The sequence below is a fragment of the Caballeronia sp. DA-9 genome, from assembly GCF_051615025.1.
GTDB lineage: Bacteria > Pseudomonadota > Gammaproteobacteria > Burkholderiales > Burkholderiaceae > Caballeronia > Caballeronia sordidicola.
In genome coordinates, this window is the sequence record NZ_CP195131.1 from 911,711 (window position 1) to 969,381 (window position 57,671).

A 57,671-nucleotide genomic window follows, 5' to 3' on the forward strand; every position below is an offset into this window, starting at 1 on the left:
AAATGCGGTCGATGTCCGACATCGTGAAGTCGACGCCGGCTTCCTGCGCCGCCGCGAGCAGATGCAGCACGGTATTGGTCGAACCGCCCATGGCGACGTCGAGCGTCATGGCGTTCTCGAAGGCCTGCTTGCTGGCGATACTGCGCGGCAAGACCGACGCGTCTTCTTCCTGGTAATAACGGCGGCACAGGTCCACGACCAGACGGCCGGCCTGCTCGAACAGACCCTTGCGCCATGCATGCGTGGCGACAATCGTGCCGTTGCCGGGCAATGCCAGGCCGATGGCCTCGGTCAGGCAGTTCATCGAATTCGCCGTGAACATGCCCGAGCAGGAACCGCACGTGGGGCACGCGCTGCGCTCGACTTCCGCTACTTCCGCGTCGCTGACCCGGGAGTCGGCGGCCTTGATCATTGCGTCGATCAAATCGATTTTCGCGATCACCTGGCCGTCGGTGGGCGACTTGACCTTGCCCGCTTCCATTGGACCGCCGGAGACGAATACCACGGGGATGTTCAGGCGCATGGCGGCCATCAGCATGCCCGGCGTGATCTTGTCGCAATTGGAGATGCAGACCATGGCGTCGGCGCAATGCGCGTTGACCATGTACTCGACCGAGTCGGCAATCAGTTCGCGCGAAGGCAGCGAATACAACATGCCGCCGTGACCCATGGCAATGCCGTCGTCGACCGCGATGGTGTTGAATTCCTTGGCGACGCCGCCGGCCGATTCGATCTCCTTCGCCACCAGCGCGCCCAGGTCCCGAAGATGTACGTGGCCCGGCACGAACTGCGTGAACGAGTTCACCACGGCGATGATGGGCTTGCCGAAATCATCGTCCTTCATTCCGGTCGCGCGCCACAAGGCGCGGGCGCCGGCCATGTTACGGCCATGGGTGGATGTTCTCGACCGATAGTGGGGCATCTGTATCCTCAGATATTGTTGTCGTGAAAATGGTATTGCGGCGGGCGCGGGGACCGCGCGCCCGCATGCGGCACATGGGAACAGACGAATTCTGCGAGACCGCGAGTAAGACGTCCAATATATTTTTCCGGCGAAACTAGGTCGCAGAAAATATTAATCAGATCCGGGGACGAATTGAGCCGTTGGCACTGGTTCGATCCTGGCTCCGGCGGCGAGCGGAACCGACTTCAAGGCCCAGTCGAAGTCCACGCCGCGCTCAGGCCGCCTCTTCGCTGTGGCTCGTGGCCGAGACGGGCGGCGACTGCGCCAGATGCCGCAGCAGTTTCGTCACCATTCCGACCACGCCGAGCGCGAGGATCACGAAGAACACCGCGAGCGGTGTCAGGATTTGCACCGAAAGGAAGCCGGCGAGTCCCATCATCGCGGAAGAGACGAGCAGTAACGCACATCCAAGGATCGCGCTCGTCAACCCCGCGATATGCGGAAACAGCGAATTGCCTTTGGCCATCAACGTCGGATACATCGCGCCTGCGCAGAATCCCATTACCAGCACCGGTATGGCGAGCGTCCATACGCGCAGGCCGAGCGTGAGCGCGAGCAGCAGCATCGCAATCGATGTCCCCGCCATCACGCGCGCGCCGATCTGCAGGCGCTGCTCCGCGCTCGGCAACCGCGGACCGTGGACGCGGTTCGACAGGCCGCCCAGGAAATACATCATCCCGATACCCAGCGCCAGATAGCCGAAATAGGTCGGCGGCTTGTGCAGGGTGTTCTGCACCATGAACGGCCCGATGATATTGAAGACGAGCAGGATGCTGTAACACAGACCCTGCGCGAGAAAGCAGCTTTGAAATACGGGACTGGCGAGCACCTTGCCCGCATTTGTAATCAGCGTGCGCGGCGCAAGATGCACGGGCCGCCGCAACGTTTCACGATAACGCCAGAGTAAGCCCCACATCACAAGCGAATAGACGAGCAAGAACACGAGGCATGCCTGCCATCCAAACCATGTTTGCAGATGCGCGCCGATCACCGGCGCCACGATTGGCGCAAGCCCCCATGCAATCGACATGTAGGTGAACGCATGCAGCAGCGCCTGCCCCGAGAACGAATCCGTGATGATCGCCTTCGCGAGCAGGTTGGTCGTGGCGATGCCAAAACCCTGCAGGCATCGGGCAAGAAGGAATGTCTCGAGGTTCGGCGCGGCGAGCGACAACAGGCAGCCGATCGTGAAGATCACGAGCCCGAACGCCAGAACCGGCTTGCGCCCGTATGCATCGGCTACCGGGCCGAAGACGAGTTGGCCGAACGCATAAGCCACCATGTAGCCGGACACGCTCGACTGGATCGCCTGGGGCGAAGTGGCGAAGAAGCGCGCCATTGCGGGTAGCGCTGGCACGTAGATATCGATTGCAAGCTGCCCTGCCGAGGCGAACAGGCAGATCAGAAACAGCAGGAAGCGCGGCGAGTTTGGAACGGGCGCGGGAAGTACGGAGCGGGCGGGAATAGTGTGGGTCATGAAAGCATCGAAGGGGCGGAATGCGGTGATGCTGCATCGGTCCGTCCGGGTATCGAACGCAGCGTGGTGCGGCGTTATCGCCGCGTATTGTGCCTGTCGTCTCGGAAATCGACACGATGCCCATCGCGAGTGCATGGTTTGACGCGCCGCCGCTCGGTGCGCGTGCGCATGGCTTGACATTTATATTCCTCAACAGGTATATAAACACTATGGAATCGACATTTGCCGTCATCGCCGAGCCGAGCCGCCGCGCCATCCTCAGTCTGCTCGCGTCTTCCGAGCAGACCGTGGGCGATATTGAAGAGGCGCTAAACCTTTCGCAGCCCTCGGTCTCGAAGCATCTGCGCGTGCTTCGGGAGGCCGGATTCGTGGAGTCGCGCGTCGATGCGCAGCGGCGCGTGTACCGGATCAGACCGGAGCCGCTCGCGGAAATAGACGCGTGGCTCGCGCCGTTTCGCCGGTTCTGGTCGGCCCATGTCGACGCGCTCGAACGCCATCTTGATCAGATCGATCCTGTGCCATGCCGGAAGGAGAAGAAACGATGAGTCAGAGCGACACATACATGCCGGGCCCGGCCGTGGGCGCAAAAGTCACGAAGGACGGTGAAAAGTGGACGCTGGTGCTCGTGCGCGAGTTGCGTCATTCGCCCGAAAAAGTGTGGAGCGCCCTCACCGACCCTGCCAGTCTGCGCGAATGGGCGCCATTCGATGCTGACCGCAGCCTCGCGTCTGTCGGTTCCGTCAGGCTTTCCACGGTCGGCACGCCGGCGCCGCAAGTGTCGGACACGCAAGTGACCCGCGCCGACGCACCGAGGCTGCTCGAATATCGCTGGGGCGAAAACGATCTTCGATGGCAACTCGAGCCGCTCGGCGACGGCACGCGTCTCACGCTCTGGCACAACATCGATCGCAACTTCATCTCGATGGGCGCGGCCGGCTGGCACATCTGCCTCGACGTGCTCGACCGGTTCGTGGGCGGCAATCCCGTTGGACGCATTGTGGGCGGCGAAGCGATGAAGTTCGATTGGCCGCGCCTCAAGACCGAGTATGAAAATCAATTCGGTATTTGACGTCTTGATGTTTCAGGAGGAAAAACATGAAAAAATCGAGTCCGAGTCAGGACCTGCCGGCGTCTGAACTCATCGACAAGAGGATCGCCGAACTTGGCGACTGGCGCGGCGAAACCTTGAGCAGGATGCGCAAGCTCATCCAGAAAGCCGACCCGGACGTGGTCGAACAGTGGAAGTGGATGGGCACGCCCGTGTGGGCGCACGACGGAATCATCTGCACCGGCGAGTCCTACAAGTCCATCGTCAAGCTGACCTTTGCCAAAGGAGCCTCGCTCAAGGACCCGGCCAAACTTTTCAACTCGAGCCTCGATGGTAATGTCAGGCGCGCAATCGACATTCACGAAGGCGAAGAGATTGATGCGGCTACCTTCACCGCGCTTATCCAAGAAGCGCTGGTTCTTAACGCGGCAAGTGTGAAAGCGAAAGCCAGGCCGAAACGGGTGAAGTAGCCCGCGGACTCTCTCAGTTGTCTGGCTCAGTTATCCGGCTCAGTTATCTGGATTTGCCAGCGCGAAGTCTCGCAACGCGCTGTATTCGGGGTCGATGATCTTGCCGTCTATCAGCACGCCCCAGGACGTATTCCCGCTATCCAGGCAGTAATACATCACCGACTCGATGTTGTCGGTCTTGCGAGCGGCATAAAAATGCGTCAGCCGATCAGTAATGTACGACGCGCGGAACGCCTGGCTATCCTCGGGATTGGCATTCCACTCCGAGATCATGAACGGCACGCCGTAGCGCTTCTTGCAGTACGCGGGAAGATCGAAATTCGGTCCGCCGCCATTCACACCTATGTTGAAGATATCTCCATAGACTTCGTAGTTGTGCCACGTGGTGATATCCCAGCGCAGTTGCGGATGACCCGTGGTGCCATCGGGCTGCGTGCCGTCCCATAGCGCGTCGGATGCGCCAATGTCCGCCACGCAGAAGTTGATGCCGCATTTCGCGTTGGGCTGCACCGACCTGACGCCATCCATCATGCCGCGCATCACGCCCCGCATCACCGGCCAGTTGGTGTTGTTGAAGTCCGTGACCCTGTTACCCGCCGAGGATGAGTCGATGATCGTCTGTGACCGCCGTGTCAATTCGTTGCCGCATTCATACATGGTTACGCCATAGGGCATGAGCGCGGCGGCAATGGTCGACCCCGATTGAAAGCCCTGGTTGTAAGCGGCGGCCTCGCTGCTCCAGACAGCGCCGGACGCATCCGTCAGGCTTTCGTCAATGCAGACAAAAAGATTGATGCCGGTTCCAACAAACGCCTTCGCCATGTTCACGAGCGCATTCAGCGATGGCGTATCGAAGCACGTCAAACGATACATCGTGCATCCCAGCCCCTGAAGTATCGCAACCGTTTGCGCGGGCGTGTACAGATAATCGTAGTGCCCGTTCATGCCGTAGAACATGCCGGTCGCGGCGTTGACCGAGCTATCCGTGGCTACGCTCGCCGGCTCCGGAACTGCCGCCTCGGACGCCGCGCCACTGGCGGCTGCGGGCACGGCCGCAGGCGCAACGGCGACGGGCGGGCTCACGGGTACTGAACTACTGCCGCCCGGCGACGCTGCGACGCTGACGCCTTTGGAGCCGGCCGAGCCATCCGATCCGCCGCCACCGCCGCCGCATCCGGCAAGTACGTAACTGCCGCCGACAGCGCAAACACGAGTCAAGAATGAACGGCGACTGAGCATGACGAGTTTCTCCAGCGTCGGGCATTCGACGAAATCAATTTTGTACGATGAATTGATGGACCAGACTGTGCCGGGCATCGATGGGGTCTGACGAGTCGCCTGGCCGAGAGGCCGCCAGGCGGTCAGTGAATGCGGCAAACAAGCCACGCGCATCTTCATCCGCATTAACGGCAGATGCGCTGGAATGTTTAGCGTTTGGTGGATTTTTTTGCAGGAGGCTTGTTAAGAACCGGCGTGGCTAAAAAAGGGCCGGAATGTTCGCGCTTTTGGTTGCTTGTGTTTTTTCTCGCGCTGGTCATATTCGTTCGATAGGCCGGCAAATGCCTTGGCTCCGAACAAATAAAATAGTGATCCTGATTACTTTTCGCGGCGCTGCACGCATTGGGGCTTGTGTCCGCGTGAAACTGCAACCGTCTACAGAAGTCTGGCGCGGCCTAAACGCGGATTTTCAGCAGAAAGGCGTGGAAGGATTCACGCAACTGAAAGAAGCTTCATGCCGCCGCGCCAGCCATCTCACGTTTTACTCAGAGGCCTCAACCGTTCCCATTTCAGGTCCGTAAAACAAGGCCCCTGCGTGGCCTCGCCAAATTTGACGTCATTGTGTTCGGCATTCCATTCCAGGACCTGAACGCTGCCATTCTTATCGACTGTCAAATCCCATCCAACACATCGCGCAAATGGAATTTTTTTATGAAGCTCGAGCACGACACCGACACATTCCGGGAAGGCCGGCACGCTGATCCCGTCGAATTTGATGTTTGAATCCGGATGCTCATCAAGCGCCATCCAGTCGGGCAGATACCCTTGCGCGTATAGCTTGCCGCTTGAAATATCCACTGGAACGCAGATCTCGCTGTCCGGCTGTATGTGCGTGTCGGCGACCCTGCCGAGGCGTAGAAAGCATGCCCGAATAGAAATCAGCCCCGCGTCGTCCACCACCGATGTCACCCGGAGCGTCGCCACGGCATTGGATGCAAAGTCGTTGAATAACGGGTGTTGAACTATAAATCGCTGAATCACGCCGTTTCCCAACGACTTTATCGTATCGACGTTGAAGGTCTGGCGATTGAAAAACAAGATGCCCTTGCCCTGGAAAGAACTATCGAGCTTGAATACAATTTTCTCGGAATTCGCAAAAACAAGGTCCTCGACCTCGGACTCAGGAACCGCGATATGGTTGGCGGTGAAAAAAAGACCATTTACGAAATAAGCAATATCCGGGAAAGTATCGCTGCTAAAAATAATGTTCGACAGCGATTTGAGACTCGATATGTCTCCATACAGGCCTTTCATTCTGGGCACCACAACGGTCCCGTAGTAGTTGTCTGGGATCCATCCCTCCTTGAAGGTCCCGGTGAACGCTGTATAAACCCGAAGCCAGGGCGCATAGCGGGCATCTCCCAGCACTTCTTGCGCATAGGTGTCAGCCAACCTCAAATTGACCGGGTCGGTTTTGCCATGCTTTTTCTCGAGCGCCTTGAATATTGTTCTCGCTTGCGACTCGTGGTGTTTGTCGAACTTGTAACGAGCCGCCTTTTTTATAGACTTTCTAACCAATGTCTCAACATCTACGCGCATTATGTAATTCCAGTTTTCCATGCAAGCTGTTCAGGCTGCCAGCGCGACGTCCCATGCCGATACTTTCCGCGCTGCCGGGCATGTTCCGCTCTACACGGCGTAGTAGGTCACGAACAGCGTGCTTTGGTCAATACCAATAATGAAAGTGTAAGACGACGCCATAACAATGTTAAGAATTACTGACTATATCCAAATACCTAATTTTCATTACAAGCATATGGCGCGACGAAGCAATAGTGCCACGATCACATTGAGCCGCAGGTTTCCTCAGCTTAATCGGCCATTAGCTCCAGACTTTGCGCCGCATGCCGCGTCATGCCATTTGACCAGTCTATGCTTCACTGCAGCATAAACACGTGCATGCAAGCATTACCGTGCATCCGACATGTTCTTTCCCAGGTAACAATTTAAGGGCATCGGCCTTTCGATTGAGAGAGGTGCGCGCGGCGCACCCGCTCAATCGCGCCCCTGGACGTTCTACCAGGGACGCAGCAAATCCGAGTCCTGACTCCAGTCACTGTCCTTCAATCGCCCTGCACTTTCGAGATCTGGAGCAATGCAAAGCCGTCTGGGCAGCGTTCCTCGAACGCGCCTTGCGGTCTCTCTCGATTGCAGCACGGAATCTCTGGTCAGCACCGAGGCAATATGGAACCCGTTACGATCGTCATCTGCAACTACAACTACGAGCGCTATCTCGCGAAGGCAATCGATTCGGCACTTGCACAGGATTATCCGGCCACGCGCGTGGTCGTGGTCGACGACGGTTCGACCGACGGCTCGCGCGCGCTCATAGAAGGTTATGGGTCGCGCATCTCAACGTTCTTCAAGGAGAACGGAGGCCAGGTCTCCGCCTACAATCACGCCGTTGACATCATCGCAACGAACTACGCAATCCTGCTGGATTCGGACGACATCCTGTATTCGAGCGCCGTGTCGGACGTGATGCGCGTATTCATGAGCGGCGACTATGCGAAGGTCCAGTTTCGCCTTGACGTGATCGATTCCGCCGGAGGGCAAATGGGCGTCCACGTACCGCACTCGGAGCCGCCGCCGGATTGCGGCGCGCTGCTCAAGCGCGGCTGGCTATACCCTTCTCCGCCGGCGTCAGGAAACGCGTATCGGGTCGATGCCCTGAAGCAGATTTTTCCCGTGCCGGAATCCGGCGTCAATCGCTATGGCGCCGATTTCTACGCCATCTACGGCGTAGTGTTGCTAGGCGCTGTCGCGACGATTCCCAAGTCGCTCGGCGGTTATCGGGTGCATCATACGAGTGCGCCAAGCGTCTCATTTGCCAACGCAGAAAGCATGGTCAAGGGGTCGAGCGCGCTCGGCATGCGCTGGGCGACCTTGCAGGAGATTGCGCGCTCGCGCCTGAAAGTCGATTTGCCGGTATCGTTTCATGACTTCTCTCACGAGAAAGCGCACTTTTGCTCGCGGGTTTATCATGCGCCGCTTACAACCCGGTGGCGTTGGATGACGCGAGAATCGCGCAGCTACTTGCATTCGATCATTGCGAACCCTTTCTGGAGCCTTAAAAAGAAAGTCGGTACGCTCGTGCTGTCGAGCATGTGCCTTTTACCGTATTCACCCCTGTCGGATTTCGCGGTCCGTTATATAGCCAACCCGCTGGGCCGCCGCCGCGCTGCAACGCGCTAGGGCGCTGCGCTAGAGCATCACGCGGCGCAATTGGGGCCGCCCGGCGGGTTCAAACAAAGAAGCATGGATAAAAAAGAAAACGCCAAGATTTTAGTGTTCGTGTACGGCGGGTATGTGATGAGGTATCTGTATCTCATCATTGTGATTCCGTTCTATGGGCGTGTGCTCGGCGTGACGGAATACGGCCGTGTCCTTGCCGCCATGTCGCTCATGAACGTGATCTGGATGCTTGCAAGCTATGGGTTCACTTTCGTTGGCATGCGCGATGTCGCGAAGTCACCGGAGCGCAGCCACCACAACGCAGTCTTCTCCTTGCATTCGAGCGCGCGCGTCTTCACCGGCGCGGTTGGACTGGCAGTGGGTGTCATCGCAACGATGTGTTCGCCCACACTCTCCGAGCGGCCTCTCATGGGTCTGCTCGCAACCCTGCTCGGGCTTGTGTCCGCACTGAATCTTGGCTGGCTGTTCCAGGGACGCCAGCGTTTTCGCACACCCATCATTATCGAGGTCATTGGCTTTGCAATCAGCCTCGTACTAATCCTGTCCATAGTCAGAGGGCCGCAGGACTCGGTCTGGGTCGTTGCGAGTCTGCTGATAGCGGGCGTGATCTCTTCGGTGATCTCATACGGACTGACCTTTGCGCATGTGGGCTTACCGCGCTTCAAGGTAAGCGGCGTGATGGACCTGATGCGCGGCTCGACCATGCTGTTCGCCTATTCCACCGGCTCAGCGGTGCTGACGGCATCGTCGACCTATTTGCTTACGCTGTTGTCGTCGCCGGATCAGGTGGGATACTTCGGCGCGGCCGAACGCTTCGCGACCATCGGGCTGAGCCTGATGGGTCCCGCCGCCCAGGTTTTCATCCCGACCATTTCACGGCAACTCGCGCAGGGCGACACCGAAGGCGCGCGTGCAAGCAGCCGGCGTGGCGCCACGTTGCTCATGGGTTACGGGCTGCTCGCGCTGCTTGCCGCGCTGAGCTTGTCACCCTTTCTCATGCCGCTGATCCTGGGCAAGGCGTTCACGCCGAGCGCACACGTACTCCAGTGTCTTGCCCTGATGTTTCCGTTTGCCGCTTTCAACGAATTCGTCGCGTTCTATGTGTTCGTGCCGCGCCAGAAGGATCGGTTGCTTGCAATCGCCGGAATCACGTCGGGTTTCGCCAACCTGGTTGCAGCGCTTTTTCTCGCACCGCTATACGGCGCCATCGGCATGGCCATTGCACGCGTGATTGGCGAAGCAGCGCTCACCGTGATGCTGATCGGCCTGATGATTCGATCGGACATGATTGGATTGCTTCCCGGCGTCGGCCGCGCGAGCGCAATGGCGCGCGTGGCACGGGGAGCCTTTCAACATGCCGGGAACGGAAAAAACAAATGAGTACGGAGGCGAAGTCCTCAAGCTACTCGAAATAGCCATTGGCCTCGATCTTCAATGACATCCGCGCCGAGAAAATCGTGGAGATAGCCGGAAGCCCCAAGCTCATCGATCCGGGCCACATCCAGTGTAGACGTCAATGCGATCACCTTCGACGCCGCCGCGAGTCCCGAAGCAATCCCGGCCGCCGAATCCTCGAATACGAGTGCCTGTTCCGGTGCGGCGCCCAACGCTTTCGCGCCCGCGATAAATCCGTCCGGTGCAGGCTTGCCACGCGCAATGTCATCCGAGGTGAAGAGGAACCGGGGGACGGGCAGTCCGGCTGCCTGCATGCGCCGTATCGCGAGGGGACGTTCAGCGGAAGTCACGACCGCCCAACGATCTTCGGGCAGCGCTGCCAGCAGCGCCCGCGCGCCTGGAATCTCCACGATGCCGTCCACGTCGTCGAGTTCGCGCTGCTTCAGCGCGGCGGTATCGGCTAGAACATCCGTTCCCGGAGGCGCCAGCGCGCGAACGGTGTCGATCACGCGCCGCCCCTGGCATTCGCGCAGGACCATGGCGGGATCCAGCCCGCGCTGCAGCGCCCAGTCCGTGTACGCGCGGATCACCGGCGCATGTGAATTGAGCAGGGTTCCGTCCATGTCGAACAGAAAGCAGGACACGCGAAATTCAACTTGATTGAGCAACATGAGCAGCGAAGAAAGAAAGGGAACAGCGAATCGCTAACGAAGTTTTTCAACGCCGCCAACTGCTTCATGTACATCAAGCGTGGTCGATTCACCCGGACGCAAGACCACCAGCGGCCCGTGAGACTCGATTTCGAAATAAGGCAGCTTCGGCGCGTTGAAGATTTCAAGCGGGGAGCCGTGAGCATACCTTGCCTCTGGAAGCACCGGGAAACGCCTGCTCAACGTAAGCTTAGCTTCCGGCAAATCGAATACTACATGCATGACGCCGGGTGAATTGTTGATACCAAGTTTGAACTCGACCGCGTCGGTGCATTGCGTCGCAACATGACTGTTGGAGCCGGTTACGAAACCGGAATCGCGCACATCGCCCAAAGGTCCCTTGGCAAGAAACGGCATGACGGATACGCGCCAGTCTTGTTGTCCGTTTTCGATGCCGGTCTCCACACGGCCCGGCCGCCGCAGCATGAGTACGTCCCAGATCGCACAGGAGCGTGCCGACTCGCCGCGGTTGCTAAGCTCGTGCGACGTTGTCCATGCGCCATCGCGCGCGGACAAAGCGATCCGCCGCCGCACCTGCAAGCCGCTTTGCCGGCAGACAGGGCTTAGCAACTCTATGCCCATCGACCGGTTGTCGAACCACGTACCCGTCACTTCATATGGACCACTATCGAGATCACGCTGCGGCGCGCCGTCGGGCCACTCGGATTCCGGCGCGATCCATGTCTTGCCGCCGCCCCACAGCGGGAAATTCCATTCGCCGCACAGCGCGCGCCACTGTTCCACGCTCCAGTCCGGTACGCGGCCGGCCAGCGCGTCGTTGACATACGCCAGCTCGACGCCTTCATGCCGGATGCTCATCAACCTTCCGCCAATGGCTGGCACGACAACGAGTTCGACCGTACCCTCGCGCATCGACAACGCGTTCCACCCGCGATACTCGATCCATTTCAACTCACGAAGCGTATCGGCGGCGGCTCCGGCAAAGTGCGATATGCGATTGAGCATCGCTCAGCTCTTCGCCACCGGTTTGCTGCGCATCAGGCCGACTGTTTCAGGCTGCGCAACCTTGCACATGACGGGCGGCAGACCGCGCGCGATCAGTTCGATATCCGCCAGCGCGCGGCGGCCGATTTCGCGCAGCACAGCGCTCAACGCGCCGGCCTGATGCGGCGAAAGCAACACGTTGTCGATGGACCGGGCGCGATGGCCGGGCGCGAGCGGTTCCTCTGGAAAGACATCGGTCGCCACGCGGATATGGCCTGACGCGGCGGCGTCGAGCATGGCGTCGAAGTCGACTACGCCTGCCCGGCTCACGAGCACAAACGCGGCGCCTTGCTTCATCGATGCAAATTCCTCGCGCGTAAGAAAGCCCTGATTCTGCGACGTCACACCCGCCACCACAAACACGACTTGCGACTCGCGCAAGACGGTTTCCAGCGACGCCGGCTTGCACCCCAGCGCTTCGATATACGCCGGCGGCAACCAGGGATCGAACGCCCTTGCAATGCCGCGAAACGGCGCGGTCAGCGGCAGGATTGCGCGCCCCAGATCGCCCATGCCGATAAACCCCACCGGCGCGCCATAGAGCGAGAACGCGTCCCTGTTGGCATCGAGTCCATATTGCTCCGTTTCATTGCGAAAGCGCCGATCCGCACGGCTGATCCCGCGCGCCAGATCGATCGCCATGCCGAGCGCCGCCTCGGCGACGGGTTCCGCGAATACCGGACTGACATTCAGCACGCGCACGCCTTGCAGGAAGCATTGCGCGTAGTCCACGTTCGGCAGAAAGTTACCCTCCACATTCACGATGGCGCGAAGATTCGCCGCCCGCGCAAGGCGCTCGGCGGACATGTCAAACTGACCCACCATGATGTGTGCATCGACAGCATGCTGGTTGAATATGTCATCTGTCACGGGGCCGTCTTCGTGAATGAACACATCGCCCAGCGCATGAAGGCGTTTCAGATCGGCGGGACTGAATATGTCTTCGACGCTACGCGGCGACGGCGCAATGAACAGGCGGATTTTCTCTGCGGCTTGAATCGGGGACAAGGGGATACTCCAGGAAAGGAATTGCTGACGCGGCGACGCGGCCAGCACTGGCGCGCGTCTCTCGCAAAAGGAATTAGCGTGACTTTCGGGTGAACAGCTTGTCGGCCGTGACAGCGGCTATGATCAATGCGCCCATCACGATCTGCTGGTAATAGGTCTCAACGTTCATGATGTTCAGAATGTTGTTGATCACGCCAATGATCAATCCGCCAATGACCACGCCCGTGACCTGCCCTCGGCCGCCAAAGAAGCTCGTCCCGCCAATGATCGCCGAGGCAATGGCGAAGGTTTCGAATCCCACCCCGGCGTTGGGCTCGGCGGCCGCGGTCCGCGCAGTCGTGACAATCCCCGCAATGCCCGCGCACGTTCCCGCAATGATGAACACGACCATGGTGTGCAGCTTCACGCTGATGCCGGAATAAAAAGCAGCTTGCGCATTGCCGCCGAGCGCATAGATGTTGCGGCCGAGTTTGGTGAACTTGGTGAGAAAAAGCAGAAAACCCGCTACGACAACCGCGATGATGATCGGTACAGGTACGCCGAAAACACGCCCGGCGACAACGTCGGTGAACGACCGATCAAAGCCGAACACCGAGCGCGAGTCGGAAACAATGAGCGTGACGCCGCGATAGATCGCGGCGGTCCCAAGCGTGATGATGAACGGATGCAGTTGCGTGAGATTGACGAGCGCGCCGTTAATCGCACCGAGCAGTGCGCCCATGCCGACCCCGCCGATCAGCACCGCAAGCCAGACGGGCATGCCCGCCATCATCAGCTTCGCCATGACCATGCCCGAGAGCGCCAGCACGGAACCAATCGACAAGTCGATGCCCGCAATCAGGATGGTGAAAAACACGCCGCACGCAAGCAGCACCATGACGGAGCTTTGCAGCAGCACCTGCACGAGGTTATCGCGCGTGAGGAAGTACTGGGGCGACGCAATGCTGCACAGGATCAGCAGCAGCACGAGAATGCCGAACGTGCCGTATGTCTGCCATATCGTGGCGAAATCACGCCGGGGCGCCGCAGGCAGCGGCGCGCCCGACGTATTGGATGGGTTCATCTTGCCTCCTTCGTGGTCGCTCATGACGTGGCGACCCGCATGATCGATTCTTCCGTGGCGTCAGCATTCGCAAGCGTGCTTGCCACCGTGCCGTCCTTGTACACCGCAATGCGGTCACATACCGCGATGAGTTCCGGCAATTCCGACGACACCATCAGGATCGCCTTCCCCTCGTTTGCGAGGCCGCGCATGATCGAATAGATTTCCGCCTTCGCGCCTATGTCGATACCGCGGGTAGGTTCGTCGAAGATAAAGAGGTCGCTGTGCGCCGCGAGCCACTTCGCGATGATCGCCTTCTGCTGGTTACCGCCGGAAAGCTCCGTGATGTTCTGCGTTGACGACGCGCACCGGATGCGCAGCCGCTCCTTGTAGCGCAGGCCGAACTCGCGCTGGCGCGCACGATCGATCAGTCCAAGCGACAACGCGCGTCGCGTGCTGCGCAAAGCAGGCACCACGAAGATGTTTTCTTCGATGTTCAGGTTATGAAAAAAGCCGGTCGCGCGCCGGTCTTCGGTCACGAATGCAAGCCCTTGTTTCACGGCTTGATACGGCGAGTCGATGGTGATTTCGCGTCCGTTGAGCATCATGCGTCCCGTGGATTTGCGACGCACGCCGAAGATGGTTTCCATCAACTCGCTGCGCCCGGATCCCATCAAGCCCGCAAAACCGAAAATCTCCCCGCGATGCACATTGAAGGAGACGTCGCGCACCCAGCCGTCGCGCGACGAAAGATGATCGACCGAAAACACCACTTCGCCGTGCGTGGCATCTTCACCTTGCGGCCTGCCATGAACAATCTCGCGTCCCACCATCAACGCGACAAGGCGATCCGTGGGTATCGATCTGGCGTCGTACGTACCCACGTATTTGCCGTCCTTGAGCACCGTGACCCGGTCGCCAATCACCGGAATCTCCTTGAGCTTGTGCGAGATATAAGCAATGCCCACGCCCTCGCGCTTAAGGTCGGCGATCACGTTGAAGAGCTTGGCGACTTCCGTATCGGTCAACGAGGAAGTCGGTTCGTCCATGATGATGAGCCGCGCCTCGCTCGCGAGCGCTTTGGCAATCTCGACCTGCTGCTTCTCCGAAATACCGAGATCGCCAACCAGTGTGCGCGGGTCCCGTGCAAGCCCGACGCGCGCGAGAACCTCTCGCGCCTTCGCATTCATCTTGCGTCGATCCACCATCGGAACGCCCAGTCGCCGGATGGTTGGAATACGCCCGACGAACAGGTTTTCTTCAATGCTCAAATAGTCGATGACGCTCAGTTCCTGATAAATCAGGCAAATGCCAAGCTGGGCAGACAATGACGGCGAGAGCTTCGGATATTCATTTCCGCCTGCGACGATCACGCCCGAAGTCGGCTCGTAGATGCCGCTGAGGATTTTCATCAGCGTCGATTTCCCGGCGCCGTTTTCGCCGAGCAGCACATGCACTTCGCCAGCGCGAACGTCGAAGCTCACGTCGCTCAGCGCCGTAGTGCCGGGAAACAGTTTCGTGATGCCGCGCACAGCCACCAGAACATCGTTCATCCGATCCTCGCGAGACCGTGTTACTTCGTGATCAGATGCGACTCGATCGGCAGGAATTCCGGCGTCTTGTTCGGGTCAATAGCAGGCTTGTTCTTCAACGCGTCGACCAGCAGGTCTACCGCCTTTGCACCCATGGCCGCGGAATCCTGCGCAATCGTTGCGGTCAGCTCGCCGCGCTTGACCGAGTCGAGCGCTTCAGGAACGCCGTCGGTGCCGACCACGACGACCTTGCCGAGCTTGTCCGCGTTCTTCACGGCTTGAGCAGCACCGAGCGCCATGGTGTCGTTCGCCGCGTAAATGGCCTTCAGGTCGGGATTGCGCTGCAGGATGTTAGTCGTCACGTCGAGCGCTTTCGAGCGATCCCAGTCGCCTGGCTGGCTTGCCACGAGCTTGATCGCCGGCACCTTGGCGAAGGCTTGCTTGGCGCCGTCGCGACGCGCGTCGCCCGACACGTTGCCCGCTTTTCCTTCGATGATCGCGACCTTGCCGCCCGCACTGCCGAGCTTCTGTACGATGTAATCGCCCGCCTTGTTGCCGAGCGCCACGTTGTCGCTCGAGATGAACGCGATCACCGCGCCGCCTGCGGCCTTCAACTGGCCCTGATCGATTTTTTCATCGATATTGACTACGTAGATACCCTTTTTCGTCGCGGCGCTGACGGCCTGGATCAGGCTCACGGGCGAGATGGGCGCAACGCCGATAGCTTTGTAGTTCTTGTTCAGCACGTCTTCCACCAGACGCTGCTGGCCCTGGATATCTTCTTCGCTGTTGGCCGCGAGGATGTCGACCGTGACGCCTTTTGCTTTCGCTTCCTTCTGAATGCCGTCACGCATGGCGACCCAGTACGGGTTGGCCAGCGTCTTCAGGACTATGGCAATGTCGGCCGCCTGCGCCGGCGTCCACGCGGCCAGCGTCAGCGCCGCTGCTGCAACGCCCGTTGTCGATTTGAGCCATTTTTGTACGTTCATCCTTCGTCTCCTGTTATTCCGCTCACGCGGGTTTTTAATCGATGCACACCACCTCGAATTAGATCTGCGTCCACGCGCCTGCTTTCGATGAACCCAGCACGGCATCAATGATCTGCGCCGAGCGATACCCGTCGTCGAATGTCGGCAGGCCCTCGCGCATTTCGCCGCGGATCACCGCATAGGTATCGGCGACAAAGGCCTCGAAGCATTGCGCATAGCCCTGGGCGTGACCCGCCGGCAAGGTCGCGAGACGCCGCTGCTCGGCACTGCCGCGCGATGGGTCGCGCACGAATAGGCGAGTCGAGTCGCGCTCGCCCAGCCATAGTTTTTCGGGCTCTTCCTGATCGAATACAAGGCTTGCATTGGCGCCATCGATCTCGAACCACAAGCGGTTCTTGCGGCCCGCCGACACCTGGCTCACGGTCAGCGTGGTCAGGACGCCGGCTTGCGTGCGGAACAACGCGCCCGCGATGTCCTCGGTCGTCACGGCCTGTCTTGCCGCCGATGCATCCGGCGTCACCGCTGAAAACGTCGCGACCGATCCCGCCGGACGATCCTTCATGGTGGTCTGAAGCGTCGCAACAACGGATTCGAAGCGCTCGCCGCTGATCCACTCGATCAGGTCGCACCAGTGCGACCCGATGTCGGCGAACGCGCGTGACGGGCCGCCGAGCGCAGCATCGACACGCCAGTTGGTATCGTCGCGACCCAGCAGCCAGTCTTGCAGATAGCTTCCGTGGATGAGTTGCAGCGCGCCCACCGTGCCGTCCTTCACGAGCGCGCGAGCTTCACGCACCATCGGGTGATATCGATAAACAAACGGCACGGCCGCCACGCGCTGCGCCGAATGCGCGGCGTTCGCCAGCGCTCTTGCATCGGCGAGGCTTGTCGCAAGCGGCTTCTCGCACACCACGTGCTTGCCTGCGGCGAGCGCCGCCATGGCAAGCGGGTAATGCGTGGAATTGGGCGTGCAGATATGAATGACCTGTACGGCCGGATCTGCAATGGCTTCGTCGGCATTTGAATACGCGCGCCCGATACCCAGTTGAGCCGCGGCCTCTTTGGCGCGTTCCGGGCTGGACGTCGCGATACCTTTTATCTGCGCACCCGCCAGGCGGCTTGCCCTGGAGTGCACCGCGCCCATCATCCCGGCGCCGACGATTGCCACGCCCAGCGTTCCAGCCGGTTTTGTCTCAGCCATTTTTTTAAACTCCATTTGGTTGAGTGGACAATACCGAGCCACGCTAGCGAAGACATTTTGTATTATTTAATTCGATTTACGACATAAATACTTTGCCTATCGGCGTGAGATTCGTACTTGTGGCTAGTGCACGGATTAAAGTAAGCTCGATTTCCCAAGCCCTGGCCGCCATGCACACTCAAAGCAATCAGCCCGCTCCGTCCCGCCTTGCTACTTTCGACCGCGCGTTCCGGCTGGAAGAGTTCGAGGTGCACAGCAAGCTCGCGAGACTGATTGCGTCGTCGCAGGGCGTCAGCCGCGCGGACCTTGCACGCAATACCGGGTTCGCGCGCTCGACCGTGTCGCAATTGATCCAGCCGTTGATTGAATGCGACCTGGTGAAGGAACAAACGCAAAGCGCGTCGGCGAGAGGCCGGCCTGGAACCATGCTCGTGCTCAATCCCCGCGCCGGCGTCGTTCTCGTCGCGGACATGGGGGCGACTCACGGGCGCCTTGTGATCTCCGATCTCGCGCAGCGGCGGCTCGCCGAACGTGTGTTCGGCATTGACGTTGCGCTTGGGCCGGAACCGGTACTGGAATCGATCATCGAGCAATTCCGTCAATTGCTGCACGAGCACCGGCTCCTCGATCAATCCGTGCGCAGCGTCGTGGTCGGTTTGCCGAGTCCCGTGGATTTCAGCCGCGGCATTTGCGTGCGCCCGCCCATCATGCCGGGATGGGACGGCTTTCCTGTCTCCGAGTATCTTCAGGCGCGCCTGAAGACGCCCGTTCTTGTTGATAACGACGTGAACCTCATGGCGCTGGGCGAAGCGCGCACGCGGCCCGCCAACCAGTCGCCGCTGCTCTTCGCCAAGGTATCGACGGGGATCGGCTGCGGCATCATCACGTCCGAGGGCATGCTGCACCGTGGCGCCGATGGCTCCGCGGGCGACATCGGCCATATCAGGGTGCCGGGCCGCGACGACGTGGTCTGCCGCTGCGGCAACATAGGCTGCGTGGAGGCGGTTGCATCCACGCACGCGGTTCTCGCCAACCTGCAGGCCCTGCCCGATGTAGTCGCGCAAAACGTGGATGACCTCGTGCGCCTCGTGCGGTCCGGCGACCCTCAGGCAGTGCGGCTGATTCGCGCGGCGGCTGAGGAGATCGGCGAAATCATCGCCATGCTCGTGCATATGTACAACCCCGCCGCCATCGTGCTTGGCGGGCGCATGGCCAGGATCAGCGACGACCTGCTGGCCGGGGTTCGCGCGGTCGTCTACCGGCGAGCGCTGCCGCTCGCCACACGCAGCCTGCTGATCCAGAATACGGCGCTGAATCAATACGCTGGCGCGATTGGCGGGACGGTGCTCGGGATCGAGAGCGCGCTTTCGTCGAAAGGGATTGCTTCCATACTTCGCCCACTGCATGGGTAAGCATGCGTGACTCCTGCAGACATATAGCCCAAGCCACGCCCACGCAGCCCGCTGATTAGAAACGATGGATCATCGCAACGCGATAAACCATCTGGTTCTCTCCCGACGATACCCCCGCCGACGCCGGAGTCTGCGCGAAATCGAAGCCAGTACCGGTGTTCGCGCTGACCACGTGCTGATAAACACCCTGTGCATATACCGACGTCCGCTTGCTCAGGTCATAGTCGAGCATAAGAGACAGTTGATGCCATTTGGGCAGGAAGTCGCCGACCGTGGAATGAACATGCGCTTCGGTGAATGTGTACGCGCCGCCTAGCCATAAGCTCGGCGTGAACAGGTATTTGCCGTTGATTTCGAAGTTATCGAATTTCCACGATGTCCATTTTCCGCCGGCGGGCTGAGTCGCGGCCGCGGCGAAATAGCCATTGCTGGTCGGGTTGTACACGTCGACATGCGAATAGGAAAAGCCTATTTTCGTGTTGTCGAATTTGTAGGCGAGACCCGCCACAATGTTCTGCTGCGACGAGCCTACGAAAACCGTATCGGTTGCAACCGCGCCCGTCGCGCTTCCCGCGTTGTTGAGCTTCAGGTAACCAACTGCGGCAGTCAGGCCGCCATTCTGATACTGGGCGGCCGCGCTATACATGCGATTGTTCGCAAAGCCTGTGTCGTTGCTGAAGCCGTACATGGCCTCGCCCTTGAATCCCCTATAAGAAGGGCTCGTGTACTTCACCGAGTTGTTGATGCGGTAATCGAAGTCGGCATTGTCGTTATCGAACGGATGCGACGAGACATCGCCGGTCATTGATCCCGCACCCGTAAGACCGCTCCATAGGTCAAGCGTGGGATCGTACTGGCGACCCAGCGTCAGCGTGCCGTAAGTGTCGGATTGGATGCCCACGTACGCCTGCCGGCCAAATTCACGGCCGCCTTGTTTCAGCGTTCCGTTGCTTGCGTCAAAGCCATTCTCCAACTGAAAGATCACGCGATATCCGCCGCCAAGGTCTTCGCTTCCTTTCAATCCCCAACGGCTGCCGTATGTATCGCCGCTTTTCATCTGGACCGTGCCATGGCCTCTGGCGTTGCTGGTGAAGTTGAGGCCTTCGTCGATCACGCCATAAAGCGTCACGCTGTTTTGCGCGTGCGCCGAAACAGCGACACCCGCGAGCGCCGCTGCCGCGGCGATAGAAGCTATTTTCGTCATTTATCTTCCCGTGATTTGGATTTATCAAAAACGCTTTTTATTTCGTATGACTAACCTTAAGCCTTGCCTTCCGTGATTGTCATGCCGCGCGGCTCTTGTCGACGTTTCATCACGAAAGGATGCTAACGACGCACAAAAGTCGCGTCTTCCGCCGCTTCAGCGGATGAAACTTTTATTTTTCACTGCGATTTGTCGTATATTGAAATCGCGGTCCTGTCGGCGTTCAATACAGGGTTCTGCAGCCCGCCCGGCGATTGCAAATCCAGTTTCCCTTTAGCGGTGCGCCCACCTCGCGATTGCAGGAGCCGCCCGTGACCCGCGTAAACACCTAGCCTTTAAATTTCGCCTTAAGCTTCCTTGACTTCAGTCGATCATGTCCTAAACTTAACTTTATGGTTAAGTTTCAGGAAGCGGCCCTGGACCGCACATTCAACGCGTTAGCGGACCCTACCCGGCGCGCCCTGCTTGCACGCATGGCCGCCAACGCGGACCTGTCCGTCAGCGATCTGGCGCAGCCCTTTGCCATGTCGTTGCCCGCGGTGATGAAGCATCTCGATGTGCTGTTAGAGGCCGGTCTGATCACACGCACCAAGACGGGCCGCACCGTCGCATGCCGGCTCGCCGCCGGACCGATGGAGGAAGCGATGCAGTGGCTCGCCCGCTATGAACGCTTCTGGACCGACACGCTCGATCGCCTCGCCGCCTTTGTGGAGGAAGACCCATGCCCGCCAAACCCAGTCTCACGCTCCAGCGCCGAATCAATGCAAGTCCCGCCAAAATCTACGCCGCGTGGACGGACCCGTCGCAACTCGTGAAGTGGATGCATCCCAACAACAACGACGTGATCCACGCGAAAATGGACGTGCGCGTGGGCGGGCGCTTCCGGATCATCATGCGCTCGCCGGCTGGCGAGGAGCACGACGTAAGCGGCGTATTCAAGGAAGTCGTGCAGGACGAAAAACTCGTCTACACCTGGGCCTGGCGCAGCACGCCAGAACGGGAATCGCTCGTCACGTTCACGCTGCGGCGCGATGGCGAATTCACGCTGCTCACGCTGAAACACGAGCAGTTCTTCGATGAAACCGCGCGCGATAACCACGAGGCCGGATGGAACGAAATCCTCGATGGGCTTGTGCGGGAATTCGCCTGATTACTGGAGGAGGACGCAAAGATGGAACCGCATCGGATCGTTTCTAGGGAAGAATGGCTTGCTGCGCAAAAAGCGCATCTGGCCGAGGAAAAGGCCCTGACGCATGCGCGTGACGCGCTCGCCGAAAAGCGTCGCGCCCTGCCGTGGGTAAAGGTCGAGAAAAGCTATATATTCGATACACCCAGTGGCCGCAAGACGCTCGCCGACCTTTTCAACGGACGTAGCCAGTTGATCGCGTATCACTTCATGCTGGGACCGGATTGGGAAGCGGGATGCACTGGGTGCTCATTCGTATCGGATCATATGGATGGCGCATTGATGCACGTCGAGCAGCGCGATGTCGCCTATGTCGCGGTGTCACGTGCGCCGCTCGCAAAAATAGAAGCCTTCAAGAAACGCATGGGCTGGCATTTTCGATGGGTATCGTCGTTCGGCAGCGACTTCAATTTCGACCATCACGTGTCGTTTTCGCCCGAGCAGCGAGCCACGGGAAAGATCGAATACAACTTCCAGATACACGAAACCAGGGAACCCGGTTTCGACAGCGACGAGATGCCCGGCGTCAGTGTGTTCTACAAAGACGAACGCGGCGATGTGTATCACACGTTCTCGGCGTATGGACGCGGCGTGGAACCCCTGATAGGCGCCTATGACCTGCTCGACATCACGCCGAAAGGACGCGACGAAACGCACGGCATGACCGACTGGATGCGGCATCACGATCGTTATGAAAGTGCACCCAGCCATGCAGGCACCAGCGCGCCGCGTGAGACGGGACATAGCTGTCATTGACATCGATTGAGCGCACGAGACATGCGGGCTTGCACATGCTCAAGCCCGCATGTTGTTCCTCTCTCGCATCTTTCCTGATATCGAAAGCATTTTTAATTGGTTAAGCACGGGACAGGCAAACGCGAAAATTGCTTTAGCTCCAAGTCTCGAACACGCGCGCTCGCCCATGTGCGGCCGCATTCGCGCCTGCCGTATTTTCGTCGCTTAAATATTCAGGTGTCCCGATGCTCACTGTCCCAACCCGTTTGCGTCTACGCGAACGCATGATGTACGCCGCCATTGCGTCGATTGCGGCGTCATTGCTGATCCTGCAAGGCGGCTGCAATTCCCGCGATGCAACACCGGGCACTGCATCGGCCAGCAGCGCCGAGACCACGAAGGTCACTTACTTCAAGTACCCCGACAATCCCGCGTTCGACCTCGTTTATCTCGCGGACAAGCTGGGTTACTTCGATGGCACCAGCACGCGTCCGAAATACGTGGGCAAAGTATCGGCGCCACAGATCATTCCTCTGGTCGGCACGGGCGAGATCGACTTCGGTACGCGCATGGTGCCACTCGTGATCTCCGCAATCGCAAGCGGGGCCGACATCAAGGTCGTATCCGCCGGCGGCGAGACATTGCCCGACGCACCGCATATGAAGTACTTCTCGCGCAAGGACTCCGGCATCACGCAGCCCAAGGACTTCGAAGGCAAGACGGTAGCGTTCAACAGTTTTGGCGCATGCGCGGAGTTCGTCACCAAGAAATATCTCTCGCAGCATGGCGTCGATGTTTCAAAAGTGAACTGGCTGGTTGTTCCCGACAACCAGTCGCAACAGGCGCTGGTCACGAAGAACGTGGACATCGCGATCATTCACCCGCCGTTCTCCGGCGCAGCCGAACACGACCCGCAACTTCACAAGCTCTGGAGCGACTGGGACGAGGATCACGGCCTTGGCGGAATGGCCCCTTATAGCGTGAACGGCGCGTTTGCACGCGCGCATCCGCAAGCGGTACGCGATTTCGTAACCGCTATTGCCAAGGCTGGAAACTGGGTCAACGCGCATCCCGACGAGGCCCGCAAGCTGACCGCCGAACGGCTGGGAATCGATGTCGATGTAGTCGAGCGTTATGCCTACGTCAAGGACCTCGTCGTGACCACGCCGCCGATCCAGTACTACATCGATATCCTCGAACAAGCGGGCAAGATTCCAAAGGGCAAGGTGAAAGTCGAGGACGTGTACACCAACGAATTCAATCCGTATGCGCAGCCTCCCGCGCGAGCGAATGCATCAACGAATGCAGGCAAGTCCGCGATGAATGCGCCGGCGGAAGCGGCACCGTGAGCGCCGCGTCGCTTCATCATGGCAAGATCGTCGCCGAGCAGCTGGGCCTTGCCTACATCGATCAGGGAACGCCGGGGCGCTCGCGCAGCAACGTCGTGCTTCGCGATTTCAACCTGTCAGTGCGAGAGGGCGAATTCCTTTCGGTGCTGGGACCGAGCGGCTGCGGCAAGTCGAGCTTCCTCAACATACTCGCCGGACTCGTGCCGCAGACCCGCGGCGATGTGCGCATAGACGGACAGATCCTCAGCGGCGTCAGTCGCAAGCTGGGTGTCGTGTTTCAGGGGTATGCGCTGTTCCCGTGGCGTACCGTCATGGAGAACATCGAAATCGGTCTTGAGATTCGCGATGTGAAACGGGCCGAACGCCGTGCTGAAGCCGCGCGATTTCTGTCGCTCGTCGGATTGCAAGCGTATGGCGATCATTACCCGCACCAGCTTTCAGGCGGCATGCGCCAACGCGTTGCCATTGCACGCGCCCTGGCATACGGACCCGAAGTGCTGTTGATGGACGAGCCCTTCGGTGCGCTCGATGCTCAAACGCGCGAGTCGTTGCAAAGCGAACTACTTGGCATTTGGGAGAAGAGCGCAAAGACGGTGGTGTTCATCACACACAGCATAGACGAAGCGATATTTCTCTCTGACCGCGTGGCGATCATGACGCGCGGTCCCGGCAGGATCAAGGAAATCGTCGATATCACGCTGCCACGGCCGCGCGATGACACCGTGCGAAATTCGACGGCGTTCCTGGCGTTGCGGCAACGCGCCTGGAGCCTGCTGAAAACCGAGGTCGCCGAAGTACGCAATGCGCCGGCTCAAGAGCAAACAAGGACCGTCCATGCGTAATCGATCAACCGCTACCACCGTCTTTGCTGCGAGCGAGCCATTCGCATCCGATGCATCCAACAGCGCTGCCGACTCGCCACTAAAAGAACCTTCGCCGCTGCGCATTCATGCCGTGCGTGTCTTCGAACGCAGCATTGCGCTGATTGGATTCCTGCTGTTGTGGGAGTTGCTGCCGCGCCTTGGCATTGTCAGCTCGGCGTATCTCAGTCCGCCGTCGTCGGTCATGATCGCAATCGCGCATCTCTTCGATACCGGCGAAGTCTGGAAGCACATTGGCGCCAGTGCGTTCCGGTCGCTCGCCGGGTTGTTGCTCGCCGTCGCGGCCGGAATTGTCGGCGGATTTTTGCTGGGCTGGTTCCGGCGTGTCGAACGCGTCGCCGATCCGCTTTACCAATTGCTGCGGCAGGTCTCCGCATTCGCGTTGTTTCCTGTGTTCATGCTTTTTCTCGGCATTGGGGAATCGTCGAAGATCGCGATCATCGTGTGGGCTGCATTCTGGCCGGTGCTGCTCAACACGCTGTCTGGCGTAAAGCAGGTCGAGCGAATCTTTATCGATTGCGCCCGGTCGATGGGCGCCACGCAAGGCTTTATCTTTGCGAAGGTTATTTTGCCTGCGGCCTTGCCGCAGATACTGACAGGCATCCGCCTTGCCGGTGCATACAGCATCACCGCGCTGGTCGCCGCTGAAATGATCGGTGCGCGCTCGGGCCTTGGTTTCTACACGCTGAACTCGCAGGAGACGTTTCAGATTCCCGATATGTACGCGGGTATCGTATTGCTTGCGCTCTTTGGCTTGCTGATCAATTACGGCCTGTCGTTGCTCGAACGCAAGCTGCTGCGCTGGCGTGTTGGCATTACACAAAATGGCTAGCGACAGCGCTCGCTTTCCCAATTCCTGGTCATGGTCAAGCACGCGCAATCGCGCGGCCGCTTTTTTGCTGGTTCTCGTACTTGCCGGCGTGGCGTTAAGCCAGTTTGTCAGTCTTGAGAGCCCGTTCGCGGCGGCACGGCTTCGCGGCACGCTGATTGTCGCCGTGCCACCACGGCCCGCACCCGTGTTGAACGTCGGCCACGTGGATCGTACGTTGCGCTCGCCTGACCCTTTGTCGGCCGCATTGGCCGCCGACCTGGGACGCCGTCTCGGATTATCTGTCGACCTGCTGCTTCGCGATCCTGATTCAGCAGCGGCCGCCGTCGCGACGGGCAAGGCAGATGTAGCAATCGATGGCCTGCCGTTTCAACCGAATGCATCGCTATCTTTTGCCCCCGTCTCTTACGCGAACGGCCGAGGCCTGGGACTCGTCCTGCGCCACGGACAGGTCCACGACTGGCAAGACTTGCATGCGGGATCGATCTGCACGTCGACGGGCAACGTGTACGGTTCTCGCGCCGCGAAACTGCATGGCGCGCGCCTTCTGGCGTTCGATCGCCCGCTGGCCGCGCTGCTGGCCTTCCAGGCCGGCGAATGCACCGCATTGGTGGACGACGAGCTCATCATCAAGTCATTATTGAAGCAACCCGACTGGAGCTATTACAGGGTACTTCCCGGCGCCATCGCGCCCACGCCTGCATTCATTGCGACTCCCGGCGGCGATGCCGCAAGCATGCGTTTCATCTATACCACCGTGCGCGGCTGGCGCCAGAGCCGATGGCTTGCAACCGTGCGCGAGACGGTAGCCAAGCAGCTTGCCTTCGACATGTTCATCGCCGAGAACGACTTGTACTGTCACTGACGCGGCTCGCCATCAGACCCGGAGTTACCCGAATCCACCGTATACCCTAAGCCCGCTTATCTTGTAGTTGCTTCATTCATCACCTATCCTCTGAAACGTTTCAGTCGATAGCGAGTGGGCTTTCCATGCGCGTTTCTGACAGAACCGTTCCCACGCTGCGTGATGTCGCGAATGCGGCGGAAGTGTCTGTCGGCACGGCGTCGAAGGTACTCTCCGGCGCATCGGGCGTGAGCGCCGAGCGTGCACGCCGCGTCTGGGATGCCGCACGTCGAATGGGCTATCGGCGAAATGGAATCGCAGCGGATCTGCGCCGCGGCCGTCCGACTTCCATAGGTCTGGTCCTCCCCGACCTCACGAACCCGTTCTTCGTCGATATCGCGCGCGCCCTCGAAACGCATGCGCTTCAGCACGGTTACCAGCTCATCCTGGCTCACGCCGGCGAGGACCCGGAACGCGAAACAGAACGCATCCGCTTTGTCATGTCTCGTCAGGTTGCAGGCATGATCGTCATCCCGTGCAGCGGTTATCAACACGCTCAACACGCAATCTCCGAGGCCCGCGAATGTCATGTGCCGCTCGTCATGGCGGATCGCGTGGACGACACTTTCCCTGCAAACACGGTGACGACCAATAGCCGCAGCGCTTCCGCCGAAGGAACCGCGCACCTCATTGCGCTTGGTCACAAGCGCATTGCGTTCCTGGTGAACACACTCAAGCTTGTGAACTCACGGGAGCGCGCCGAAGGCTACATGGACGCAATGCACAACGCCAACCTCGACACATACGTTTCTGTGGTCGAATGTGGTATGACAGCCGCGCAAAGCCACGCGGCGACGTTGAAGATCCTGAGCGGCTCGATGCGTCCGACCGCCCTCTTCACCGGCTGCAATGTCACCACATTGGGCGCGCTGCGCGCCATTCGCGATGCCGACTTGCGGATTCCCCTGGACGTGTCACTGCTTTCCTTTGACGACGCCCCGTGGATGTCCGTACTGCGGCCGTATCTCACTTCGATCCGCCAGCCTGTGGAAGCCATCGGCCATGCTCTCTGGCAGTTGATGCTCAAGCTCTTGAGCGGCCAGCAGGACGAATGTGTTCATTTGAGTTTTACGGCGGAATTACTGGTGCGTGAAAGCACGGCACACGCGCCCGCCGAAACTGCTGTATCTGGATGAAACGTTTCAGACGAATCACGACCTAAAAACAGGAGACATGGCGAATGGACCTCGAGAAACGTACCCTTGCCCGCGTGACCGCGCGGCTAGTGCCCTTCCTTATTCTTTGTTATTTCATCGCGTATCTGGACCGCGTGAATGTCGGCTTTGCGGCATTGCAAATGAACAAGGACCTTGGATTTTCACCTAGCGCTTTTGGCTTTGGCGCAGGCATTTTCTTCATCGCGTATTTCTTCTTCGAAGTGCCGTCCAATCTGCTGCTCGAGAAATTCGGCGCGCGGAGATGGATTGCACGGATCATGTTCACCTGGGGCATCCTCGCAGGCGCGATGGCTTTCATTCCGCATATAGCACGGTATACAGGGATGTCCGCCGCGCACGTGTTCTACGCGCTGCGCGTTCTGCTCGGGATTGCCGAAGCGGGATTTTTCCCCGGCATCATCTTCTTGCTGACGCTCTGGTTTCCCGGCGCTTATCGCGGACGTGTAGTCGGTTACTTCATGGTCGCGATCCCGTTGTCCACAGTCATTGGTGCGCCTATCTCCGGTGCGCTGCTCAACCTGGACAAGCTTGGTGGTCTTGCCGGCTGGCAATGGGTGTATCTGATCGAAGCGTTGCCGGCCTTGCTTCTCGCATTCGCGGTGCTAGCCTATCTCACCGACAAACCCGCCGACGCAAAGTGGCTCAGCGACGAAGAGCGCGACTGGCTCGTCAACCGCCAGGCTGAGGAGCGCAAGCAACGCGAAGCCGTACGCAGCTTCAGCGTCAAGGAAGCGCTGTTCAATCCGCGCGTGCTTGCCGTTGCACTGATCTATTTCGGTGCGAATGCAACGAATTACGGCTTGAGCTTCTTCTTGCCGCAGATCGTTAAGGGGTTCGGCCTGACGAATGTGCAAACGGGACTGGTGACGTCGCTGCCCTACGTTGTGGGTGCAATCAGCATGGTGTACTGGGGACGTCATTCGGACCGCAAACTCGAGCGCAAATGGCATGTAGCGATTGCATTACTGGTTGCGGCCGGCGGAATCGCGGCATCGACCGCGCTGGACAATCCGGTACTGAAAATGATCGCGCTGTCGATTTCCGGCTTTGGCATCTTCGGCTGCCTGCCCGTTATCTGGACATTGCCCGCGGCATTTCTTTCAGGCGCGGCGGCGGCAGGCGGCATTGCCGCTGTGAACTCCCTTGGCAATCTTGCGGGCTTTTTCGGACCCTATGCGATGGGCTGGATCAAGGACAGCACCGGCAGTTTCGCAGCCGGACTGCTGTGCCTCTCGGGCGCCGGGCTGGTGGGCGTTGCCGCCGTGCTGCTGCTCAAACACGATACGGCCCTGGAAAGCGCGCCGCGCGGCACCTTTGCCGAAGAACGCCATACGTGAAGGGTCCGATCAGAATGCGGTGTTTTCGCTTGCGATGGCTTTCCTTCGCGAGCGAAAACCGATCATCCATCAATTGTCCTTCCCGCCAGCCTCCAAAGCCGGCGCATATCCCAATCGTACGCACCGTCCGCGGTTGCGAGCCAAGCAACTTTGAATCCCACACAGAAGACGCGATCACAATACCGACCGGCAATGATTAGCCGAACACGGAACGTGCGGCCATTGGCCTCACCCATGTGAAAAAATTTTCCGCCTCTGAGTTGATTCGTAATCCAAAGTAGTTTTATTAGCCAAAATCTTGATCTGAATAAACGAAAGTCGTGACCGCACCTGTTATTGACCAACGCAAGCATGCCCAGCAACGCCGCCTTGTCGGACCGGACACCTGACGCGGTACATCGCTGCTACGGCGTCGACCCGAAACCACAGCGGCATTTTTGGATGTTTCAGCCAGTTCCATCTGCACGATCACCGTCCCAAACCAGGTTGTTACGGGAAGTCACAGCCATTCGAGCACACCCAGCAAACCTCATAACGCGACGATTCGCCGTTGCTAAGCGAACACTTTTTCAAAGCCAGATGGTTCGCTTAGCAACGTTAAATCATCGCGTTTTTTGAGCCAATTTTGACGCGCCATTAATGCTTTGCGCGAGTGTGGGTTTCCCCTCGTATACCCCATCCGATATGAAATTCTGTGCTTTACCCTCTCATGGCTTTACCCAAGTTCAACCCTTTTTAAATTGGATCATCGCCATGAACCTTAAAAACAACCCAGCTTGCCGTCCCTTCCTCGAGGCCGGAGACCTGTCACAAATTTCCGCATATTACGAGGAAGAACGCCGCACCATGTGGATGATGCTTCGTTCACGTCCGCGTCCCTGTTTCACGCAAGAACTCGTCAATGACATCATTGATCTCGCGCGCGCCGCAAGAGAGTCAGGCTTGCGCTTTGACTTCTGGGTCACCGGTTCTCTCGTTCCGGATATCTTCAATGTAGGCGGCGATCTCGATTTCTTTGTCGATGCCATTCGATCCGGGCGGCGTGAATTGCTGATGGCTTATGCACGCTCATGCATCGACGGACTCCATGAAATCTATAGCGGATTCGGGACCGGCGCCATATCCATTGCAATGGTCGAAGGCACGGCATTGGGAGGTGGATTCGAGTCAGCCTTGGCACACCATTTTCTGCTCGCGCAGAACGATGCAAAAATGGGTTTCCCTGAAATAGCCTTTAATCTCTTTCCCGGCATGGGCGGTTATTCACTGGTCGAACGCAAGGCCGGCATGCGGCTGGCCGAAGAGTTGATCAGTACCGGAGAAGCGCATACCGGCGACTGGTACGCGGAGAAGGGAATTGTCGATCAGACGTTCCAGCCGGGCGACGCATTCCTCGCGACGCGCACCTTCATAGATGGCGTCCGTCCCAAGCTCAACGGCATTCGCGCAATGATCAAGGCGCGGCAACGCGTACTGGCGTTGCCGCGCGCTGAACTGATCGAGATTACCGAGGACTGGGTGCGGGCCGCTTTCACAATTGAAGAGAAGGACCTGGCTTTCATGGAGCGGCTGGTGATGTTGCAAAACCGCCGTGTGTCCAAGCTGAAGATGGCGAACCTCGACCATCATTAAGCTGCATCAGGCTTCACTTACGCTCTTTGATCAGGCTCTTTAACCAGGAGAAGCTCAGGCGATAAGCCTGAGCTTTCTTTTTTCGGCGAGCCATGCTTCGAATGCGCGGGCAGGCATGGGCCGCGCATACAGGAAGCCCTGCACAAGATCGACACCAAGGCCACGCAGGAAATCCGCTTCAGCCTCGGTTTCCACGCCTTCGGCGACCACGGACAAACGCAATTCATGTGCAATCGCCACCATGGCGCGAACAAGCGCTTGCGGTTTGCTGTTTACATCGATTCCCTTGATGAAGCTTCGATCAAGCTTGATGGCGTCGAGCGGAATACGTGATAACTGCGACAACGACGAATAGCCCGTACCGAAGTCGTCGAGATGCACACGCACGCCCATCTTCCGGAACTGGCCGATCAGCACGAGCGCCGCTGCTTCGTCTTCAATAAAACAGCTCTCGGTCAGTTCCACGTCGAGCATGCATGAACGCGAGTGCGTTTCCGCCAGTACCTCGGTGAAATGCTTGACGATATCCGTATCGCGTAACTGGCGCGCGGACACATTGATGGATATACGCAAGTCGATGCCCTGCATCTGCCAGTTCGACGCCTGGGTGGCAGCGGCATGCATGACCCATCGTCCAAGCGGACCGATCAGTCCGGACTCTTCTGCATAGGGAATGAAATCGAGCGGCGAGACCACGCCGCGCTCCGGCGAATTCCACCGGACCAATGCCTCGACGCTGTCGACCTCGCCGCTTCTCAGGCTGACTTTCGGCTGGTAGTAGAGCTCGAGTTGCCTTTCTTCCAGCGCCTTGCGCAGGTTCGTATCGAGCCAGACATATTCCGCGACCTTGCGGTTCATTTCCGGCGTGAACACGCGATACGTATGCTTGCCGTCATCCTTCGCAACATACATGGCTGTGTCCGCACTGCGGATCAGGCTCTCGAGCCGGTCGCCGTGCTCGGGATATAGCGCAATCCCAATGGAACAGCCTGTATAGAGCTTGATCAGACCGAAGTCGAACGGCTGCTGCAAACTGCTCAGAATGGTTTCCGCCGTCTTCGTCAAGAGCGCAATGGTCGATTTCCTGATGACCACGACGAACTCGTCGCCACCGAGCCGCGCGAGCGTATCGCCGGGGGCCAGGCAGCTCTTGATCTTCGCCGAGACCTCGCGGATCAGCCGGTCGCCGACCACGTGCCCGTAGTGGTCATTCACCTTCTTGAAGTTGTCGAGATCGAGAAACAGGATGCCGAGGTGTTCTTCGCCAACGTTATCTCCCGCCTCTTTTTCGGCCGCGATGGCGTTCTCGATTTCTTCCTGAATGGCCTTGCGATTGAGCAAGCCTGTCAGCTCGTCGGTTGTTGCCTGCTTGACGAGCAACTGCTGGGCCTTGCGTTCTTCGGTGATATCCGTACCCGAGCAGATGAGAAAGCGCTCGTCCACACCGCTGCCGCTCTGCACGAATTTATTGCGGAACAGAAAGAGACGAGGTCCTGTGACCGTGTTGATATATCTCTCGACCTGATACGGCTGGCCGCTTGCAAAAAAGCCATTGATATTGCTTCGCGATGCCGCGCCCTCGTCGTCCGACATGAAAAGCACGTATGCGCTCTTGCCAATGACGTCTTCCTCGCGCATGCCGGTGACTTCCTCGCACATGCGGTTAAAGCGCTGAATAATGCCGCGGCCGTCGAGAATGACGACGAGCGAATTCACTTCGGAAACAACTTGCTCCGCGAATGCGAGGCCATGGACAAGATCACGGGCGACCGACGACGTGTCCGTATAGTCCGATGCCGTGCCGGCCCATTCACGAATATTGATCTTTTTACCGACCAGATGCAGCCGGTACGGGTAACCGAAAATCTTGATGTCGAGCGCCAGATGAGACGTTACGCCCGTGAGCGCCCTGATCTGCGCGGCCTGGGACGCGTCGAGCGGCACGCTCACGTTCGCGGGTCCCCGCACGGTAGCAAGTTCGAGCGCGTTACTATCGATCGACAGCCGCCAGCATGGGCTGGTCGTGCCAAACCACGTGAACAGGTCCAGGCCGTCTTCTTCAACCATCATCAGCAACTCCAGAAAAAATTCTCTGACTGCCGCCCCGTCAGCGCGTCCCGCCAGATCCACCCGATGCCGCCGCTCACGCGTTCACATCTGGAGTCAACTTCAACCTGCGAGTCCGCTTCACAGCACCGCGAAGTACCAACGCTCCGGTGCTGGCCCAAACAGTAAGTCGCCTTTAGTCAATTATTTGATCATATCTTACGCGGACTGCAGAATCAGCGCCCGAATTCAAAACAAAAAATAGCGACAAAATGCTGCAAAACTCCAACAGAACTATTGCATTAGCGTTTCAATAAACCGCCGAGTATTTGTCTAATCATTTAATAGCACTACCGTTTTTTTATTCAATGCGAATATGAGTCCAGGCGTGGCGATTCCAAACCGTTTTCAAGGTCCACTCTGTTTTCAAGGTGTATCCGGAATAACGGCGGCGCCATTCGAAAACTTGACAGATGAAGGCGCACCTCCTTACGACAAAGCTTCCCTGGATCAAAGCATTGCGCCAGCGTCGTCGGCCGCAGCCGCGAGATCGTCAGTGTCGAACTCGCCAGCCAGGCCTGCCGTCTTGCGCGAGCGCTGTGATTCAGGCAAGTCCTGGTATCGCAGATAGGCGCATTTTCCGTCGGACTTCGCAGCATACATGGCGGCGTCGGCATTGAGCAAAAGCGCGCCAGCCGAGATGCCATCCCCGGGAAACTGGCTGATGCCGATGCTCGCGCCCACCGTCATGCGCCGCTCGTTGACAAGCAGCACGTCGTCCAGCGTTTCCTTGATGCGGGACGCGATTTCGGGCGCCGGGCCCGCCGAACGCGTACCGTTGATCAAGACCACGAATTCGTCGCCGCCGAGCCGCGCGACCATGTCGGCGCTGCTCAGCAAACCCTGCAGGCGCCGCGCGACTTCAACGAGCACGTCGTCGCCGGCCGAGTGGCCGTATTGATCGTTGATCTGCTTGAATCGATCCAGATCGACGAACAAGACCGCAAGCGGTGCGGCGCTCGCTGCAGCGTCGCGGATCGCTTCCTCGAGCCGCTCCATGAACAGCATCCGGTTGGGAAGTCCCGTCAGCACGTCGTGGCGCGCGAGGTGCGCCAGTTCGTGTTGCCTGCTGTGCAGCCCGTCGATGTGCGAGCGGATTTCGCCGCGCATGCGCTCAAAGCAGCGCGCCAGCACGCCGATTTCGTCGGTGCGGCGCACCGGCAGCGCCTGCATGGTGTGATCGGCGAAGAAATGGGTTGCGGCGTGCGCGAGCGTTTGCAGCGGCTGGACCAGTGCACGCGCGAACATGACCGCCAGGACGATGGCAAGCAGACTCGAGATCAGCACCATTCGAACAATGCTGTTGCCGAGCATGCTCGCGCCGTTGAGTGCGTCCGAAAGAGGGCGTGACAAACCCAGCACCACAAACCGGTTGCCTTCAGATTCCCCAAACGGCCTGCGTATGAAAGCGAGTATTCGCGCCGACGCCTGAACGGGCTGCGCCAGCCCGTTCAGCACCACGGCGGATCGTCCTGCTTCGAACAGCGGCCGCGTCGCGGGAAAGCGCTCCTGCATGAAGATCCGGCGTCCCTTGTCAAAACCGAATGTCTGCGATGCATCCGGATGAACGAGGAAATCGCCCCATTCGTTGGCGAGGTAGACCTCGTAGTTGCCTGGCAAGTCGACCTGCAAGCGTTCAAGCAGCCTTGCAAGATCGACGTCGATCACCACCACGCCGACCACCACGCCATGGTCGTTCGCAACCGGCGTTCCAAGGCGCAGCGTGGGGCGTCCTTCAGCCGCGTGCGCGCCGCGCTCGTGATTGACCGTGATCGGCGATACATAGATATGACCCACGCCGAGCGCAAGCGTATCGAACACGTACGCAAACTGCCCCTTCTCCTGCAGCCCGCTGTCTTCGACCCGCACCGCGCGGTTCGCGTCACGGTCGAAGCGGATCAGTTCTAGACCGTGGTGTCCGCGCGCGATCAGCCTGACCTGCAGGTATTCCCGGTGATGCGCCATGAAACTGAAAAAAACCTGGGCGAGTCTCTCGCGGGCGGCGTTCCTGCCCGCGCCGTCATCGGCCTGCGCGATCGCCGCCGACGAAGGCAGCGAAGCCAGCACCTGTGCGTCGGCTGCAATATCCTCGATGGCGACCGACGAGCGCTGCGCCAGCAGTTCCGTCGATGTCATCAGGCTGTGCTCGGCCTCCTTCACGAGCATCGTGCGATTCGCGCGATACGCGTAGTAACCGGTCGCGCCGGACGCCAGCACGCCGATGCACGCAAGCAAGACGGACAGCCTGAACGTCAGTCCGGGGCGCAGCATCAGAACCGCCCTGGCCGGTCGCCCGAGACAATCCGGCTCCACAGGGCCTCGCGCCGCTGACTGTCTTCCACCGGTTCGATCCAGACAATGTGCGCATGCCCGCTGCTTTCCGGTTCCGCGCTCAGGGTGTTGGCAAGGCCCTGGCGCTGCGTGAGTTGTTCGCTCACGCGCGGTTCGAGCATGAAGTTGATCCACGCCAGCGCGAGCGGACGATTGACCGCCGAGTTCGTGATGGCCCAGCAATCCAGCCACGCGAGCGCACCTTCGTCGGGAATGACGTAGCCCACATCCGCGCCGGCGCGTCGCAGCAACGCGACCTGTTGCGTGCCGTAGTTGCCGAACATCAAGGCCGCCTTATGTTCGATGAAAAACGCGGCCGCCTCTTCCGGCAGCGTGTAATAAGTGAGGAGATTGCGGCGCAGATCAATCAGCCTGCGCGTGATCGTCCGCATTTGCGATGCGCTTAGATTGAACGGATCGCGATAGCCCAGCGCCAACGCGGTGAAGGAGTAGTTGTGCTGGCCGCTGTTGAAATCCAGGACCTTGCCGCGATAACGCGGATTCCATAGTTCGTTCATGGACCGTGGCGCGACGGCGATCTGCCTGCGATCGTAGATAAGCCCCATCGACGAATACGTAAACGGAATGGCGTACACCTTGCCGTCGCGTGTCAGAGCGCCCATGGACGAGAGTTCGCGAAAGCGCGGCAATTGCCGCCGGGTATTGGGAATGCTTGCGAGATCGAGCGGTGCGAGCAGGTTTTCGTGCGAATAGTGTTCGATCTCGGCGGTGTTGGCAGCGAAGACATCGAATTGGGGCGCGGCGCCCGCGTGCATCCTGTCGTGCAGCGCCTCGTCCGAGTCGATCAGCGTGACTTCGACCTTCGCGTGATAGCGCGACTCGAATTGCCTGACGACGTCGCTGTCCGCGTAGCCGGGCCACGCCAGGACCCGCAAGACATTTCCGGCCGCAAGCGCCGGCAGCGCAAGCATTGAACAGACGCTCAGGATGAACGCGGACGCCATTCGCCGGAAGCCGGATGCATTCACCGCATCGCGGCGGCGGAATGCAATGGCAATCGACGTTGAAATCGAGATCGCGAGAGAGCTAAACGTCGCGCCGATGCGCGCGGGCGGCAATTGCCGAACGGATCCTCCGGCACCACGCATTGGATTGTCCTTGTCTATTTGGCGTTAGCGTTGGCGTTGGCGTGCGCGAACCTTAACGCTGGCCGCTTTATATGGGTTCATCCCATGACAGGTTTACGGCGTGTTTTCTCGAAGCTTTAAGTTCAGGCGCACTGCTGCTCCACTGCGCTCCGAGACCCTTCGAGCCGCGTCGCGCACTGCCCTTTTCCAGACTCTTAAGCATAAAAACCCTAAAGAATTTGTGGGTACATGCCGTTACCCATGGGTAACGTAAATGCATGAAAAGCGCGCCCGCCACCTAACGGTGCGTCGCCTTCCAGAAGAGAGAAAGGACACATCAAATGCGCAACAACCAGCCTGTCACGCAGCACGAATACGAGTTCCCATCGACGGAAATGCTTGTCTCGGCGACCGATCTTTCTGGAAATATCAAGTATTGCAATCCGGCTTTTATCGACGTATCCGGCTATTCGCGCGACGAACTCATCGGCCAGCCGCACAACCTGATCCGCCACCCCGACATGCCGCGCGATGCCTTCGCCGACATGTGGACGACCATCTGCGGCGGCCGGCCCTGGACGGCGCTGGTCAAGAACCGCCGCAAAAATGGCGATTTCTACTGGGTTCGCGCGAACGTGACGCCGGTTATCGAACATGGCAAGGCGGTGGGTTTCCTGAGCGTGCGCGTCAAGCCCGGCCGCGACGAAGTAGCGAGCGCCGACGCGTTGTACGCACGTATGCGAGCCGGCGCGATGGGGTCGCTGCGTCTTCAGCAAGGCGTGCTTGTGCGCCGCGGGGTCCTGGGCAAGCTCGGGGCATTGATGCACATGCCCGTGGCCAAACGCGTGGCGCTCGGTTATGCAAGCGCGCCGCTTGCAGTACTGGCGAGCGGACTGGTTGCGTATAACGGCGCGCCGCCGCTGCCGTTGTGGTTCGCTTTTGGCGTGAGCGCATTGGTGAGCGCGTTCGGCTGGGCCAGCGTGTCGCGCCAGATCGGCGCGCGCGTGGGCGCAATGTCCGGTTACGCGTCACGCATGGCGGCAGGCGACCTGACGGTATCGATGGAAGCCGGCAAACGCGACGACCTCGGCGAAGTCCAGCACGCGCTCAACCAGCTCAAGGCGAATCTGTCGGCCATTGTGCTAGACGTGCGTGGACAGATTGGCGGAATGATGGACGCGGCGCGCGAAATCTCCAGCGGCAATATGGATCTGTCGCGACGCACCGAGTTACAGGCGGCTTCGCTGGAGCAAACGGCCGCGACCATGGACCAGTTGACCAGTACCGTGACGGGCAACGCGGATGCAAGCGTACGGGCGCTCGAACTCGTGAAGGAAGCGCAGACGGCAGCAAGCGATGGTGGCAAGATCGCCATTCGCGTTGAAGAAACCATGGCGGGGATCAACACGGCGTCGCAGCGGATCGCGGACATCACCGGCGTGATCGATGGCATTGCGTTCCAGACCAATATCCTCGCGTTGAACGCGGCGGTTGAAGCGGCGCGCGCGGGCGAAGCCGGCCGCTCGTTCGCAGTGGTCGCAACCGAAGTGCGCAACCTGGCCCAGCGCTGCGCGGCATCGGCGAGAGAGATCAAGGTCGTGGTCGAGACGAGCGTTGCGCAGATCGCGGAAGGCACGGATCTTGTGTCGCGCACGACCAGCCAGATGCGCGCGATCGATGCCGCCGTGCATCGTGTATCGGCGATCATTTCGGAAGTGGCGAACGCGAGCAGCGAGCAGGCCGAAGGCATCCGGCAGGTCAACCAGGCGGTCGCGCATCTGGACGGATCGACCCAGCAGAACGCCGCATTGGTCGAGCAGGCGGCTGCGACGGCGCTGCGGCTCGCCGAACGCGCGGACGTGCTCGATGAAGCGGTAAGGCTTTTCACCGTGAAGGAAGCGCCGGCGGTTTGAGGCAGGCTCACGGCACGCGGAAGCCTGCAAGCGGCCCGCACCGATAGAGCGTAGCCTTGACGGCCCGGCACAACACGGCATGAAAGGGACAGACGCATGACACAGCTTTTCGATCTGAGCGGCCGCACGGCGCTTGTCACCGGTTCCGCGCGCGGCATCGGCTTCGCGCTCGCCGAAGGATTGGCGAATGCGGGCGCGCGCGTAATCGTCAACGGAACGCGGGCCGACACCGTGAACGAAGCAGTCTCGCGTCTGACGAACAAAGGACTGAATGCGCAAGGCCACGCATTCGATGTCACGAACGAACAGGCCGTGCACGACGCCTTTGCGGATTGGGACAGGCAAGGCGTGCAGGTCGACATTGTCGTCAACAACGCCGGCATCCAGTTTCGAAAGCAGCTTGTCGAGCTTGAACTAAGCGACTGGCAACGCGTGATCGATACCAATCTCACGAGCGCGTTCATCGTGTCAAAGCAGGCAGCCAGACGCATGATCGAGCGCGGAGCTGGCGGCAAAATCGTGAACATCGGTTCGCTCACGAGCGAGGGCGCGCGTGCGACTGTTGGCGCATATACGGCCGCGAAAGGCGGCATCAAGATGCTCACGCGCGCCATGAGCGCGGAGTGGGCCGCCTCGAATATCCAGGCGAACGCGATTGGGCCGGGTTACATCCTCACCGACATGAACAAGCCGCTGGTCGAGAATCCCGCCTTCGACGCGTGGGTCAAAAGCAGCAATCCGTCGCAACGATGGGGCACGCCGGAGGAGCTTGTTGGCGCGGCGGTGTTCTTGTCATCGGCGGCGTCGAGTTATGTGAACGGGCAGATCATTTATGTCGATGGCGGGTGGCTCGCCGTGCTTTGACGGTTGAGCGGTGCGCGCCGCGTTCAAAAACCGTGTCTTCCGCTCGTTTAACTAGCGCAGACGGTGGGTTGGGTCGCGGCAACCTGCGGCGCCTTTGCGGCAGTTCCAAGCAAACTTCCGTTTGCCACAACGGACGCAAGCTACGTATTCTTGAAGAACACCCCGCCTACGCCACACGCTTCAAGCAGCGTTGCAACACGGAGATGCCATGAGGTTTCTGGTGGCCGATGACCACGAACTGATTCGACAAGGCGTGAAAGCGCTGTTGCGCGGCCTCGACCCCGACGCCCAGTTCGACGAAGCCGACAGTTGGGAGACGCTCGCCGCGGCAGCCAGGCCGGACGCGAATCACGACCTCGCGATAGTGGACCTGCACATGTCCGGCATGGAAGGCGCGGTATCGCTGCAGACGCTGTTGAAGGCGAATCCTGCACTGCCGCTGGTGGTCTTGTCGGCGGAAGAATCCGCAGACGAAATGCGCGCGGTGCTGGCCGCCGGCGCGCTCGGTTTCGTGCCTAAACGCGAACCCGCCAGCGTCATGCTCAAGGCGATCGAACTCGTGCTTCTCGGCGGCGCCTACGTTCCCATTGAAGCGCTTAGTCTGCTTGGCCCGGCGCACGCGCCCGCGCCGCCTGCCGAGCGTTCGGGCGCGGCTGTGATTGAGTCGTCGCCCGTTGGGATCCAGCCGCATCATCGGCACCTGATGGAAAACCTGTCGCCGCGGCAACAGGAAATCATGCGGCTCGTGTACCGCGGCTGGACCAACAAGATGATCGCGCGCGAACTCGGTGTCGCGGAAGGAACCGTCAAGGTGCATCTGTCCGTCATGTTCCGCGCGCTGTGCGTTCACAACCGGTCGGCCGCGATCGCACTGATCGGCGGCTGGCTGGAAACCGGCCGCACGCTTTGATCAGGACGCCGGGGGGTGGCGCTCCAGCTCGGCGTTGCGTTCGCTCTGCTGCCAGAGCGCGTCGAGCGTGCGGCGCAGGCGGGCGGGCGTCACCGGTTTGTGCAGGACGGGAATGCCCTGCGCGGCGAGCGTGCTGAGTTCGGACGACGCCATGTCGCCCGTGATCATGAGCGTGACGATATCGCCATCGCCCCGCTCCCACAGTGCCTGCCGAACGGCGCGCACCGCTTGCGCGCCGGTCCGGTGGTTACCAAGCTGGTAATCGCAGAGAAGCGCGTCAGGAACGAAATCCTCTTCGACTGCCTGCACCGCGGCGCGCTCGTCCCGAACGCTGCGCACGATGCAACCCCAGCGGCCAAGCAGCCGTTCGAGCGCGGCGAGAATGGCGGGATCATCGTCAATGCAAAGAATCCGCCGCCCTGCAGCCGTTGGGCCTGCCGATGCTGCGTCACTCAGTCTCGCCGTGATCAGGGCCGCATCGCCGCGCTTGACCGGTACGCAGACTGTGGTGCCGCGTCCCGGCGCAGAGCGCAGCGTGACATCACCGCCAAGCAGGTTCGCCAATCGTCTGACGGTAGGCAATCCCAGCCCATGTCCCTCGCGTGGTTTGCCGTCTGGCAGCCTTGCCTGATAGAACTCCTCGAACACAAGCTCCTGCTCTTCCGGCGCAATGCCGATTCCCGAGTCACGCACTTCGATCCGGCCAATCGCCTGCCCGCCGCTGCTTCTATAACCCATCCATATCGCGCCGCGCGCGGTGTAACGCACGGCGTTCGATATAAGGTTTCCCAGTACGCGCTCAAGTAATACCGGATCGGTGAAGGCGACGGCGTCGGTCGGCGCGATACGCAATGCAAGACCCTTCGCCGCCGCGAGCGGCCGGTATTGGTTATCGATGCGGGCAAAAATCTCCGAGAGCCGGAAATGCAGCGGAATCACCTGCGTCACGCCGCTTTCGAGGCGCGCCAGGTCGAGCACCTGATTGAAAAGTCCGTTCAGTGATTCAACATTTGCAATGATGCTGTCGGCCGTTTCGCTGCGTAGGGTAACGGAGGCCAATGTGTCCTTCAGCGACTCCGCCAGCAAGCCGATGGCATGCAAGGGCTGGCGCAAATCATGGCTCGCCGCCGCGAAAAAGCGCGTCCGCGCGCGGCTGGCCTCCTCCGTCACGCGCTGCTGGATGGCAAGCGACTCGGCCAGGACCTGCTGGTTCACGCGCGCCTCGACGACACGCCTGAACAGCTTCCGGTAACGCGCCGCATACACGTTCATCGCGATAAAAAACGCGACGAGCACCACGCCGATCACGATCCGGTCGCGCGTGGGCGAGCTGAAGTTCAGCACGATCGCGGGCATCAGGAGTAACGGAATTGCGCTGGAGAAGTTGCACAGGTCAAAGCCGCTCGACATGAACACGCCCGCCGCCAGTGTGACCAGCAGCACGGTATGGAGGATCGGCAGGTCGGCCTGCTGGCTATGAAACGCGAACCAGATCGAAAGGCCGGGCGCGCTGTACAGCACGACGCTGCGCAACGCGTGAAGGTTGATCCACTGACGCGGACCAAATACCCGTGACCAATAACGGTTGCACGCCCACAGTGCAATTCCGCCACAATTAGCAATGCTATAGAAGACGATCCAGGCCGTGAACAGGCCTTGCTGCGGGATGGCCCGGAAATAGACGGCGCTCAGGGCCGCAATGGACAACCAGTGTGTAACGAATGCAATGGGGTCCTGCGCATAAAGGACCTTGGCCAGATCCTTTTCTATTTCGCGCCGCATAGAATCGTTCTGCATCTTGTCAGCCCCTTTTTACCGGTTGCGCGCCTGGCTGACGCACATAGTGATGCATTCGGGTGACTCAAGACCGCACGACAAGGAACCTTGCAGCTAGAACGAGTGGTGGTGTACATCCATGGAAACGGTAAGAACCTGAAAGGTCCTTACACAAGTTTACCCGACGGCTATTACTTTAGCCATATAGCCGAACCCGCGTCCGATCACCATACTTCCGCTCGACATCCAATAAAAATTCGAGGGAGAACACCATGGACACCACGGCAATGCGCGCGTGCGCCGCACGCCCCGACAGCGCGATACTTCCGGATCTCTGGCGCCGCCGCACACATCTGTCGCATGACGAAATGGTGTCCATGTACCATCTGGTACGCGGCGCGTTGCGCGCTTACCATCCGCTCGAACTCCAGTCACTGCGCGAAGATAAAGAAGAACTCGTCGCGCAGTTTATTTACGCCAAGGTGCTGCGGCTCGAACCGGGTCACTCCAGCGCCAAGTCCTGCGCTGAGAGCGCGCCATCGAACAACTACGCCATTTGCGCTTATTTCAGGCGCTATCTGATCGATTGCCTGCGCAGCGCGAGCCATCAACGCAATGTATCGATGGAAGTAAGCGGCATCGACCAGCAGGTTGACGAACACGCCCAGGCGCTCGACGATCCCGTCAATTCGGTGCTGTTGCAGCATGGTCTAGATGAAGCACGCGTGCGGCAACTCGCGCGCGAGTTCGTTGGCGGACTTGACCGCCATGAACGTGTGGTGCTCGCGGGAACGCTGGGCCGGGATTCCAGCCGCAAGGGCGGGCTCTCGCGAATCGCCGCCGAGCACAAGGTCCCTTCGTATCACTATCGCGCGGTGAAACTGGGCGTCGCGTTGAGAAAGACAGCGCGGCCAGCCGACTTCGCGGCGACCAAGATTGGCCGCTGGCTCAGCGACGTGGTTGGTATTGCGATCAACGAGGAGAACCAGCCGGTCATGCTGGTCGTGCTCGATCTGCTCGCGGCGGAGTCCGTTCGAGGCGTCAATGCCTGCGCGAATTCATACGCGGCCATGCCCGCAATCGCGTGAATCCGCCGGTTTTCCGCATATTCGGCACCTTCGGCGCATTCAGCAACGCGCCTATTTAACCGTCTGGATCACTTCGAAACCTTCGAACTCCGGATGCCCCAGGTATAGCGAGCGTGTTCCATTGCCCGCATTGCGATGCGCGGCACGGAACGCCTCGCTTTTCGTCCAGCCTTCGAAAGCCTCGTAATCCGACCAGATCGTGTGGCTGGAATACAGGACGTGGTCTTCTTTTTTTGGTCCTTTCAGAAGGTGGAATTCCACGAAGCCCGGAACCTCCTTGAGATGCGTATCCCGGCTGGTCCAGAGTTCTTCGAACTCGGCCTCGGATCCGGGGGCCACTTTGAAGCGGTTCATGGCGATGTACATAGGGTCAGCCTCCTTTGATCGAAACAGTGTGACGGCGCACCAGTTTATCTTTATCGCGCGGCGCGGGTTCGGGCGGTAATGCGTGTCTGCGCCTAATGGCGGCCAAGCAAGCTCCTGGCGCTAGTGGTATCGTGCCGCAACCGGATGTCCTCGCCATGGCGTGGATTGCAGGCATCTCACCGGCGGGTCGCCACAGTGCAACCTCATTCAGCGTTCCGGCATCGGCGGAACGATCTCGCATGCCTGCCGGCAGTCCGCACCTCAAAAACAGCATCCAGTCATTCAATCTGTGGAGTATGCATGTCCTCGAATTCGCCGACCGCCGCCGCGCGTCCGGCCCAGGTCAAGATGACCCGTGGCCTGATTGCATTGTTCGCCTTCTGTTGCGGCGCCATTGTCGCCAATATTTATTATGCGCAACCGATCATCGAACTGATCGGGCCGGATATTCACCTGTCGAGCAGCGCGGCAAGCCTGATCGTCTCGCTCACGCAGATCGGCTATGCGCTGGGATTATTCTTCCTCGTGCCGCTCGGCGATCTCCTGGAAAACCGCAAGCTGATGATCACGACTGCGCTCGTCGCAATCGCCAGTCTCACGGCCGCCGCACTCGTCCATCAGCCGCACGCGTTCCTTGCCATCTCGCTACTGGTCGGTTTTAGCTCCGTCGCGGTGCAGATCCTGATTCCGCTCGCGGCGCACCTCGCACCGGATGAGTCGCGCGGACGCGTGGTCGGCACGATCATGGGCGGTTTGCTGCTGGGCATATTGCTGTCGCGGCCCATCTCGAGTTTCATTGCGGGTCACTTCGGATGGCGCGTGGTATTCGGCTCGGCTGCCGTGCTCATGGCAATCGTGACGGCGGTTCTCGCGCTGACCATTCCGGCGCGGCAGCCCGATCACCAGGCAACCTATGTACAACTGCTCCGCTCACTTGGGACGCTGGTCGCGACCATGCCCGTCCTTCGGCATCGCGCGTTGTACCAGGGCCTGATGTTCGCCACGTTCAGCCTGTTCTGGACCGCCGTGCCCGTGGAACTGATCCGTCATTACGGACTGACGCAGAACGGCGTGGCGCTCTTCGCGCTGGTCGGGGCAATTGGCGCGACATCCGCACCGCTTGCAGGACGGCTCGCCGATGCCGGCCATTCCCGGCGCGCAACGCTGCTTGCCCTGGTCGTTGGCGCGTTGTCATTCATGCCGTCGCTCATTCATCCGGCGTGGGGCGTGGCCGGGCTTGTAGTGACGGGCGTCGTGCTCGACTTCGCCGTGCAGATGAACATGGTCATCGGCCAACGGGAAATCTATGCACTCCATGCCGCAAGCCGTAACCGTCTCAACGCACTTTATATGACAAGCATCTTTATTGGCGGTGCGTGCGGCTCGGCGATTGCGAGCGTGATGTTCGAGCGCGGCGGCTGGACGCTGATTGCGAGCGTCGGGAGCGTGTTTCCCCTGCTCGCGCTGCTGCATTATTTGTTTGCCGGACGCTCGGCTGCCACGCGGCGGGCCTGACGCTTTTCAAGCGCCCGACAACGTGAGTGGCGCCGCCGCTGCCGACAGCGGCGCGCTATAGACGCCGCCTGATCTGCCTAATCCTCGAACTTCTCGACCTCACGCCGCTTGCCAAGCAGCATGGCGTCGGCGACATGCTGCAGCGGACTGATATCGACATCACTCGTCCCCGTCGATATCAACTCGAAGAACCGTTCATAAAGACCCGGATACTCCCGCTCCGCGCCGATGTCGTGCACCTTGCCATCGATCTTCAGGAACTTCCCGCCCTGAGCCAGATGCAGGACGCCACTGCCCGTGGTCACCTCGATCTGCCACAACTCCTGCGAACCAAAGCGCCAGTCGAATTCAGCACGGATCGGCGTGCCGGACACATCGCTGAAATCAAGATTCGCGGCAATCGGATTGTCCCTGTTCGCCGGCACGAACAACTCCGCCGACTTCAGGAAAAACGCACGCGGCAAGATACGCGTGACAATGGACAACGCGTTGATGCCCGGATCGAATACGCCCAGGCCGCCCGGTTGCCAGATCCAGTCCTGCCCCGGGTGCCAGCGGCGCACATCTTCTTTCCATAGCACGTTGACCGCCGTGATGGTTTTGTCTGCAAGCCATGCGCGTGCGGTTTCAACACCTGGCGCATGACGCGAATGCCACGATGCGAACAGGGTGCATTGATTCTGCCGCGCCAACGCGGCGAGCACCTGAACCTCGGTCACGCTTGCGCCGGGCGGTTTTTCGAGCATCACGTGCTTGCCTGCTTCGAGCGCCGCACGTGCCTGCGAGAAGCGGACTTGCGGCGGCGCGCACAACGAAACAGCCTGCAGTTGCGGCTCAGCCTCAAGCATTGCCTCGACATTCGGGTAATTGTTGACACCGTCAATTCGTGCATTCCGGCTTGCGCCTGCAATGAGCCTGAATCCGGCGTGCCCGGCGATAGCAGGCAAATGCTGATCGCGAGCAATCTTGCCGACACCGGCAATGCCTATTGCAACTTGCTCTGTCATGGTTGGACCTTAAAGAAAGCTTGGTTGATCTGATGCGCGCCAATGCTTATGGCAACGCGTGTGGCATATCGGCGCCTCGACATCCTACGAGAAACCGGCTTTATCCGACGTGAGAGTGTTTCACGCGCGCGGGGGTGACTTCCATGGCCGTCAGTTCCTGCACGATGCCGCAATCGCCCACGGCCTGTTCCACCGCGCATCTGCTCCTTAGCTTGCCGAGTTGCGCCCTCAACTGCTGCAACTCTTCTATCCGATGATCCACATGAGAAATGTGTTCATCGACCAGTGCATTGATGGCGCCGCACTGCTCCGCCGGCTTGTCGGTCAGTTGCAGCAATGCCCTGATCTCGTCGTGCGCCATATCGAGCACCCTGCAGTTCCTGATAAAGCGCAACCGCTCGACGTGGACGGCGGAGTAATCCCGATAGTTTCCGCTGGTGCGCTCGGCATCGGGCATCAACCCCTCTTTCTCGTAAAAGCGGATGGTTTCCGTGGTGCAACGCGCGCTTTTCGCAAGCTCTCCGATTTTCATGCGACCTCCCGATGGTTTTCCGATAGTGCTTGACCTTGAAGCAACTTCAAGGTGTCTACTACATCATAAATCCAGCAGGGAAGCCACGATGCATGATTCAACCGATGTAGGACCAGGACGCCCACAGCACATTCCGCACGAAAAGAGCGAGCACGATTGCTGCGGACTTCGGGCCGCAAGCCGTGTGCATCGAGAGCACGACGATCCTGGTCATGCTGACCCCTCGTGCTGCAAAGCGGCCCCCGCCATGGCCCCGGCGAGCGTCTCCGGCTCGCAGCAAACCGGCCGCAATGTCCGGACACCGATCCGGATCATGCAGATGGACTGTCCGACTGAAGAGACCCTCATCAGAAAGAAGCTCGGCGCGATGAAGTCCGTCAAAAGCCTCGAATTCAATCTGATGCAGCGGGTATTGACCGTCGAGCACACGCCTGGTTCGCTCGATGCCGTCCTGGACGCGATCCGATCGCTTGGATTCACGCCGGATCTGCCCGGCCCGGCCGGCAAGCCCGATGCCGCGGCCGTCGAATCCGAAAAAGCGTGGTGGCCGCTCGCTCTCGCAGGCGCTGCAGCTGTTGCTTCGGAAGCAGCAAGCTGGTCAGGCGCGTCAGCGTGGCTTTGCGCAATCCTCGCGATCGCGGCGGTGCTCGCCTGCGGCATGAGTACCTACAAGAAGGGCTGGGTTGCGCTCTCCAACGGCAACCTGAATATCAATGCACTGATGAGCATTGCCGTGACCGGTGCGCTCGTTCTCCGGCAGTGGCCCGAAGCGGCCATGGTCATGGTTCTTTTCACCGTTGCAGAACTCATCGAGGTCAGGTCGCTCGATCGGGCGCGCCATGCTATTCGGGGACTCATGCAGCTCACGCCGGCGAAAGCGACGGTGCGCCAGGCCGACGGCACATGGGCCGATGTGAACGCGAAGACCGTGCAGATCGGCGCGGTGGTGCGCATCAAACCCGGCGAGCGCATTGGCCTGGACGGTATCTTGACAAGCGGCCGCTCGGCAGTCAATCAAGCGCCCATCACCGGCGAAAGCCTGCCGGTCGACAAGACCGTGGGAGACCCGGTCTTCGCAGGCACGATCAACGAGTCCGGCTCGCTCGAGTTCACGGTGACGACCGTGGCCGGCAACACGGCGCTTGCGCGGATCATCCACGCTGTAGAACAGGCGCAGGGCGCCAAGGCGCCGACTCAACGTTTCGTGGACCGCTTCGCTCGTGTCTACACGCCTGCTGTGTTCGCAATCGCGCTGGCCGCGGCGCTTGTCCCGCCGCTTTTCCTCGATGCAAGCTGGAGCGAATGGATCTATAAAGCGCTTGTCCTGCTTGTGATCGCGTGCCCATGCGCACTCGTCATTTCCACGCCGGTCACGATTGTGAGCGGCCTCGCCGCGGCGGCTCGCAAAGGAATCCTGATCAAAGGTGGCGCGTACCTCGAAGAAGGCCGCAAGCTTGCGTGGCTTGCGCTCGACAAGACCGGCACCATCACTCATGGCAAGCCCGTACAAACTGACTATGAAGAACTCAGCGGACTCGGTCACGCAAGAAACCGGCGGATCGCGGCGGGCCTTGCAGCGCGATCGGATCATCCGGTGTCGCAATCGATCGCACGTGCTGCAGAAAATGATCGGGTCAAGCTTTTTCCGGTCGACGAATTCGAAGCTATCCCCGGACGCGGCGTGCGTGGAGTGGTCGAGGGACGATCGTATTCGCTCGGCAATCATCGCCTCGCGGAGGAAGCCGGTTTGTGTTCACCTTCTATCAAACAGCGTATCGACGCACTCGAGCGCGAAGGAAAGACCGTCGTCACGCTGAGCGATGACCGCGAAGTACTGGCGCTCTACGCGGTCGCCGATACAGTCAAGGAAACGAGCCGCGAAGCAATCGGGCAGTTGCATGGCCTCGGCATCCGTACCGCCATGCTGACGGGCGACAACGCGCATACGGCGGGGACGATCGCGAGGAAAGTCGGCATTGACGAAGTGCTCGGGAATCAGCTTCCCGAAGACAAGTTCAAGGCAATCGAGGACCTTGGCGCCAACGGGGCTGTCGTCGGGATGGCAGGCGACGGCATCAACGACGCCCCGGCGCTTGCGCGCGCCAACATCGGCTTTGCGATGGGCGCCATGGGAACCGGCACTGCGATCGAAACCGCGGACGTCGCACTCATGGATGACGACCTCCGCAAGATTCCTGCATTCGTTCGGCTGTCGAAGGCGACCCACGTCATCTTGGTCCAGAACATTGCGCTGGCGCTCGGCATCAAGGCGATCTTCCTGACGCTCACACTGGGCGGAATGGGGACGATGTGGATGGCCGTCTTCGCCGATGTCGGTGCAAGCCTCCTGGTGGTCGGCAACGGGCTGAGGTTATTGCGCAAGTAATTTGCTTTTCACCTGTCGCGCGAAAACCGGCTCATGCGCGTGAGCGTCGCGTCCTGGAACACGACATGATGCGCGAGCGCTGCGAAGGCGTGCAACCCGATCAGCCAATAGGCCGCGTTGCCTATCAGGAAATGGGCATCGTGAAGGAATCGATGGGCAACCGGGTCCTTTGAAAACCACTGGATATGCCATCCGGTCCCGGCCAGCGTCACAGCGTTGCCGCCAGTGTTGACCATTGCAATGCCAAGCAAGGGCTGCACGAAAATAAGCAAATAAAGCGCGAGATGCACAAGGCGCGCCATGAAAAGCTGCACGGGCGAGTGTGCGAGTTCAGCAGGCGCGCCGTGCCAGAGTTTCCACAGCAACCGCATTATCGACAAAGCCAGGATCAGCGATCCAGCCCATATATGAACGCTGTTCCAGAAGAGCCGGCTATCGGTCCCTCTCGGACCTCGAATGTTAATGGCGAAAAGCCCAACCAGAATGAGCACTGCCGTAGCCCAATGGAAGAACATCGCAGGCTTCGAATAGGAAGAAGCGTGCTCGGATGACTGCATGGATTCACACCTTTTAATGAGTAGCGGGACGGCCGCGTGCCCACACGCTGCATGAGCGGCCAGACCATAAACGTCCCTGCCCTGCGCATTATTCCGGAGAGATGTCAGCCCGGAATTGGTTTTTTGTAATGGAATATGTTGACGCGAAATTAAATAGCGGCTTTTAATAAAATTGTCATCCGACAGCAGATGAACGCCCATTTTTTTAATATGGTTTCCTGATCAATTTGGTGAGATGGCCTTGGTTTATGCGCCTCGCAAACGATCAAGCGCCACACCGGCGCCGTCCCCGCACTCGACGATTCCGTAATCGCTTCGTCAGGTTTCTTGACGCCTGACTACGTGGACACCCAATCCGCAGAGTCAAAGACCCTCCTGTCTGACGGCTTAGCTTGACCAGAAATATAGAGTTCAATATAAATGCAAACGCGAATCGGTTGCATTCATTTATTTTCAATGAAAGACGAAAGTAAGAATCAGCTCAAGCCTTAAGTCCGGCCGGTTCACATTGCGCTCGCTACTTAAATCGGGGATGTTCATGGGTCGTAGTAAAGGTGCGGGCAAGCGTTCGTTGCTCCACAAAAATATCTTGCTCGCTCACGCGGTGTTGGCGATCGGCATGGCTGGGTCGATGATCAATCCCGCAAAAGCGGACGACTCAAACGACGCCGCACCGGCAACCGCGAAAGACGAGACGCAGCAGCTCGCGCCGGTTCAGGTCACAGGCAAGAAAGACCAGGGGTTTGCGCCGGTATCGGTTGAAACGGGCCCGTATCGCGGGCTCGATGCGCTCGATGTTCCCGCCACGGTCAACGTCGTTACGCGCGAAGTCATGGACGCCCAGGGCGACACTGGTTTGTACGATGCGCTGCGCAACGTAGCCGGCGTCTCACGGCAACAATTGAGCGGCCTTGCATACGACAATCTTTCGATTCGCGGCATACCGCTCGATAACCGTGCGAGCTATTACTTCAACGGCGTATTGCCCATCGATAACAACATCTGGATGCCGATGGAAGACAAGGAGCGCGTCGAAGTCTTGAAAGGGGCCTCTGCGCTGTACTATGGTTTCGCGGCGCCTGCGGGCATCGTGAACATGGTGACCAAACGTGCGGGCACGGAGCCCGTGACGAGCGTATCGGCACTTGGCGATTCGCATGGGTCGGTCGGCGCGGCGGTGGATATATCCCGGCGCTTCGGCACGAACGACCAGTTTGGCGTTCGCGTGAATGCAATGGACGAACACGTCGATACCCCTATCGACGGCGATCATGGTTATCGCAAGTTCGTCAGCGCCGCGCTCGACTGGAAGGTGAACAGCAAGCTCAAGCTTCAATACGACCTGGAGCACATCGAGACAAGCATTGTCGAGCAGGCCGGCATTACGCCGCTTGCCGCGAAAAACGGCGTGATCTCGCTGCCGGGACTGCCCGATCCAACCAAGCTGCTGGTCAGCGGCGACAAACCCACGAAGGCGAGCGCCACCACGCAGTTGCTGCGTGCAGACTACGCGATCTCCGATAACTGGTCCGCAAACTTCAGCCTCGGCCAGTCGATCACGCGGCGAGACAGATGGGCATGGGTGTTCCAGAAGTACAACGTCGCGACCGGTGCAGGCACGCTGCAGGCAAGCCAGCAAAACGGCCAGATGTATGAAAACAAGATTGTCCGGCTGGAAGTGAACGGCGACGTGAAGACGGGTTCGATCCACCACGACATTACCTTGGGCGTCTCGCAAGACTGGCTTTATCAGCCCGATTTCACGACGAACTTCTTCACCGCCGCCCAGAACATCTACGATCCGATCGATATAACCAAGTTGACGCCCAGCGGTACACCTAAGCAATTTTTTGCGCAGCATGTGCGCAATAGCGGCGCGTACATGTACGACCGGATCGACTTGACACCGAAATGGCAATTTGTCGCCGGCGTGCGCAGATCCGAATACATGACCTCGCAAGCGGGCACGCCGAGTTCGGATATCAGCCATACGTCGCCATCGGGCAGCATGATCTACAAGCTGACGCCCGCCGCCAGCGTGTATGCAAGCTACGTTGAAGCGCTTGAGTCCGCCGGCAGCGCGCCCGTGACAGCAAGCAACGCCAACCAGATCCTGCCCGCCGCCGTCAGCAAGCAGGAAGAAGTCGGCGTGCGCACACGTTTCGCCAACAACACGCTTGTATCGGTTGCGCTGTTCAACATCAAGCAGGCCTCCGCCGATACCAACGCCGACAACCTCTTTGTGCTCGACGGCAACGCGCGCTATCGCGGCGTGGAGTTTTCGGTTCAGGGAGATCTCACGCGGGATCTCTCGTTTATCGGCTCGGCGACCTATATAGACGCCAAGCAAATTGATTCCAGCGATCCCACGTTGCTGGGTAAAACGCCGGAAAACACCCCCCACGTGACCACGAGTCTTTTCGCTGAGTATCGAGTGCCGCTTGTCGCGGGCCTGTCGTTCAACGCCGGCATGTATTACATCGGGCCACGTCCGGTGAATAGCGCGGATCAGGCTTATATTGGCGGCTACACGCTTTACACCGCAGGCGCGCGTTACGCGACGCGCATTTTTGGAAAACGCGTGTCGCTTCAGGCCAATCTCGAGAACGCGACAAACAAGCGCTACTGGAGCGCAACGGGTTCAAGTCAGATTGGCGAAGGGCTGTCGCGCACGCTCGAACTGAGTTCGACCATCGAGTTCTGAGGCGCTCGGCGGCAAAGGGAAACGGGGCCGAGGCGCAAATCACCGCACGTGGAAACGATCGAAGCAATGCTCGGTTCCGCTGCGTTGCAACGCTCCTTATGATCGGAGTTGCGTGCAACGAATCGGCCGGCTCTATCGCAAGATAATCCGCGTTACATGAGAAATACGTCGCACCGGGCCGCCTCTTCCCGATATCCCACCTATGCCAAAACGAACTGGACACATGCGCCTCGGCGCTTTTCTCTATCCGTCGGGACACCACATTGCCGCGTGGCGTCATCCTGACAGTCAGGCGGATGCCGGCATCAACTTCCAGCATTACGTCCGGCTTGCGCAGGCCGCTGAGGCGGCAAAGTTCGATCTGGTATTTCTCGCCGACGGAGTCGGCACGCGCGGAGACAATCTCGACTTTCTCAGCCGCACCGCGCACAGCTACATTGCGCAGTTCGAGCCGATCACCTTGCTGTCGGCGCTTGCGGCCGTAACCAGCCGGATTGGTTTCGTCGCAACGGCATCGACCAGCTTCAACGAGCCCTATCACGTCGCAAGGAAGTTCGCGTCGCTCGACCATATCAGCGGCGGCCGGGCGGGCTGGAACCTGGTGACGTCGTCGAGCGAACATGAAGCCAAAAACTTCAATCGCGATACGCATTTCGATCATGCCGAGCGTTATGGGCGCGCGGACGAATTCGCGACGGTGGTCCGGGCTCTGTGGGACAGCTGGGAAGACGACGCCTTTTTACGCGACAAGAATTCGGGCCGCTTTTTCGACCCGGACAAGCGCCACGTGCTCGATCACAAGGGCCGGTTCTTCCAGGTCAAGGGACCGCTCAACGTCGCGCGCTCTCCGCAAGGACATCCGGTTCTCGTGCAGGCCGGCTCTTCCGAGGCCGGCCGCGCGCTTGCTGCGCGCACGGCGGAAGTGATCTTCACTGCCCAGCAGACCCTTCAGGATGCGACCGGCTTCTATGCGGATGTCAAAGGCCGCCTCTCCGTCAACGGCCGTCATCCCGACGACCTCAAGATCATGCCGGGCGTGTTTCCGATTGTCGGACGCACGCGAGCCGAAGCGCAGGAAAAGTTCGAAGAACTGCAATCGTTGATCGACCCCGTGGTCGGACTTGCCCTTGTATCGGGTCTTACCGGCGGTATCGATCTTTCGGGATATCCGCTTGATGGCCCCATTCCGGAATTGCCCGAAACCAATGCGAGCAAGAGCCGTCAGGCATTGACCATCGAACTTGCGAGACGCGAGGACCTGACCATCCGGCAACTTTATCTGCGCGTAGCCGGTGCACGTGGGCACTGGCAACTCGTGGGCACCGGTCAAGACATCGCCGACCAACTCGAGGAGCGCTTCGTCAACCACGGCGCGGACGGCTATAACGTGATGCCACCGACGCTGCCCGGTGGATTGACCGACTTTATCGAGCTGGTGTTGCCGGAGTTGCGCCGGCGTGGATTGTTTCGCACGGAATACGAGGGCCAAACGTTGCGGGAGAATCTCGGACTGGCGCGGCCGGTCAATCGCTATCAAACCGAGCGGCAGGCAGTGCTGGAGAATTAACGCTCCCGACGAGCCCTTTGGCGCGCTCGACGCAACGGTTTTGGGAAAGCGAACGCATCAGCATGATTCCGGTAACGCAGATGCTGACCAGTCGCTTCAGTTCTCAGTTCAGTTCGACTGCCGCGGCTGCATCGACCGGCGATCCTTCGATTGCTACGGAAGCACGGCCGTCCGGTCCAAGCGGAATATCGCCAACAAGCGTTGTCCGGTACAACTGCCTGTCGAATTCAAGATCGAAGATATCCGAAGGTGCAAGATGCGCGGTTGACCGGTTGTCCCAGAACGCGACGCTGCCCTTTTCCCATTTGAAGCGCACCGTGAACTCCGGACGCGTCACGTGCTCCCAGAGCAATTCGAGAAGCGCCTGGCTTTCGCGCGGGGTCAGGCCAACAATGCTCTTGAGAAAGCTCGGGCTGACATAAAGCGCCCTCTCGCCCGTTTCCGGATGCACACGCACGAGCGGATGTTCACTCACCAGCGAGCGCTCTTTCACTGCCTGTTCGAACGCGTCCGTTGCTCTTGCGCCAACCGGCGCCGTGAACCGATGAATCCCGCGCAAGCCATCGATGAAACCGCGCAGCGGCGCCGATAATTTTTCATAGGCCACGACGAGATTCGTCCATTGCGTATCGCCGCCATACGGCGGAATTGTCACACCTCGAAGGATCGATGCAAACGGCGGATTGACGGCGGCGGTGACGTCCGTATGCCAGCCTGTCCAAGGCCGCAATAACGGCTGCCCTTCAAAACGCGTCGCCTTTCGAAACTTGGAGATGGAGTAGATCTCGCGATGACCTTCCACATGGCCGAAGACCGGATGTCCAAGGGTCGGCTTGCCAAACTGCGCGGAAAACGCCACATGCTGCTCGTGGGTCAGGAATTGCTCGCGAAAGAACACAACGCGCCACTTCAGTAGCGCAGCGCGAATTGCGGCGACGTGTTCGGCGGCAAGTGGCCGGGTCAGATCCACACCGTGAATCTCCGCGCCTATATGAGCGGATAGCGGAACTACCTTGATGCCGTTCGTATTTATTGCCAGCGCTGCGCTCATCGCGTTTCTCCTTTGATGGGAATCTGCCTCGAACACTCGGCCTGCGAATTCTCCAATAAAAGTTTCGATCATTGCTGCATCAAAACACGCGCCCTTCGGTCAGATGAGTCGTGTCGCCGTTCAACTGGTAATCGCCAATCACACGTGCCTTGTGTAGCAGTGGGTTATGGCTGAAAAGCGTTCGCAGGTTGCGCCAATGTCGATCGAAGTTATGTACGCGGGAAGTCGCCGATGCGCCGCCCGCCTCGAACAGACGTTCTCCCGCGTGCAGCGCGAGTTTGCTGACCACGATCTGCGTCTTCGCCGTGGCGAGCGCGCCTTGCAGCACGAGCGCCTCGGCGTTGTCGCTGTGATTGCGAATGGCATCGGCTGAACGATCGAGCACGCGAGCGTTCTGCTGTACCAGCGCATCGATTGCGTGACTGTGAGCCGCCAGATCGCCCACCACTTGCTGGATGAAGTGATCCGTACGTGCTGATTCGGCTGGACTGTGCAGCACGGGGCGCCCGTGCTTGATCACGTAATGTTCGGCGTCCGCGACCACATTGCGCACGATGCCGGCTGCGGTCGCGACCAGATGCAGTTGCCGGAGTGCGCCGCCGTGTCTGCCGGCAAGCGTGGTAGAGCCGCGTTGCATGACTTCGTGCGCGAAGACCTGTACGTTTTCGAGGACCAGGCTACCGCTGGCTGTCATTCGCTGGCCCATGCCGTCCCAGTCGTCGAGAATGTGCACGCCCTCCCGGTTGACGGGAATGATGATGCTGACGGATTCGTTCTCTTCGTTTTGGAGGTTGATGCGTGCAAAGTCTGAGAACGCGGTTCCAGTCGAATAATATTTTTTGCCGCTCACGCGAAAGTGGTCGCCGTCGTGGCGCAATACGGTACCGATTTCGCCGGGGCGCGACGTACCGCGCTCGGTTGAGGCGCCGCCGAAGATTGCGCCTTCCAGTACGCGGCGGATTTGTTTGTCGTTGAATTCCGATCTTGGCGAGATCAATAGCGACTCGGTCATGTCGAAGTGAATACGCAATGCGTGCGCGACATTGGACTCTTTTGCGGCGAGTGTGGCGATCACTTCGAACAAGTCTTGCAGTGAGCCGCCGAGGCCGCCCCATTCCGCTGGAATACGCAACAAGCCGAGGCCGGATTTTCTGAACTTGGTGAAGCCGTCGAATGGTAGTTCGCGCCGTGATTCGCGCGCGGCGCTGTCTTTGCCGATCTCGTTTGCCAGTGCTGCCAGGTTGGCCAATGCGGCATGGAGCCGAGATGTCGAGGCGGCTGCCTGCACTGATGTCATGCGTTCATTCCTTGAGTGATGTGCGCCAGGCGCAGACGGCGGGAGCAGGAAACTTGTCTTGAAGCATCAAAGTATAGAGATGCTATTCAAGGTTCAAAACGACTGATTCCGGATAATGTTATCGACGCGCCTGGATTGGACGGCGCGTCGGGTGCTAAGAGTGCAACCCTCAAAATTTTGGCGATTGGTACGCTAAGCATTTGAACTAGCCCGAGACCGCTGGTGGCGAAGCGTGTGGATGCAGGAATACGGAAGCGAAGGGTTTCAGGTGCCGGTGGTTATGGCGGCAACGGTTCTACTTAAGGACCAAAAACGTCAAGACTGCACGCTGGGGACACTTAAGAATTGGCGGTTGAAAGGCGTTTTCTTTGCTTCGTTTCTTTGTCGCCGAAGGACCAAGAAATGAAGTCCCGCCACGGACAGTGGCTAACAGTGCTAAAAATATCAACGAACAACGAACGCGCGAAGACCCAAAGAGCAGCAACTCCAAACGCCCAAAACTACTCCGGCGACGCAACAACAGTCCCGCCCCTCGCTTGCGCACGAAGCCCAACAACTCCCTGACGCCTCATCAAAACCCGACTAGCGAAAGCATCAAGCGCCGTACACAAGACGAGATAAAGAGCCCCGACAAACAAAAAGACTTGCACTGGATAGATCATCAACCGGCTATTGACCTGATTCGCGAGAAACGCGAGCTCCGGCACCCCGACGATATACGCCAACGACGTATCCTTAACAAGCGACACCCACTGATTAACAAACGACGGCGCCATGATCCGAACCGCTTGCGGCAGCAACACGTACCGCATGGATTGCCAGCGTGTGAGCCCAAGCGACAATCCAGCCTGAGCCTGCCCGTCCCCCACAGCGACAATGCCTGCATGAACCGAATGCGACAGATACGCGCCGCCGATCAGCGCAAGCGCCGCGACCACCGTCGCGAGGCCCGGCACATCGACGTGAAGCAAGACCGGCAATAGAAAGAAGGTCCAGAAAATCAGCATTAATACGGGTATGGCGCGAAAGAACCCGATCAACGCGAGCAGGATCGTATGGATCACGCCACGCGTCATGGCAAGTCCAATACCGCCTGCCAGCCCGAGCGCAGCCGACAACACGGCCGAAATCGCGGCCATCACGAGCGTCAAAGACGCCCCGCCCAGCGGCCCGTTTGGAAAAGAGCCCACAAGCAAATATGGCACGTTCGCGAGAATGGCGGAGAAGGCGTCGCTCATCGGCGCACCACGCCGCGCGCACCGCTGCGCTGAATTACGATAAGCGCCACTTCCAGCATGGCGATAGTCAATATATAAAGCACGGTCGCGGCGCCAAATGCCTGAAACGTCTTGAAGGTTTCGGTATCGACCTGACGAGATGAATACGACAGCTCCGCCAATCCGATCGCCATGGTCAGCGACGAATTCTTCACGATATTCATGTACTGCCCGAACAATGGCGGCGTTGCGATCCTGACCGCTTGCGGCAGGATCACAAGGAAGAACGCGGCGAGCGGAGTCAGTCCAAGGGCCGCTGCCGCATTATGCTGCCCGGATGGAACGCCTGATAATCCGGATCGAAACTCCTCGCCAATGAACGTGGTCGAATAGCAGGTCAGGCCGATCCATCCCGCCACGAATTCGAACGACGGCCAATGCAATCTGAGGCCGCCTATATCTGCAACATGGGGCGTATTCAGCCAAGTCATGGTCGCGTCGGGCAGCAGAGTTGCCACGCCAAAATACCAGAACAGCAACTGCACGATCAGTGGCGAATTGCGAAACACCAGGACATAAAGCGCGGCGACACGGCGCAAAGGCGCCGCACGCGAAGTGCGGGCAAGCGCCAGCAAGCAACCGCAACCGGTCGCCGCGACGATCACCAGCACCGACAACCCAAGCGTCATGCCGAAGCCCTGAATCAGCCATGTCAGGTATTTGGGCGCGAGCCATCCGTTCATCGGAATCATCAGCTAGCTACACACGAATGGAAAGTTTACATGGCACGCCCGGTTCGACCGTTTGCGGTCGAACCGGGCTTCGTCAGACGCGCCGCGATCAGCTCTTTTGCGGATCACCGATCTTGAACAAACGTGGCAACGGTGCGGCGCTTTTCGGCCCGAACCACTGATCATAAATGTGACCGGCCGAACCATTTGCTTCAAGACCCTTGAGCGTGTCATTGACAAAGCTCAGCAGGCGCGGCTCACCCTTAGGAACGCCCACGCCTTCATAGTCGTTCGATATGGTGAAGGCCGGAATTTCGTACTTGTCGCGGTCCGGTACGTTGGCAAGCAAGCCCACGAGCTTCGGGCCGTCCTGCGTGATCGCCTGCACATTGCCCGTTCGAAGCGCGGCAAATGCGAAAGGTGTGTCGTCGTATGCCACGATGGTCGCGCGCGGGAACTGGGTGCGGACCTGTTGCTCGTTCGTGGTTCCCTTGTCGGCGCCGATGCGCAGATCGTTCAATTGCTCCGGCGACTTGAGCGTGCCTTTCTTGGCGATGAACTGCGTGCCCGAGGCGAAGTACGGCGTGCTGAAATCGACTTCCTTCTTGCGTTCATCGGTGATGGTGAAGTTGGCGAACACCAGATCCACTTTCTTCGATGTCAGGAACGCAATGCGGTTGGCAGGATTGGTCGGCTGGATCTCG

49 protein-coding genes (2 of these 49 running past the window's edge) are annotated in these 57,671 nt (G+C 59.5%); 24 read left to right on the plus strand and 25 right to left on the minus strand.

Annotated features, from left to right (window positions below):
• Both ilvD and ACRWA7_RS04100 read right to left on the minus strand, forming a co-directional pair.
• Positions 1-922, minus strand: the start of a protein-coding gene (gene ilvD / locus ACRWA7_RS04095) for a dihydroxy-acid dehydratase (protein WP_438390174.1). It extends 941 nt beyond the left edge of the window; only the first 922 of its 1,863 coding nucleotides appear in the window; the start codon lies at positions 920-922; its stop codon lies beyond the left edge, outside the window.
• Positions 923-1,178: 256 nt separating this feature from the next.
• Complete coding sequence (locus ACRWA7_RS04100; RefSeq protein WP_438390175.1) at positions 1,179-2,441, minus strand: multidrug effflux MFS transporter; 1,263 nt, start codon at positions 2,439-2,441, stop codon at positions 1,179-1,181.
• A gap of 209 nt (positions 2,442-2,650) precedes the next feature.
• On the opposite strand from ACRWA7_RS04100, the gene ACRWA7_RS04105 reads away from it, so the two are divergent.
• From ACRWA7_RS04105 to ACRWA7_RS04115, 3 genes are read left to right on the plus strand one after another with little or no spacing between them, the layout of a single operon-like run.
• Entirely contained in the window at positions 2,651-2,986 is a 336-nt protein-coding gene (locus ACRWA7_RS04105) for an ArsR/SmtB family transcription factor (protein ID WP_060857404.1), read from the plus strand.
• The gene (locus ACRWA7_RS04110; RefSeq protein WP_438390176.1) at positions 2,983-3,510 is read left to right on the plus strand and encodes an SRPBCC family protein; all 528 of its coding nucleotides are present in this window, start codon (positions 2,983-2,985) and stop codon (positions 3,508-3,510) included. The genes ACRWA7_RS04105 and ACRWA7_RS04110 overlap by 4 nt, the downstream gene beginning before the upstream one ends.
• Positions 3,511-3,536: 26 nt before the next feature.
• Entirely contained in the window at positions 3,537-3,959 is a 423-nt protein-coding gene (locus ACRWA7_RS04115) for a DUF1801 domain-containing protein (protein ID WP_438390177.1), read from the plus strand.
• Positions 3,960-3,998: 39 nt separating this feature from the next.
• Here ACRWA7_RS04115 and ACRWA7_RS04120 read toward each other — a convergent pair whose 3' ends face one another.
• Both ACRWA7_RS04120 and ACRWA7_RS04125 read right to left on the minus strand, forming a co-directional pair.
• Positions 3,999-5,198, minus strand: coding sequence for a hypothetical protein (locus ACRWA7_RS04120; RefSeq protein ID WP_438390178.1), 1,200 nt, complete (start codon positions 5,196-5,198; stop codon positions 3,999-4,001).
• A 513-nt stretch (positions 5,199-5,711) separates the two neighbouring features.
• Positions 5,712-6,797 (minus strand): sugar-transfer associated ATP-grasp domain-containing protein, encoded by a 1,086-nt coding sequence (locus ACRWA7_RS04125; protein WP_438390179.1) that lies wholly within the window; start codon positions 6,795-6,797, stop codon positions 5,712-5,714.
• Between the two features lie 624 nt (positions 6,798-7,421).
• Between ACRWA7_RS04125 and ACRWA7_RS04130 the strand changes: the two genes are divergently transcribed.
• On the plus strand, positions 7,422-8,432 hold the full coding sequence (locus ACRWA7_RS04130; RefSeq protein WP_438390180.1) for a glycosyltransferase family 2 protein: 1,011 nt from the start codon (positions 7,422-7,424) through the stop codon (positions 8,430-8,432).
• 63 nt (positions 8,433-8,495) lie between these two features.
• A complete protein-coding gene (locus ACRWA7_RS04135; protein WP_438390181.1) occupies positions 8,496-9,812 on the plus strand; it encodes a lipopolysaccharide biosynthesis protein in 1,317 nt (438 codons plus the stop codon).
• Between the two features lie 17 nt (positions 9,813-9,829).
• On the opposite strand, the gene ACRWA7_RS04140 is transcribed toward ACRWA7_RS04135, so the two are convergent.
• The 7 genes from ACRWA7_RS04140 to ACRWA7_RS04170 all read right to left on the minus strand — a co-directional run bounded on the left by ACRWA7_RS04140 (position 9,830) and on the right by ACRWA7_RS04170 (position 17,314).
• On the minus strand, positions 9,830-10,471 hold the full coding sequence (locus ACRWA7_RS04140) for an HAD-IA family hydrolase (RefSeq protein ID WP_157766665.1): 642 nt from the start codon (positions 10,469-10,471) through the stop codon (positions 9,830-9,832).
• Positions 10,472-10,531: 60 nt separating this feature from the next.
• Positions 10,532-11,503 carry a hypothetical protein gene (locus ACRWA7_RS04145; RefSeq protein WP_438390182.1) on the minus strand — a complete coding sequence of 324 codons (972 nt, stop codon included), beginning with the start codon at positions 11,501-11,503 and terminating at the stop codon, positions 10,532-10,534.
• Between the two features lie 3 nt (positions 11,504-11,506).
• Positions 11,507-12,550, minus strand: a complete 1,044-nt coding sequence (locus tag ACRWA7_RS04150) for a hydroxyacid dehydrogenase (RefSeq protein ID WP_438390183.1) — start codon at positions 12,548-12,550, stop codon at positions 11,507-11,509.
• 73 nt (positions 12,551-12,623) lie between these two features.
• On the minus strand, positions 12,624-13,613 hold the full coding sequence (gene alsC / locus ACRWA7_RS04155; protein WP_438390184.1) for a D-allose ABC transporter permease: 990 nt from the start codon (positions 13,611-13,613) through the stop codon (positions 12,624-12,626).
• A gap of 20 nt (positions 13,614-13,633) precedes the next feature.
• Complete coding sequence (locus tag ACRWA7_RS04160; protein ID WP_438390185.1) at positions 13,634-15,145, minus strand: sugar ABC transporter ATP-binding protein; 1,512 nt, start codon at positions 15,143-15,145, stop codon at positions 13,634-13,636.
• Positions 15,146-15,165: 20 nt separating this feature from the next.
• A complete protein-coding gene (gene alsB, locus ACRWA7_RS04165; RefSeq protein WP_438390186.1) occupies positions 15,166-16,113 on the minus strand; it encodes a D-allose transporter substrate-binding protein in 948 nt (315 codons plus the stop codon).
• Between the two features lie 58 nt (positions 16,114-16,171).
• A complete protein-coding gene (locus ACRWA7_RS04170; RefSeq protein ID WP_438390187.1) occupies positions 16,172-17,314 on the minus strand; it encodes a Gfo/Idh/MocA family protein in 1,143 nt (380 codons plus the stop codon).
• A 170-nt stretch (positions 17,315-17,484) separates the two neighbouring features.
• On the opposite strand from ACRWA7_RS04170, the gene ACRWA7_RS04175 reads away from it, so the two are divergent.
• Entirely contained in the window at positions 17,485-18,726 is a 1,242-nt protein-coding gene (locus tag ACRWA7_RS04175; protein ID WP_438390188.1) for an ROK family protein, read from the plus strand.
• A 55-nt stretch (positions 18,727-18,781) separates the two neighbouring features.
• Here ACRWA7_RS04175 and ACRWA7_RS04180 read toward each other — a convergent pair whose 3' ends face one another.
• Entirely contained in the window at positions 18,782-19,930 is a 1,149-nt protein-coding gene (locus ACRWA7_RS04180; RefSeq protein WP_438390189.1) for a porin, read from the minus strand.
• 392 nt (positions 19,931-20,322) lie between these two features.
• Between ACRWA7_RS04180 and ACRWA7_RS04185 the strand changes: the two genes are divergently transcribed.
• The 10 genes from ACRWA7_RS04185 to ACRWA7_RS04230 all read left to right on the plus strand — a co-directional run bounded on the left by ACRWA7_RS04185 (position 20,323) and on the right by ACRWA7_RS04230 (position 29,961).
• Positions 20,323-20,745: an ArsR/SmtB family transcription factor gene (locus ACRWA7_RS04185; protein WP_060857332.1), complete on the plus strand. Its 423-nt coding sequence runs from the start codon at positions 20,323-20,325 to the stop codon at positions 20,743-20,745.
• A complete protein-coding gene (locus ACRWA7_RS04190; RefSeq protein ID WP_438390190.1) occupies positions 20,652-21,080 on the plus strand; it encodes an SRPBCC family protein in 429 nt (142 codons plus the stop codon). The genes ACRWA7_RS04185 and ACRWA7_RS04190 overlap by 94 nt, the downstream gene beginning before the upstream one ends.
• Positions 21,081-21,101: 21 nt before the next feature.
• Entirely contained in the window at positions 21,102-21,872 is a 771-nt protein-coding gene (locus ACRWA7_RS04195) for a DUF899 domain-containing protein (RefSeq protein WP_438390191.1), read from the plus strand.
• A gap of 224 nt (positions 21,873-22,096) precedes the next feature.
• The gene (locus ACRWA7_RS04200) at positions 22,097-23,200 is read left to right on the plus strand and encodes an ABC transporter substrate-binding protein (protein ID WP_438390192.1); all 1,104 of its coding nucleotides are present in this window, start codon (positions 22,097-22,099) and stop codon (positions 23,198-23,200) included.
• On the plus strand, positions 23,197-24,042 hold the full coding sequence (locus ACRWA7_RS04205; protein ID WP_438390193.1) for an ABC transporter ATP-binding protein: 846 nt from the start codon (positions 23,197-23,199) through the stop codon (positions 24,040-24,042). Before ACRWA7_RS04200 ends, ACRWA7_RS04205 begins: the two co-directional genes overlap by 4 nt.
• Positions 24,035-24,913, plus strand: a complete 879-nt coding sequence (locus ACRWA7_RS04210; RefSeq protein WP_438390194.1) for an ABC transporter permease — start codon at positions 24,035-24,037, stop codon at positions 24,911-24,913. The genes ACRWA7_RS04205 and ACRWA7_RS04210 overlap by 8 nt, the downstream gene beginning before the upstream one ends.
• Positions 24,906-25,775: an ABC transporter substrate-binding protein gene (locus ACRWA7_RS04215; RefSeq protein ID WP_438390195.1), complete on the plus strand. Its 870-nt coding sequence runs from the start codon at positions 24,906-24,908 to the stop codon at positions 25,773-25,775. The genes ACRWA7_RS04210 and ACRWA7_RS04215 overlap by 8 nt, the downstream gene beginning before the upstream one ends.
• 125 nt (positions 25,776-25,900) lie before the next feature.
• Positions 25,901-26,950: a LacI family DNA-binding transcriptional regulator gene (locus ACRWA7_RS04220; RefSeq protein ID WP_438390196.1), complete on the plus strand. Its 1,050-nt coding sequence runs from the start codon at positions 25,901-25,903 to the stop codon at positions 26,948-26,950.
• A gap of 44 nt (positions 26,951-26,994) precedes the next feature.
• Positions 26,995-28,329: an MFS transporter gene (locus ACRWA7_RS04225; RefSeq protein ID WP_438390197.1), complete on the plus strand. Its 1,335-nt coding sequence runs from the start codon at positions 26,995-26,997 to the stop codon at positions 28,327-28,329.
• 753 nt (positions 28,330-29,082) lie between these two features.
• Positions 29,083-29,961, plus strand: a complete 879-nt coding sequence (locus ACRWA7_RS04230) for a crotonase/enoyl-CoA hydratase family protein (protein WP_060857339.1) — start codon at positions 29,083-29,085, stop codon at positions 29,959-29,961.
• A 54-nt stretch (positions 29,962-30,015) separates the two neighbouring features.
• On the opposite strand, the gene pdeR is transcribed toward ACRWA7_RS04230, so the two are convergent.
• From pdeR to ACRWA7_RS04245, 3 genes are all read right to left on the minus strand, one after another.
• Positions 30,016-32,031 carry a cyclic di-GMP phosphodiesterase gene (gene pdeR / locus ACRWA7_RS04235; protein WP_438390198.1) on the minus strand — a complete coding sequence of 672 codons (2,016 nt, stop codon included), beginning with the start codon at positions 32,029-32,031 and terminating at the stop codon, positions 30,016-30,018.
• A 486-nt stretch (positions 32,032-32,517) separates the two neighbouring features.
• Positions 32,518-34,338, minus strand: a complete 1,821-nt coding sequence (locus tag ACRWA7_RS04240; protein ID WP_438390199.1) for a diguanylate cyclase domain-containing protein — start codon at positions 34,336-34,338, stop codon at positions 32,518-32,520.
• Entirely contained in the window at positions 34,338-35,330 is a 993-nt protein-coding gene (locus ACRWA7_RS04245) for an extracellular solute-binding protein (RefSeq protein ID WP_438391051.1), read from the minus strand. Before ACRWA7_RS04245 ends, ACRWA7_RS04240 begins: the two co-directional genes overlap by 1 nt.
• A gap of 497 nt (positions 35,331-35,827) precedes the next feature.
• Here ACRWA7_RS04245 and ACRWA7_RS04250 point away from each other — a divergent pair, with 497 nt between their 5' ends.
• The 3 genes from ACRWA7_RS04250 to ACRWA7_RS04260 all read left to right on the plus strand — a co-directional run bounded on the left by ACRWA7_RS04250 (position 35,828) and on the right by ACRWA7_RS04260 (position 39,173).
• Positions 35,828-37,399, plus strand: a complete 1,572-nt coding sequence (locus tag ACRWA7_RS04250; protein ID WP_438390200.1) for a methyl-accepting chemotaxis protein — start codon at positions 35,828-35,830, stop codon at positions 37,397-37,399.
• Positions 37,400-37,495: 96 nt separating this feature from the next.
• Entirely contained in the window at positions 37,496-38,263 is a 768-nt protein-coding gene (locus tag ACRWA7_RS04255) for an SDR family oxidoreductase (RefSeq protein ID WP_438390201.1), read from the plus strand.
• 208 nt (positions 38,264-38,471) lie between these two features.
• The gene (locus ACRWA7_RS04260) at positions 38,472-39,173 is read left to right on the plus strand and encodes a response regulator transcription factor (RefSeq protein WP_060857344.1); all 702 of its coding nucleotides are present in this window, start codon (positions 38,472-38,474) and stop codon (positions 39,171-39,173) included.
• Here ACRWA7_RS04260 and ACRWA7_RS04265 read toward each other — a convergent pair whose 3' ends face one another.
• Positions 39,174-40,970: an ATP-binding response regulator gene (locus ACRWA7_RS04265; RefSeq protein WP_438390202.1), complete on the minus strand. Its 1,797-nt coding sequence runs from the start codon at positions 40,968-40,970 to the stop codon at positions 39,174-39,176.
• 251 nt (positions 40,971-41,221) lie between these two features.
• Here ACRWA7_RS04265 and ACRWA7_RS04270 point away from each other — a divergent pair, with 251 nt between their 5' ends.
• Complete coding sequence (locus ACRWA7_RS04270) at positions 41,222-42,037, plus strand: hypothetical protein (protein ID WP_438390203.1); 816 nt, start codon at positions 41,222-41,224, stop codon at positions 42,035-42,037.
• A gap of 51 nt (positions 42,038-42,088) precedes the next feature.
• Here the strand turns inward: ACRWA7_RS04270 and ACRWA7_RS04275 are convergent, their stop codons facing one another.
• Positions 42,089-42,403 (minus strand): antibiotic biosynthesis monooxygenase family protein, encoded by a 315-nt coding sequence (locus ACRWA7_RS04275; protein WP_060857347.1) that lies wholly within the window; start codon positions 42,401-42,403, stop codon positions 42,089-42,091.
• Between the two features lie 300 nt (positions 42,404-42,703).
• On the opposite strand from ACRWA7_RS04275, the gene ACRWA7_RS04280 reads away from it, so the two are divergent.
• Positions 42,704-43,918: an MFS transporter gene (locus ACRWA7_RS04280; RefSeq protein ID WP_438390204.1), complete on the plus strand. Its 1,215-nt coding sequence runs from the start codon at positions 42,704-42,706 to the stop codon at positions 43,916-43,918.
• A gap of 77 nt (positions 43,919-43,995) precedes the next feature.
• On the opposite strand, the gene ACRWA7_RS04285 is transcribed toward ACRWA7_RS04280, so the two are convergent.
• Positions 43,996-44,925 (minus strand): Gfo/Idh/MocA family protein, encoded by a 930-nt coding sequence (locus ACRWA7_RS04285; protein ID WP_438390205.1) that lies wholly within the window; start codon positions 44,923-44,925, stop codon positions 43,996-43,998.
• Positions 44,926-45,025: 100 nt separating this feature from the next.
• Positions 45,026-45,457 carry a Cd(II)/Pb(II)-responsive transcriptional regulator gene (cadR, locus tag ACRWA7_RS04290; protein WP_438390206.1) on the minus strand — a complete coding sequence of 144 codons (432 nt, stop codon included), beginning with the start codon at positions 45,455-45,457 and terminating at the stop codon, positions 45,026-45,028.
• A gap of 247 nt (positions 45,458-45,704) precedes the next feature.
• Between cadR and ACRWA7_RS04295 the strand changes: the two genes are divergently transcribed.
• The gene (locus tag ACRWA7_RS04295) at positions 45,705-47,843 is read left to right on the plus strand and encodes a heavy metal translocating P-type ATPase (RefSeq protein ID WP_438390207.1); all 2,139 of its coding nucleotides are present in this window, start codon (positions 45,705-45,707) and stop codon (positions 47,841-47,843) included.
• 8 nt (positions 47,844-47,851) lie between these two features.
• Here the strand turns inward: ACRWA7_RS04295 and ACRWA7_RS04300 are convergent, their stop codons facing one another.
• Positions 47,852-48,400 (minus strand): cytochrome b, encoded by a 549-nt coding sequence (locus tag ACRWA7_RS04300; protein ID WP_438390208.1) that lies wholly within the window; start codon positions 48,398-48,400, stop codon positions 47,852-47,854.
• A gap of 538 nt (positions 48,401-48,938) precedes the next feature.
• Between ACRWA7_RS04300 and ACRWA7_RS04305 the strand changes: the two genes are divergently transcribed.
• Together ACRWA7_RS04305 and ACRWA7_RS04310 are read left to right on the plus strand one after the other, a co-directional pair.
• Complete coding sequence (locus tag ACRWA7_RS04305) at positions 48,939-51,104, plus strand: TonB-dependent siderophore receptor (RefSeq protein ID WP_438390209.1); 2,166 nt, start codon at positions 48,939-48,941, stop codon at positions 51,102-51,104.
• 202 nt (positions 51,105-51,306) lie between these two features.
• Positions 51,307-52,671, plus strand: a complete 1,365-nt coding sequence (locus ACRWA7_RS04310) for an LLM class flavin-dependent oxidoreductase (RefSeq protein ID WP_438390210.1) — start codon at positions 51,307-51,309, stop codon at positions 52,669-52,671.
• Between the two features lie 103 nt (positions 52,672-52,774).
• On the opposite strand, the gene ACRWA7_RS04315 is transcribed toward ACRWA7_RS04310, so the two are convergent.
• From ACRWA7_RS04315 to ACRWA7_RS04335, 5 genes are all read right to left on the minus strand, one after another.
• Positions 52,775-53,722, minus strand: coding sequence for a TauD/TfdA dioxygenase family protein (locus tag ACRWA7_RS04315; protein ID WP_438390211.1), 948 nt, complete (start codon positions 53,720-53,722; stop codon positions 52,775-52,777).
• Between the two features lie 79 nt (positions 53,723-53,801).
• The gene (locus ACRWA7_RS04320; protein ID WP_438390212.1) at positions 53,802-55,019 is read right to left on the minus strand and encodes an acyl-CoA dehydrogenase family protein; all 1,218 of its coding nucleotides are present in this window, start codon (positions 55,017-55,019) and stop codon (positions 53,802-53,804) included.
• 500 nt (positions 55,020-55,519) lie between these two features.
• Complete coding sequence (locus tag ACRWA7_RS04325; protein WP_438390213.1) at positions 55,520-56,257, minus strand: amino acid ABC transporter permease; 738 nt, start codon at positions 56,255-56,257, stop codon at positions 55,520-55,522.
• Complete coding sequence (locus ACRWA7_RS04330) at positions 56,254-56,979, minus strand: amino acid ABC transporter permease (RefSeq protein WP_438391052.1); 726 nt, start codon at positions 56,977-56,979, stop codon at positions 56,254-56,256. Before ACRWA7_RS04330 ends, ACRWA7_RS04325 begins: the two co-directional genes overlap by 4 nt.
• Before the next feature lie 97 nt (positions 56,980-57,076).
• A protein-coding gene (locus ACRWA7_RS04335; protein WP_438390214.1) for an ABC transporter substrate-binding protein crosses the window boundary here: on the minus strand, positions 57,077-57,671 show its 3' portion. Its footprint extends 224 nt past the window's final position; the window shows 595 of its 819 coding nt (coding positions 225-819); the start codon falls outside the window, past its right edge — the gene reads right to left on this strand; it ends in the stop codon at positions 57,077-57,079.

What these genes read in the sequence shown, in the direction of transcription:
- ACRWA7_RS04100 (WP_438390175.1), bottom strand. Translation starts at nt 2,441, where the DNA reads ATGACCCACACTATTCCCGCCCGCTCCGTACTTCCCGCGCCCGTTCCA.
- ACRWA7_RS04105 (WP_060857404.1), top strand. Translation starts at nt 2,651, where the DNA reads ATGGAATCGACATTTGCCGTCATCGCCGAGCCGAGCCGCCGCGCCATC.
- ACRWA7_RS04110 (WP_438390176.1), top strand. Translation starts at nt 2,983, where the DNA reads ATGAGTCAGAGCGACACATACATGCCGGGCCCGGCCGTGGGCGCAAAA.
- ACRWA7_RS04115 (WP_438390177.1), top strand. Translation starts at nt 3,537, where the DNA reads ATGAAAAAATCGAGTCCGAGTCAGGACCTGCCGGCGTCTGAACTCATC.
- ACRWA7_RS04120 (WP_438390178.1), bottom strand. Translation starts at nt 5,198, where the DNA reads ATGCTCAGTCGCCGTTCATTCTTGACTCGTGTTTGCGCTGTCGGCGGC.
- ACRWA7_RS04125 (WP_438390179.1), bottom strand. Translation starts at nt 6,797, where the DNA reads ATGGAAAACTGGAATTACATAATGCGCGTAGATGTTGAGACATTGGTT.
- ACRWA7_RS04130 (WP_438390180.1), top strand. Translation starts at nt 7,422, where the DNA reads ATGGAACCCGTTACGATCGTCATCTGCAACTACAACTACGAGCGCTAT.
- ACRWA7_RS04135 (WP_438390181.1), top strand. Translation starts at nt 8,496, where the DNA reads ATGGATAAAAAAGAAAACGCCAAGATTTTAGTGTTCGTGTACGGCGGG.
- ACRWA7_RS04145 (WP_438390182.1), bottom strand. Translation starts at nt 11,503, where the DNA reads ATGCTCAATCGCATATCGCACTTTGCCGGAGCCGCCGCCGATACGCTT.
- alsC (WP_438390184.1), bottom strand. Translation starts at nt 13,613, where the DNA reads ATGAACCCATCCAATACGTCGGGCGCGCCGCTGCCTGCGGCGCCCCGG.
- ACRWA7_RS04160 (WP_438390185.1), bottom strand. Translation starts at nt 15,145, where the DNA reads ATGAACGATGTTCTGGTGGCTGTGCGCGGCATCACGAAACTGTTTCCC.
- alsB (WP_438390186.1), bottom strand. Translation starts at nt 16,113, where the DNA reads ATGAACGTACAAAAATGGCTCAAATCGACAACGGGCGTTGCAGCAGCG.
- ACRWA7_RS04170 (WP_438390187.1), bottom strand. Translation starts at nt 17,314, where the DNA reads ATGGCTGAGACAAAACCGGCTGGAACGCTGGGCGTGGCAATCGTCGGC.
- ACRWA7_RS04175 (WP_438390188.1), top strand. Translation starts at nt 17,485, where the DNA reads ATGCACACTCAAAGCAATCAGCCCGCTCCGTCCCGCCTTGCTACTTTC.
- ACRWA7_RS04180 (WP_438390189.1), bottom strand. Translation starts at nt 19,930, where the DNA reads ATGACGAAAATAGCTTCTATCGCCGCGGCAGCGGCGCTCGCGGGTGTC.
- ACRWA7_RS04185 (WP_060857332.1), top strand. Translation starts at nt 20,323, where the DNA reads ATGGTTAAGTTTCAGGAAGCGGCCCTGGACCGCACATTCAACGCGTTA.
- ACRWA7_RS04190 (WP_438390190.1), top strand. Translation starts at nt 20,652, where the DNA reads ATGCCCGCCAAACCCAGTCTCACGCTCCAGCGCCGAATCAATGCAAGT.
- ACRWA7_RS04195 (WP_438390191.1), top strand. Translation starts at nt 21,102, where the DNA reads ATGGAACCGCATCGGATCGTTTCTAGGGAAGAATGGCTTGCTGCGCAA.
- ACRWA7_RS04200 (WP_438390192.1), top strand. Translation starts at nt 22,097, where the DNA reads ATGCTCACTGTCCCAACCCGTTTGCGTCTACGCGAACGCATGATGTAC.
- ACRWA7_RS04210 (WP_438390194.1), top strand. Translation starts at nt 24,035, where the DNA reads ATGCGTAATCGATCAACCGCTACCACCGTCTTTGCTGCGAGCGAGCCA.
- ACRWA7_RS04215 (WP_438390195.1), top strand. Translation starts at nt 24,906, where the DNA reads ATGGCTAGCGACAGCGCTCGCTTTCCCAATTCCTGGTCATGGTCAAGC.
- ACRWA7_RS04220 (WP_438390196.1), top strand. Translation starts at nt 25,901, where the DNA reads ATGCGCGTTTCTGACAGAACCGTTCCCACGCTGCGTGATGTCGCGAAT.
- ACRWA7_RS04225 (WP_438390197.1), top strand. Translation starts at nt 26,995, where the DNA reads ATGGACCTCGAGAAACGTACCCTTGCCCGCGTGACCGCGCGGCTAGTG.
- ACRWA7_RS04230 (WP_060857339.1), top strand. Translation starts at nt 29,083, where the DNA reads ATGAACCTTAAAAACAACCCAGCTTGCCGTCCCTTCCTCGAGGCCGGA.
- pdeR (WP_438390198.1), bottom strand. Translation starts at nt 32,031, where the DNA reads ATGATGGTTGAAGAAGACGGCCTGGACCTGTTCACGTGGTTTGGCACG.
- ACRWA7_RS04240 (WP_438390199.1), bottom strand. Translation starts at nt 34,338, where the DNA reads ATGCTGCGCCCCGGACTGACGTTCAGGCTGTCCGTCTTGCTTGCGTGC.
- ACRWA7_RS04245 (WP_438391051.1), bottom strand. Translation starts at nt 35,330, where the DNA reads ATGCTTGCGCTGCCGGCGCTTGCGGCCGGAAATGTCTTGCGGGTCCTG.
- ACRWA7_RS04250 (WP_438390200.1), top strand. Translation starts at nt 35,828, where the DNA reads ATGCGCAACAACCAGCCTGTCACGCAGCACGAATACGAGTTCCCATCG.
- ACRWA7_RS04255 (WP_438390201.1), top strand. Translation starts at nt 37,496, where the DNA reads ATGACACAGCTTTTCGATCTGAGCGGCCGCACGGCGCTTGTCACCGGT.
- ACRWA7_RS04260 (WP_060857344.1), top strand. Translation starts at nt 38,472, where the DNA reads ATGAGGTTTCTGGTGGCCGATGACCACGAACTGATTCGACAAGGCGTG.
- ACRWA7_RS04265 (WP_438390202.1), bottom strand. Translation starts at nt 40,970, where the DNA reads ATGCAGAACGATTCTATGCGGCGCGAAATAGAAAAGGATCTGGCCAAG.
- ACRWA7_RS04270 (WP_438390203.1), top strand. Translation starts at nt 41,222, where the DNA reads ATGGACACCACGGCAATGCGCGCGTGCGCCGCACGCCCCGACAGCGCG.
- ACRWA7_RS04275 (WP_060857347.1), bottom strand. Translation starts at nt 42,403, where the DNA reads ATGTACATCGCCATGAACCGCTTCAAAGTGGCCCCCGGATCCGAGGCC.
- ACRWA7_RS04280 (WP_438390204.1), top strand. Translation starts at nt 42,704, where the DNA reads ATGTCCTCGAATTCGCCGACCGCCGCCGCGCGTCCGGCCCAGGTCAAG.
- ACRWA7_RS04285 (WP_438390205.1), bottom strand. Translation starts at nt 44,925, where the DNA reads ATGACAGAGCAAGTTGCAATAGGCATTGCCGGTGTCGGCAAGATTGCT.
- cadR (WP_438390206.1), bottom strand. Translation starts at nt 45,457, where the DNA reads ATGAAAATCGGAGAGCTTGCGAAAAGCGCGCGTTGCACCACGGAAACC.
- ACRWA7_RS04295 (WP_438390207.1), top strand. Translation starts at nt 45,705, where the DNA reads ATGGCCCCGGCGAGCGTCTCCGGCTCGCAGCAAACCGGCCGCAATGTC.
- ACRWA7_RS04300 (WP_438390208.1), bottom strand. Translation starts at nt 48,400, where the DNA reads ATGCAGTCATCCGAGCACGCTTCTTCCTATTCGAAGCCTGCGATGTTC.
- ACRWA7_RS04305 (WP_438390209.1), top strand. Translation starts at nt 48,939, where the DNA reads ATGGGTCGTAGTAAAGGTGCGGGCAAGCGTTCGTTGCTCCACAAAAAT.
- ACRWA7_RS04310 (WP_438390210.1), top strand. Translation starts at nt 51,307, where the DNA reads ATGCCAAAACGAACTGGACACATGCGCCTCGGCGCTTTTCTCTATCCG.
- ACRWA7_RS04315 (WP_438390211.1), bottom strand. Translation starts at nt 53,722, where the DNA reads ATGAGCGCAGCGCTGGCAATAAATACGAACGGCATCAAGGTAGTTCCG.
- ACRWA7_RS04320 (WP_438390212.1), bottom strand. Translation starts at nt 55,019, where the DNA reads ATGACATCAGTGCAGGCAGCCGCCTCGACATCTCGGCTCCATGCCGCA.
- ACRWA7_RS04325 (WP_438390213.1), bottom strand. Translation starts at nt 56,257, where the DNA reads ATGAGCGACGCCTTCTCCGCCATTCTCGCGAACGTGCCATATTTGCTT.
- ACRWA7_RS04330 (WP_438391052.1), bottom strand. Translation starts at nt 56,979, where the DNA reads ATGAACGGATGGCTCGCGCCCAAATACCTGACATGGCTGATTCAGGGC.